Origin of the sequence: Streptomyces sp. NPDC001604, assembly GCF_042893475.1 — a bacterium.
Classification (GTDB): Bacteria; Actinomycetota; Actinomycetes; order Streptomycetales; family Streptomycetaceae; genus Streptomyces.
In genome coordinates this window covers 846,228-901,942 of the sequence record NZ_JBIAUY010000001.1, presented here as the reverse complement: position 1 = coordinate 901,942, position 55,715 = coordinate 846,228, and the positions used below count along the sequence as shown (strand labels likewise).

49 protein-coding genes and 2 tRNA genes (2 of these 51 cut by a window edge) are annotated in these 55,715 nt (G+C 70.5%); 17 read left to right on the top strand and 34 right to left on the bottom strand.

What is annotated here, in order from left to right:
• Positions 1-27, top strand: partial view of a DUF3830 family protein gene (locus tag ACFY1E_RS04110; protein WP_389071123.1) — the end only. It extends 468 nt beyond the left edge of the window; 27 of the gene's 495 nt are visible here — the last part of the coding sequence; its start codon lies off the left edge, out of view; the stop codon is at positions 25-27.
• Here ACFY1E_RS04110 and ACFY1E_RS04105 read toward each other — a convergent pair.
• Positions 8-1,423, bottom strand: a complete 1,416-nt coding sequence (locus ACFY1E_RS04105; protein WP_389071120.1) for an amidase — start codon at positions 1,421-1,423, stop codon at positions 8-10. The genes ACFY1E_RS04110 and ACFY1E_RS04105 overlap by 20 nt on opposite strands.
• A gap of 22 nt (positions 1,424-1,445) precedes the next feature.
• Positions 1,446-2,393: a D-2-hydroxyacid dehydrogenase gene (locus ACFY1E_RS04100; protein ID WP_389071118.1), complete on the bottom strand. Its 948-nt coding sequence runs from the start codon at positions 2,391-2,393 to the stop codon at positions 1,446-1,448.
• A 151-nt stretch (positions 2,394-2,544) separates the two neighbouring features.
• Here ACFY1E_RS04100 and ACFY1E_RS04095 point away from each other — a divergent pair, with 151 nt between their 5' ends.
• The 3 genes from ACFY1E_RS04095 to ACFY1E_RS04085 all read left to right on the top strand — a co-directional run bounded on the left by ACFY1E_RS04095 (position 2,545) and on the right by ACFY1E_RS04085 (position 5,344).
• Positions 2,545-3,342: an aspartate/glutamate racemase family protein gene (locus tag ACFY1E_RS04095; RefSeq protein ID WP_389071115.1), complete on the top strand. Its 798-nt coding sequence runs from the start codon at positions 2,545-2,547 to the stop codon at positions 3,340-3,342.
• On the top strand, positions 3,339-4,070 hold the full coding sequence (locus tag ACFY1E_RS04090; protein WP_389071112.1) for a decarboxylase: 732 nt from the start codon (positions 3,339-3,341) through the stop codon (positions 4,068-4,070). Before ACFY1E_RS04095 ends, ACFY1E_RS04090 begins: the two co-directional genes overlap by 4 nt.
• Before the next feature lie 185 nt (positions 4,071-4,255).
• A complete protein-coding gene (locus ACFY1E_RS04085; protein WP_389071110.1) occupies positions 4,256-5,344 on the top strand; it encodes an LLM class flavin-dependent oxidoreductase in 1,089 nt (362 codons plus the stop codon).
• Here ACFY1E_RS04085 and ACFY1E_RS04080 read toward each other — a convergent pair.
• Entirely contained in the window at positions 5,323-7,197 is a 1,875-nt protein-coding gene (locus tag ACFY1E_RS04080) for a putative bifunctional diguanylate cyclase/phosphodiesterase (RefSeq protein ID WP_389071107.1), read from the bottom strand. The two genes, ACFY1E_RS04085 and ACFY1E_RS04080, sit on opposite strands and share 22 nt — an antisense overlap.
• 315 nt (positions 7,198-7,512) lie before the next feature.
• Between ACFY1E_RS04080 and ACFY1E_RS04075 the strand changes: the two genes are divergently transcribed.
• The gene (locus ACFY1E_RS04075) at positions 7,513-8,793 is read left to right on the top strand and encodes a M6 family metalloprotease domain-containing protein (protein WP_389071105.1); all 1,281 of its coding nucleotides are present in this window, start codon (positions 7,513-7,515) and stop codon (positions 8,791-8,793) included.
• 619 nt (positions 8,794-9,412) lie between these two features.
• Here the strand turns inward: ACFY1E_RS04075 and ACFY1E_RS04070 are convergent.
• The 7 genes from ACFY1E_RS04070 to ACFY1E_RS04040 form a co-directional block, all read right to left on the bottom strand.
• Positions 9,413-9,486 (bottom strand) — tRNA-Lys (locus ACFY1E_RS04070).
• Complete coding sequence (locus ACFY1E_RS04065) at positions 9,477-10,070, bottom strand: bifunctional DNA primase/polymerase (protein ID WP_389071102.1); 594 nt, start codon at positions 10,068-10,070, stop codon at positions 9,477-9,479. The genes ACFY1E_RS04070 and ACFY1E_RS04065 overlap by 10 nt, the downstream gene beginning before the upstream one ends.
• A 137-nt stretch (positions 10,071-10,207) precedes the next feature.
• Complete coding sequence (locus tag ACFY1E_RS04060; protein WP_389071100.1) at positions 10,208-10,573, bottom strand: hypothetical protein; 366 nt, start codon at positions 10,571-10,573, stop codon at positions 10,208-10,210.
• A gap of 148 nt (positions 10,574-10,721) precedes the next feature.
• Positions 10,722-12,059: an AAA domain-containing protein gene (locus ACFY1E_RS04055; RefSeq protein WP_389071097.1), complete on the bottom strand. Its 1,338-nt coding sequence runs from the start codon at positions 12,057-12,059 to the stop codon at positions 10,722-10,724.
• A complete protein-coding gene (locus ACFY1E_RS04050; RefSeq protein ID WP_389071095.1) occupies positions 12,056-13,645 on the bottom strand; it encodes a hypothetical protein in 1,590 nt (529 codons plus the stop codon). Before ACFY1E_RS04050 ends, ACFY1E_RS04055 begins: the two co-directional genes overlap by 4 nt.
• Before the next feature lie 91 nt (positions 13,646-13,736).
• A complete protein-coding gene (locus ACFY1E_RS04045) occupies positions 13,737-14,897 on the bottom strand; it encodes a hypothetical protein (protein ID WP_389071092.1) in 1,161 nt (386 codons plus the stop codon).
• Complete coding sequence (locus ACFY1E_RS04040) at positions 14,848-15,795, bottom strand: phosphatase PAP2 family protein (RefSeq protein WP_389071090.1); 948 nt, start codon at positions 15,793-15,795, stop codon at positions 14,848-14,850. Before ACFY1E_RS04040 ends, ACFY1E_RS04045 begins: the two co-directional genes overlap by 50 nt.
• Positions 15,796-15,988: 193 nt before the next feature.
• On the opposite strand from ACFY1E_RS04040, the gene ACFY1E_RS04035 reads away from it, so the two are divergent.
• On the top strand, positions 15,989-16,588 hold the full coding sequence (locus ACFY1E_RS04035; RefSeq protein ID WP_389071088.1) for a histidine phosphatase family protein: 600 nt from the start codon (positions 15,989-15,991) through the stop codon (positions 16,586-16,588).
• 90 nt (positions 16,589-16,678) lie between these two features.
• On the opposite strand, the gene ACFY1E_RS04030 is transcribed toward ACFY1E_RS04035, so the two are convergent.
• Complete coding sequence (locus ACFY1E_RS04030; protein WP_389071085.1) at positions 16,679-18,148, bottom strand: hypothetical protein; 1,470 nt, start codon at positions 18,146-18,148, stop codon at positions 16,679-16,681.
• A gap of 288 nt (positions 18,149-18,436) precedes the next feature.
• Here ACFY1E_RS04030 and ACFY1E_RS04025 point away from each other — a divergent pair, with 288 nt between their 5' ends.
• Both ACFY1E_RS04025 and ACFY1E_RS04020 read left to right on the top strand, forming a co-directional pair.
• Positions 18,437-18,868: a hypothetical protein gene (locus tag ACFY1E_RS04025; protein ID WP_389071624.1), complete on the top strand. Its 432-nt coding sequence runs from the start codon at positions 18,437-18,439 to the stop codon at positions 18,866-18,868.
• A 60-nt stretch (positions 18,869-18,928) separates the two neighbouring features.
• Positions 18,929-19,798: a spermidine synthase gene (locus ACFY1E_RS04020; RefSeq protein WP_389071083.1), complete on the top strand. Its 870-nt coding sequence runs from the start codon at positions 18,929-18,931 to the stop codon at positions 19,796-19,798.
• A 12-nt stretch (positions 19,799-19,810) separates the two neighbouring features.
• Here the strand turns inward: ACFY1E_RS04020 and ACFY1E_RS04015 are convergent, their stop codons facing one another.
• Positions 19,811-20,320, bottom strand: a complete 510-nt coding sequence (locus tag ACFY1E_RS04015) for a hypothetical protein (RefSeq protein WP_389071080.1) — start codon at positions 20,318-20,320, stop codon at positions 19,811-19,813.
• A gap of 111 nt (positions 20,321-20,431) precedes the next feature.
• Here ACFY1E_RS04015 and ACFY1E_RS04010 point away from each other — a divergent pair, with 111 nt between their 5' ends.
• The 3 genes from ACFY1E_RS04010 (at position 20,432) to ACFY1E_RS04000 (ending at position 24,105) form a co-directional block, all read left to right on the top strand.
• Complete coding sequence (locus tag ACFY1E_RS04010) at positions 20,432-21,136, top strand: response regulator transcription factor (protein ID WP_389071079.1); 705 nt, start codon at positions 20,432-20,434, stop codon at positions 21,134-21,136.
• The gene (locus tag ACFY1E_RS04005) at positions 21,133-22,548 is read left to right on the top strand and encodes a sensor histidine kinase (RefSeq protein ID WP_389071077.1); all 1,416 of its coding nucleotides are present in this window, start codon (positions 21,133-21,135) and stop codon (positions 22,546-22,548) included. The genes ACFY1E_RS04010 and ACFY1E_RS04005 overlap by 4 nt, the downstream gene beginning before the upstream one ends.
• Before the next feature lie 108 nt (positions 22,549-22,656).
• Positions 22,657-24,105 carry a cellulose binding domain-containing protein gene (locus ACFY1E_RS04000; protein WP_389071074.1) on the top strand — a complete coding sequence of 483 codons (1,449 nt, stop codon included), beginning with the start codon at positions 22,657-22,659 and terminating at the stop codon, positions 24,103-24,105.
• Between the two features lie 90 nt (positions 24,106-24,195).
• On the opposite strand, the gene ACFY1E_RS03995 is transcribed toward ACFY1E_RS04000, so the two are convergent.
• The 4 genes from ACFY1E_RS03995 to ACFY1E_RS03980 all read right to left on the bottom strand — a co-directional run bounded on the left by ACFY1E_RS03995 (position 24,196) and on the right by ACFY1E_RS03980 (position 29,018).
• Positions 24,196-25,635 (bottom strand): GH1 family beta-glucosidase, encoded by a 1,440-nt coding sequence (locus ACFY1E_RS03995; protein ID WP_389071072.1) that lies wholly within the window; start codon positions 25,633-25,635, stop codon positions 24,196-24,198.
• Between the two features lie 140 nt (positions 25,636-25,775).
• The gene (locus tag ACFY1E_RS03990; RefSeq protein ID WP_389071069.1) at positions 25,776-26,678 is read right to left on the bottom strand and encodes a carbohydrate ABC transporter permease; all 903 of its coding nucleotides are present in this window, start codon (positions 26,676-26,678) and stop codon (positions 25,776-25,778) included.
• Complete coding sequence (locus ACFY1E_RS03985) at positions 26,665-27,699, bottom strand: carbohydrate ABC transporter permease (RefSeq protein ID WP_389071067.1); 1,035 nt, start codon at positions 27,697-27,699, stop codon at positions 26,665-26,667. Before ACFY1E_RS03985 ends, ACFY1E_RS03990 begins: the two co-directional genes overlap by 14 nt.
• Complete coding sequence (locus ACFY1E_RS03980) at positions 27,696-29,018, bottom strand: ABC transporter substrate-binding protein (protein ID WP_389071065.1); 1,323 nt, start codon at positions 29,016-29,018, stop codon at positions 27,696-27,698. Before ACFY1E_RS03980 ends, ACFY1E_RS03985 begins: the two co-directional genes overlap by 4 nt.
• 359 nt (positions 29,019-29,377) lie before the next feature.
• Between ACFY1E_RS03980 and ACFY1E_RS03975 the strand changes: the two genes are divergently transcribed.
• Positions 29,378-30,418, top strand: coding sequence for a LacI family DNA-binding transcriptional regulator (locus ACFY1E_RS03975; protein ID WP_389071062.1), 1,041 nt, complete (start codon positions 29,378-29,380; stop codon positions 30,416-30,418).
• Positions 30,419-30,584: 166 nt separating this feature from the next.
• On the opposite strand, the gene ACFY1E_RS03970 is transcribed toward ACFY1E_RS03975, so the two are convergent.
• The 5 genes from ACFY1E_RS03970 to ACFY1E_RS03950 form a co-directional block, all read right to left on the bottom strand.
• Positions 30,585-31,082 (bottom strand): GNAT family N-acetyltransferase, encoded by a 498-nt coding sequence (locus tag ACFY1E_RS03970; protein ID WP_389071622.1) that lies wholly within the window; start codon positions 31,080-31,082, stop codon positions 30,585-30,587.
• A gap of 68 nt (positions 31,083-31,150) precedes the next feature.
• Positions 31,151-31,223 (bottom strand) — tRNA-His (locus tag ACFY1E_RS03965).
• A gap of 104 nt (positions 31,224-31,327) precedes the next feature.
• A complete protein-coding gene (gene orn, locus ACFY1E_RS03960) occupies positions 31,328-31,930 on the bottom strand; it encodes an oligoribonuclease (protein ID WP_115908012.1) in 603 nt (200 codons plus the stop codon).
• 109 nt (positions 31,931-32,039) lie between these two features.
• A complete protein-coding gene (locus ACFY1E_RS03955) occupies positions 32,040-33,272 on the bottom strand; it encodes a helix-turn-helix domain-containing protein (RefSeq protein ID WP_389071060.1) in 1,233 nt (410 codons plus the stop codon).
• A gap of 377 nt (positions 33,273-33,649) precedes the next feature.
• On the bottom strand, positions 33,650-33,982 hold the full coding sequence (locus ACFY1E_RS03950) for a hypothetical protein (protein ID WP_389071058.1): 333 nt from the start codon (positions 33,980-33,982) through the stop codon (positions 33,650-33,652).
• A gap of 333 nt (positions 33,983-34,315) precedes the next feature.
• Between ACFY1E_RS03950 and ACFY1E_RS03945 the strand changes: the two genes are divergently transcribed.
• Both ACFY1E_RS03945 and ACFY1E_RS03940 read left to right on the top strand, forming a co-directional pair.
• A complete protein-coding gene (locus tag ACFY1E_RS03945) occupies positions 34,316-34,843 on the top strand; it encodes a universal stress protein (RefSeq protein WP_389071056.1) in 528 nt (175 codons plus the stop codon).
• Between the two features lie 150 nt (positions 34,844-34,993).
• Positions 34,994-35,560: a GPR1/FUN34/YaaH family transporter gene (locus tag ACFY1E_RS03940; protein WP_389071053.1), complete on the top strand. Its 567-nt coding sequence runs from the start codon at positions 34,994-34,996 to the stop codon at positions 35,558-35,560.
• A gap of 175 nt (positions 35,561-35,735) precedes the next feature.
• Here ACFY1E_RS03940 and glmS read toward each other — a convergent pair whose 3' ends face one another.
• The gene (gene glmS, locus ACFY1E_RS03935) at positions 35,736-37,553 is read right to left on the bottom strand and encodes a glutamine--fructose-6-phosphate transaminase (isomerizing) (RefSeq protein ID WP_344402765.1); all 1,818 of its coding nucleotides are present in this window, start codon (positions 37,551-37,553) and stop codon (positions 35,736-35,738) included.
• Between the two features lie 14 nt (positions 37,554-37,567).
• Positions 37,568-37,825: a hypothetical protein gene (locus tag ACFY1E_RS03930; protein WP_115908018.1), complete on the bottom strand. Its 258-nt coding sequence runs from the start codon at positions 37,823-37,825 to the stop codon at positions 37,568-37,570.
• Between the two features lie 177 nt (positions 37,826-38,002).
• Here ACFY1E_RS03930 and ACFY1E_RS03925 point away from each other — a divergent pair, with 177 nt between their 5' ends.
• Positions 38,003-39,568: a fibronectin type III domain-containing protein gene (locus tag ACFY1E_RS03925; protein ID WP_389071620.1), complete on the top strand. Its 1,566-nt coding sequence runs from the start codon at positions 38,003-38,005 to the stop codon at positions 39,566-39,568.
• Positions 39,569-39,620: 52 nt separating this feature from the next.
• Here ACFY1E_RS03925 and ACFY1E_RS03920 read toward each other — a convergent pair whose 3' ends face one another.
• Positions 39,621-40,484, bottom strand: coding sequence for a DUF4429 domain-containing protein (locus tag ACFY1E_RS03920; RefSeq protein ID WP_389071050.1), 864 nt, complete (start codon positions 40,482-40,484; stop codon positions 39,621-39,623).
• 132 nt (positions 40,485-40,616) lie between these two features.
• On the opposite strand from ACFY1E_RS03920, the gene ACFY1E_RS03915 reads away from it, so the two are divergent.
• Complete coding sequence (locus ACFY1E_RS03915) at positions 40,617-42,119, top strand: beta-N-acetylhexosaminidase (protein ID WP_389071048.1); 1,503 nt, start codon at positions 40,617-40,619, stop codon at positions 42,117-42,119.
• A 95-nt stretch (positions 42,120-42,214) separates the two neighbouring features.
• On the opposite strand, the gene ACFY1E_RS03910 is transcribed toward ACFY1E_RS03915, so the two are convergent.
• The 10 genes from ACFY1E_RS03910 to ACFY1E_RS03865 form a co-directional block, all read right to left on the bottom strand.
• Entirely contained in the window at positions 42,215-43,987 is a 1,773-nt protein-coding gene (locus tag ACFY1E_RS03910; protein WP_389071046.1) for an IucA/IucC family protein, read from the bottom strand.
• Positions 43,984-44,523, bottom strand: coding sequence for a GNAT family N-acetyltransferase (locus ACFY1E_RS03905; RefSeq protein WP_389071043.1), 540 nt, complete (start codon positions 44,521-44,523; stop codon positions 43,984-43,986). The genes ACFY1E_RS03910 and ACFY1E_RS03905 overlap by 4 nt, the downstream gene beginning before the upstream one ends.
• Positions 44,520-45,803 carry a lysine N(6)-hydroxylase/L-ornithine N(5)-oxygenase family protein gene (locus ACFY1E_RS03900; RefSeq protein WP_389071041.1) on the bottom strand — a complete coding sequence of 428 codons (1,284 nt, stop codon included), beginning with the start codon at positions 45,801-45,803 and terminating at the stop codon, positions 44,520-44,522. Before ACFY1E_RS03900 ends, ACFY1E_RS03905 begins: the two co-directional genes overlap by 4 nt.
• Complete coding sequence (gene desA, locus ACFY1E_RS03895) at positions 45,787-47,253, bottom strand: lysine decarboxylase DesA (RefSeq protein ID WP_389071039.1); 1,467 nt, start codon at positions 47,251-47,253, stop codon at positions 45,787-45,789. Before desA ends, ACFY1E_RS03900 begins: the two co-directional genes overlap by 17 nt.
• Before the next feature lie 129 nt (positions 47,254-47,382).
• Positions 47,383-48,216, bottom strand: a complete 834-nt coding sequence (locus tag ACFY1E_RS03890; protein WP_389071037.1) for a siderophore-interacting protein — start codon at positions 48,214-48,216, stop codon at positions 47,383-47,385.
• A 142-nt stretch (positions 48,217-48,358) separates the two neighbouring features.
• Complete coding sequence (locus tag ACFY1E_RS03885) at positions 48,359-49,405, bottom strand: ABC transporter substrate-binding protein (protein WP_389071034.1); 1,047 nt, start codon at positions 49,403-49,405, stop codon at positions 48,359-48,361.
• Positions 49,406-49,571: 166 nt separating this feature from the next.
• Positions 49,572-50,732 carry an acyl-CoA dehydrogenase family protein gene (locus ACFY1E_RS03880; protein WP_389071032.1) on the bottom strand — a complete coding sequence of 387 codons (1,161 nt, stop codon included), beginning with the start codon at positions 50,730-50,732 and terminating at the stop codon, positions 49,572-49,574.
• 8 nt (positions 50,733-50,740) lie between these two features.
• Complete coding sequence (locus ACFY1E_RS03875) at positions 50,741-51,664, bottom strand: hydroxymethylglutaryl-CoA lyase (protein ID WP_389071030.1); 924 nt, start codon at positions 51,662-51,664, stop codon at positions 50,741-50,743.
• Positions 51,661-53,616: an acetyl/propionyl/methylcrotonyl-CoA carboxylase subunit alpha gene (locus ACFY1E_RS03870; protein WP_389071028.1), complete on the bottom strand. Its 1,956-nt coding sequence runs from the start codon at positions 53,614-53,616 to the stop codon at positions 51,661-51,663. Before ACFY1E_RS03870 ends, ACFY1E_RS03875 begins: the two co-directional genes overlap by 4 nt.
• 11 nt (positions 53,617-53,627) lie before the next feature.
• On the bottom strand, positions 53,628-55,244 hold the full coding sequence (locus tag ACFY1E_RS03865; protein ID WP_389071025.1) for a carboxyl transferase domain-containing protein: 1,617 nt from the start codon (positions 55,242-55,244) through the stop codon (positions 53,628-53,630).
• Positions 55,245-55,339: 95 nt separating this feature from the next.
• Here ACFY1E_RS03865 and ACFY1E_RS03860 point away from each other — a divergent pair, with 95 nt between their 5' ends.
• Positions 55,340-55,715, top strand: the 5' portion of a protein-coding gene (locus tag ACFY1E_RS03860) for a TetR/AcrR family transcriptional regulator (protein WP_389071023.1). It continues 221 nt past the right edge of the window; 376 of the gene's 597 nt are visible here — the first part of the coding sequence; the start codon lies at positions 55,340-55,342; its stop codon lies beyond the right edge, outside the window.

Below are 55,715 nucleotides of genomic sequence, written 5' to 3'. Positions count from 1 at the left end.
GAGACACTCAGCTTCCGGCGGGTGTGACGCCCGCCGCGATCCCCGCCTCGTACATCGTGTGCGCCGCCCGCAGTACCAGGCCGTCCCGGTGGCGTGCCGCCACCAGTTGCAGGCCGATCGGCAGGCCGTCACCGTCGGTTCCGACCGGGACGGTCGCCGCCGGCTGCTGGGTCATGTTGAAGGGGTACGTGAACGGGGTCCACCCGGTCCAGCGCCGGTGGCCGGATCCCTTCGGCACCTCGGCGCCCGCCTCGAACGCCGTGATCGGCAGCGTCGGGGTGACGAGGAGGTCGTAGGACTCGTGGAAGCGGCCCATGCGGCGGCCGAGTTCCATGCGGACGTCGACCGCGGCGAGGTAGTCCAGGGCGGAGAGGCGGGCGCCTGTCGCGCAGATCTCCCGCAGGCCCGGGTCGAGCAACTTGCGCTGCTCAGGGCCCAGTTGCTGGGTCACCCGGGCCGCACCGGAGAACCACAGGGCGTGGAAGGCGTCCACCGGGTCGGTGAAGTCGGGGTCGGTCTCGGTGACGTACGCGCCGAGCTCCGCGAGCCGTTCCACCGCCCGCCGTACCGCGGTCGCCACCGCGGGCTGCACCGCCACCTGGCCGCCGAGGGACGGCGAGTAGGCGATCCGCAGGCCCTTCACCCCGCCGGACAGTCCGGCGGCGAAGGAGTCCGGGGCGGCGGCCAGCGCCGACCAGTCGCGGTGGTCCGGCGCCCCGATCACGTCGAGGAGCAGCGCCGCGTCCGCCGCGTCCCGGGTCATCGGGCCGACGTGGGCCAGGGTGCCGAAGGCGCTCGCCGGGTAGAGGGGCACGCGGCCGTACGTCGGCTTCAGGGCGAAGATGCCGCAGAAGGCGGCCGGGATACGGACGCTGCCGCCGCCGTCGGTGCCCAGCGCGAGGGGGCCCGCGCCCAGCGCCACGGCCGCCGCCGCGCCGCCGCTGGAGCCGCCCGCGGTGCGGGTCGGGTCGTACGGATTGCGGGTCACCCCGGACCGCGGCGAGTCCGTGACGCCCTTCCAGCCGAACTCCGGGGTCGTGGTCTTGCCGATGAACACGGCGCCGTGCTCGCGCAGCCGGGCGACGGAAGGGGCGTCCTCGTCCCAACTGCCCTGCTCGGAGATCGTCTTTGAGCCCTTGAGGGTGGGTGCGCCCCGCAGCAGGATGATGTCCTTGACGGTCGTCGGGACCCCGTCCACCAGCCCTTTCGGTTCGCCGCGCCGCCATCGCCCCGTGGACTCCCGGGCCTGCGCGAGGGCCTCGTCGGGCAGCAGTCGCACAAAGGCGTTCACCTCCGGCTGGATCCGCTCGGCCCGTTCCAGCGCGGCCCGCGTGACCTCCTCCGGACTGAACTCGCCCTTGCGGTAGCCCTCGACGATCCGTACGGCGGTCAGCTCGGTGAGGTCGAGGCCGGGGTCCGTCATCTGCCCTCCATAGCTCGGCGGTTCAGCGCCCTGGTACGTATCCGCGCTTCTTGTCCACCACGTTCAGCAGAGGTCTGCCCGCCTCCCAGCGTTCGTACAACTCCACGAACTGAGAGCCGAGTTGATCGCGCCAGCCGACCGTGTCGCCGCTCATGTGCGGGGACACGATCAGACCGGGGGCCTCCCACAACGGGCTGTCGGGGGTGAGGGGTTCGTGCTCGAAGACATCCAGCGCGGCACCCGCGATCCACCGCTTGGCCAGCGCCTCGGCGAGCGCCTCCTCGACGACCAGACCGCCGCGCCCGATGTTGATGAAGCGCGCGGAGGGCTGCATCATGCCGAAGCGGCGCGCGTCGAACATGCCGTGCGTCTGCTCGGTCAGCGGGGCGGCCGCGATCACCCAGTCGGCGCGGGCGATCAGCCGGTCCAGGTCGTTCGGGCCGTAGATGCCGGTGTGCGGAGTGCGCCCGACGATCGCCGTCGTCATGTCGAGCGCCTTGAGCGTGCGGGCGATCGTACGGCCGATGGGCCCGGAACCGACGACGCACGCGCGCGTGCCCGCCACCCGCTGTGTCTCACGGTGCCGCCAGGTGCGCTCCCGCTGCAGCTCCCAGGTGCGCGGCAGGTCCTTGGCCATGGTCAGGACGAGCGCGGCGACGTACTCGGCGATGGGCTGGTCGAAGACGCCGCGCGCGTTGGTGACCACGGTGTCGGAGGCGGCGAGTTCCGGACACATCAGGTGGTCCACGCCCGCGCTCGCCGTGTGCACCCAGCGGGGCCGCGGGCCCTCGCCCGGCCAGGCGGAACGCACGGCCCGGGAGGTGAAGTCCCAGACCAGCAGGACGTCGGCGTCCGGCAGGCGCTCGGCGAGGGTCGACTCGTCCGCGTGCACGATCCGGGCGCGGCCGGTGAGTCTGCCGAGGCGGGGCAGAGGGTCGGTGTCCAGGACGAGAAGCGTCGGGGTGGTCATGCGGAAAGCCGTTTCTACGGGAGGTTGCGGCCGTCTGACATGCGAGGTTTGACCACGCTCGCACCCGAACCTACCTTCGTCAACACGGGTGCGATGGGGGGTCCGTTGCTCCGCTGTTTCTCACGGTGAGGCGGTGGCCGCCATGGGCGCCATGGACGTTTCCTTCCTCGGTGGACCACTTCCCCAGCGGGGTGTGGGTGTGGTCGCCCCCTTCGACTTCGCTCTGGACCGCGAGCTGTGGCGCTGGGTCCCGGACGACGTCTCGCTGCATCTGACGCGGACGCCGTTCGTCCCGGTCGAGGTGAGCCTCGACCTGGCCCGGCTGGTCAGCGAGCACGAGACGCTGGACGACGCGGTCCGCACACTGAACGCGGTCGCGCCGGAGGTCGTCGCGTACGCCTGCACCTCCGGCAGCTTCGTCGGCGGGATCGCCGGGGAGCGCGCGATGTGCGCGGCGATGACCCGGGCCGGTGCGATGCCGTCCGTCACCACCTCGGGCGCCCTCCTGGAGGCCCTGGTGGCGCTCGGCGCCCGACGGGTCGCGCTGGTGACGCCGTACACCGTGTCCGTGACGCGCGCGCTGGAGGAGTACGTCGCCGAGGCCGGCATCAAGGTCACCGGACGCGCGTACATGGGCCTGACCCGGCACATCTGGAAGGTCCCGTACCGCGATGTGGTCGCCATGGCCCACAAGGCGGTACGACGGCCGGCCGACGTCCTGTTCATCAGCTGCACCAATCTCCCGACCTACGACGTCATCCCGCAACTGGAGGCCGAACTGCGCATCCCGGTGATCTCGGCCAACCAGGTGACGATGTGGGCTGCGCTGTCCCGACTGGGTACCCGGGCCGTGGGGCCGTATCAGGCGCTGATCGATCCGGCGGCGCGCTCCGGCCCCGTACTGCCACAGCTCCCGGACGGTGAACAGCAGCAGGAAGGCAGGTCATGACGGCACTCGGATTCCTCTACCCCGGCCACTCCGCCGAGGACGAATACCCGCGCATCGAGCAACTGCTCGGCAGCAACGTCCGACTCGACGTCGTCCACACCGACATCGGCGAGGACGCGCACCGGGTGGACGCGTTGCGGGAGATGGGCTCGGCCGAGCGACTCGCGGCGGGAGTCGAGGAGCTGCGCATGGCGGGCGCCGAGTCGGTGGTGTGGGCCTGCACCAGCGGGAGCTTCGTCTACGGCTGGGAGGGCGCCCATGAGCAGGTGCGCGGGCTCGCCCTCGCGGCCGGGATGCCGGCTTCCTCGACCTCTTTCGCCTTCGTGCATGCGCTGCAGGAGGTCGGGGTGCGGCGGGTGGCGGTCGGGGCGACGTATCCCGAGGACGTGGCCGGGCTGTTCGCGGAGTTTCTGCGGGCGGGGGGTGCGGAGGTGACGTCCGTGCGGGGTGCGGGGATCATCACGGCGGCCGAGGTCGGGACGTGGGGGGAGGCGGAGGTGTTTCTGCTGGCCCGGGAGGCTGATCGTCCGGATGCGGACGCGGTGCTTCTGCCGGATACGGCGCTGCATACGGCGGCGTATATCCCCGCCTTGGAGAAGGAGCTGGGGAAGCCGGTGCTCACCGCCAACCAGGTCACTGTGTGGGAGGCGCTGAGGCTCGCGGATCGGAGGGTGAATGCGCCGACGCTGGGGTCGCTGTTCACCCGGGAGCCGATCGTGCAGGTCTGAGGGTTTCGCCCCCGCCGCCCCTTCCCGTCCCGACCTGGGGGCCGGCCCCCGGACCCCCGCTCCTCAAACGCCGGAGGGGCTGATTTTGGCCGGCCCGGACCTGAAGATCGCCGGGAATAAAGCGGAGAGTGCCTCCTGTTAGGGAGCTGCGGATACGGCGTCGCAGCTAACAGGAGGCATTCACCGTGACGGCAGACGAGATCCGGGGCACCGCTCGCGGCAGTGCGCCCGTGCCCCTCTCCGTACTGGACCTGGTGACCGTCGGTGCGGGGCGCACCGCGAGCGACGCGCTGCGGACCAGTGTCGCCCTGTCCCGTCTCGCGGAGTCCCGTGGTTTCCACCGGTACTGGGTGGCCGAGCACCACTCGATGCCGGGTGTGGCCTCCTCGTCGCCCGCCGTGATCCTCGCCCACCTCGCCGCCCACACCGAGCGGATCCGGCTCGGTTCCGGCGGTGTCATGCTGCCCAACCACGCGCCGCTCGTCATCGCCGAGCAGTTCGGCACGCTGGAGGCCATGGCGCCGGGCCGTATCGATCTCGGCCTCGGGCGCGCTCCCGGCACGGACGGCGCCACCGCCGCCGCCCTGCGCCGTACCGACCGCCTCCACGAGGGCGCCGACGACTTCCCCGAGCAGCTCGCCGAGCTCACCCGCTTCCTGGACGACGACTTCCCGGACGGCCACCCCTACCGCCGTATCCACGCCGTCCCCGGCCCCGTCCAGGCGACCTCCCCCGGCGGCGTCCAGTCGCCCCACCGCCCCCCGATCTGGCTGCTCGGCTCCTCCGGTTTCAGCGCCCGCCTGGCGGGTGTCCTCGGTCTGCCCTTCGCCTTCGCGCACCACTTCTCCGCGCAGAACACCATCCCGGCGCTGGACCTGTACCGGGAGTCCTTCAGGCCGAGTGAGGTCCTGGACGCCCCGTACGCCCTCATCGGCGTCTCCGCCCTCGCCACCGAGGACGAGAAGGAGGCCCGCCGCCAGGTCCTGGCCGCCGCCCTCAACATGGTCCGCCTGCGCACCGGCCGCCCCGGTCTCGTCCCGACCCCCGAGGAGGCCGAGTCGTACGAATTCAGCCCGATGGAGCGGGAGTTCGTCGACTCCTGGAACTCCAACGTCATCCACGGCACCCCGGACGAGGTCCGCAGCGGCCTCGACGACCTGCAGAAGCGCACCGGCGCCGACGAGTTGATGATCACGGGCAACGCCCACAGCGGTGAGGTGCGGCTGCGCTCGTACGAACTCATCGCGGACGCCTACGGCTTGGCGACCGCCTGATCCCCGGCGCGTGCGCTCCGCTCCTCGCCGGGCCCGAGCAGCTGGGAGATGCGATCCGGTGACACCGGCCGTGAGTACAGCCACCCCTGGCCGGTGTCACAGCCGATGCGCCGCAGGCGGGACGCCTGTGCCGAGGTCTCCACGCACTCCGCGGTGACCGTGATGCCCAGGCGGTGGGCGAGCTGGATCATCGCCTCGACGACGACCTCGTCGGCCGGGTTCGGCGCGACGGCGCCCTCCTTTTCGCTCTCGTACTGGAAGCCCCGTACGAAGGAGCCGTCCAACTTCAGGACCGACACCGGCAGTCGGCTGAGGTACGCCAGGTTCGAGTAGCCCGTGCCGAAGTCGTCGATCGCGATGCCGACGCCCATCCCGCTGAGGGCCTGGAGGGCTTGCAGGGGGCGGCCCGCCGAGCCCATCACCGCGGACTCCGTGAGCTCCAGCTGGAGCAGATGCGGCGCGAGCCCGGTCTCGGCGAGGGTCTCGGCCACATCGGCCACCAGATCCGAGTCCCAGACCTGACGCACCGCCACATTGACACTCACGAACAGCGGCGGCTCGTCCGGATGGTCCACCTGCCAGCGGCGCGCCTGCCGGCAGGCGGTGCGCAGGATCCAGCGGCCCAGCGGCACGATCGAGCCGTCTTCCTCCGCCAATCCGATGAACCGATTCGGCGTCAGCAGGCCGAACTGAGGATGGTTCCAACGGACGAGGGCCTCGACACCGCGCAGCCGCCCGTCCTCCATCCCCACCAACGGCTGGTATTCGAGAACGAATTCGTCGCGTTCAATGGCGGGGCGCAGAGTGGAGGCCAGGGCCTGGCGGGTCATACGGTGGGCGTTGCGCTCCGGGTCGAAGAGCGTCCAGCGGGCCTTCCCGTCGGCCTTCGCCCAGTACAGCGTGGTGTCGGCCGCCTGCATCAGGGCGGTGGCGGTGGTGTCGGCCGCGCGCCGTTCCACCACACCGATCGAGGCCGACACCGACACCCGCTGACCGGCGAGGTCGAACGGCGCCTGCACCGCCTCCAGCACCGCCTCCGCCAGATCGGCGAGTTGCTCCGTGCCCGTGGAGTCCTCCACCAGCAGGGCGAACTCGTCGCCGCCGAGTCTCGCCACCAGGGGGGCGCTCGTTCTGCCGTAACCCGCCTCGTCGGCGCAGCGCGTGAGGCGTTCGGCGACGGCGGCCAGCAGCCGGTCGCCGACGCGATGGCCGAGCGTGTCGTTGACCGCCTTGAAGCCGTCCAGGTCGAGGTAGCACAGCCCGATCCGGCCGGTGCCGCTCTCCTCGTACGACTCCGCCTCCAGCGTGGCCGTCAGCCGCTCGAAGAACAGGGTGCGGTTGGGCAGCCGGGTCACCGGGTCGTGCATCTGCAAGTGCCGCAGCCGGCCCTGGAGTTCACGGTGGGCGCTGATGTCGGTGAGCGACATCAGCAGGCAGCCGTCCTGACCGAGGGGTGTGACGGTGACCTGGATCCACACCGACTGTCCGTCGGGATGCTTCAGCCTGCGTGTGCAGTGCAACAGGGCCTCGCGGCCGCGCAGCATCTCGCGGTAGGCGTGCCAGTTGCGTGCGTCGGACGCCAGGTCCACCAGGTCGGCTGCAACACGGCCGGTCAACTCGCCGGGCGGGCTGCCGAACAGGGCGCCGAACCCGTCGTTGGCGCCGACCACCAGCCCCTCGCGGTCGACGACCGCCATGGCCAGAGGTGCGGCCTCGAAGACCGAGCGGTACGCAGGCGACTCGGCACGAGTCGTCAGCGGCTCGGTACGAGGAGACGCACAGTCATCACTCTCTGTTACAGCGCCCCGGTCGAGGTCTGCCGCGGGCGCCGGCCCTTCGGACGTTCCGCTCACCGCTCGCTCCCGCAGTGCACTCGATCTCTGTCCGTGCCGGAAAGTGTGCCGATCATAGAGGCAGACCCAAGGGCCTTCCACCCCACGTCCAGTGTCCCGGATCGAGGGGCACTTCTGACAGATCGTTTCTGCCCGCAGCTGGACGGGTCGTTGGGGCGGCTGACCGCTTGTGACGTTCCGTGAGCGTTTCGGGGGTGTCGGCTCTGATCGGGCCTCGCGGCCGAGTCACTCTTCTGGGGCAGGCGAACAGGGCGTAATACGACAAACTGACACAGGCTGGGTGCGGTGTCCCGAGTACCGCCCCCGGAGGTCCCTGTGTCGCGTCAGTCCCCCCTCAAGGAGTTCAGGGGTTCCCGACTGCGCAGCACCGCCGCCGTGTTCACCACCCTGTCGGCGCTCGCCGCGACCTCGCTGGTGACCGGGCCGTCGATCGCCGAACCGTTCTCGGCGGTTCCGTGTGCGCTGCAGCGCACCGACGCGCACCACTCGGAGGGCCTCGACACCTGGAACGCCGCATATCCGCGGCCGACCCGCGCGTTGAGCGCCGTGATGATCTTCCTGTCCTTCCCGGACGCGGTCCCGCGGACCACGCCCGCCCAGTTGACCGCCGACCACTTCCCGGCCACCAGCCGCTACTTCGAACGTGCCTCCTACGGCAGGTTCACCCTGCATCCGCATCCGCTGCGGCACTGGATCCGGATGCCGAGGCCGTCCACGGCGTACGCCATGAAACGGGACTGGAACGCCGAGCACCGGGCCGCGTATCTGCACGACGCGCTGGCCGCCGCTGATCCGCAGGTCGACTTCTCCCGCTACGACATCGTGTACTTCGTCGCCGACCCGGACGCGCCCGGCGTGGACTCGGACGCGACGAAGGTCGTCAATCTGGACACCCCGCTCAGGGCGGACGGCACGGACATCCGCCGCGTCGTCACCGTCTTCGAGAAACACCCACCGGACCGGCTCGTCCTGGCCCATGAGACCGGACACGTCTTCGACCTGCCGGATCTCTACCACCGCCCCGACGACGGCAAGGGCGACTGGGACACCTATGTCGGGGACTGGGACCTGATGGGCAGCCAGTTCGGGCTGGCCCCGGATCTGTTCGGCTGGCACAAGTGGAAGCTGGGGTGGCTGGCGCCGCGCCAGGTGGTGTGCGTGCGGGAAGCGGGCGTCACACGGCTGACGCTGGAGCCGCTGGATGCCGTCGCGGGGGATCAGATCAGGGGTGCGGCGGGGCCGCCGGCCTTCGGCCTCGGGCGCGGGGTGAAGCTCGCGGTGGTGCGGACCGGTCACGACAGCGTGCTCGCCTTCGAGGCACGAGGGCCCCTCGGCAACGACACGGCGGCCTGCCGCTCGGGAATCCTCGTCTACCGGGTCCGCGCCGGCGCCCAGTCCGGCGGCGGCCCGATCGAGGTGATCGACGCCCACCCCCACACGGAGGCCTGCTGGGAGAACTCCGTCTACCCCCCTCTCGCGGACGCCCCGATCTCCCTGGGCGAGACCTTCACGGTGCCGGACGAGGGGATCCGGGTGCAGGTGGAGGGCCGAACGATTTCGGGGGCGTGGACGGTGAAGATCACAGCCGGCGTCTGACTTCTTCGCCCGACAGCCACGGCTGCCGCACGGGTGCTTGATTCTGCGGCGGCAGCCGTCCGGCTCCGCGGCCCACACTGACGGCGGCCACCCGGCGCGGGGGCGGGGCGCGAGGCCATCACCGCACGGGCGGGGGCCAGGCTCTCGTCGCGCGGGTCGGTCGTTGGTGGTGGCGGCCGGTGAAGGGAGGCGGGGCGAGGCTCTCGTCGCGCGGGGCTTGTGGCCGGTGGCTGACTTCCCCGGTCTGCGGCGATGCCCGCCGGGCGGGTGCTTGGGCTGTGGTGGTGGCCGGTGGGTTGGTGGGGCTGTAGTGGTGGCCGGTCTTCGGTGGTGGTGGCTGCCGGTGAAGGGGAGTGGGGGTGAGGCCTTCACTGCGCAGCCACGTCGCCGGGGGCATCGTGGGGCCGCGGACGCCGCAGCCGCCGGTGCCGCGGGCCCCGGCAGCCAAATCCCCGCCGCCCGCAGCCAGGGCTGACTGCTTCGGCCCGGGCCCACGGCACTCACCGGTAAAACGGGGGTGTGGGTGGCGAAGCCCCCACAACGCGCGGCGAAGCTGCGCAAAAACAACGATGGCGAGGTGGTTCGCGCTTTCCGCGAACACGCCTCGCCATCGCCATCGTGCGCCGCCAGGGACTCGAACCCCGGACCCGCTGATTAAGAGTCAGCTGCTCTAACCAACTGAGCTAGCGGCGCCTGCTGACGTCGTAGACCTTAGCATCCTGATCGGCCGGGGGAAAAATCGATATCCGTACGGCTGCGCGGGCCGCCCGTACGGCTGCCCAGAGCAGGATCTCGGGGCCCGGCAGCCAGGGGTGGCGGGTGTCCGGGGCGACCAGCCAGCGGGAGTCGGGGGAGGTCGGCGGGGTGGTCGCGAGCAGGGGCGGCACGGTCACCGCGTCGCCGTTGCCGTGGCACAGCAGCGGCGGGATCGCTCCCGTACGGCCGAACTCCTCCCAGCGCAGCAGTGAGGGCAGTCGCTGGGCCGTGCCGGGCGCGGCGAACAGCAGCATCCGGCCCCGGAAGGTCGCCACCGGCCCGGAACCCGGCCCCTCGTCCCACAGCCGGTCGACCATCCGGCGCGCGAAGACCGCCGGTGCACTGACGACGTCGAAGACCGTGCCGCACGGGAGCACCACCGGGGCGTCGGCGTGCTCCTTCCAGAGGGCGAGCGTGCTGCGCGGGTACGTCCCCGCCGAGGCGAGCCAGGCGGCTCCGTCCGCGGTGACCCCGCTGACGTCGTAGCCGTCGGAGAACGGATCGATGCGTTCGCTGCTCATGGCATCTATGTCTACCGGCTGTGAACGAACCGCTCCCCACGGTTGCCGGAAACCGGGGCAGGTGGGAGAGAAGAGGAGTATCTTGCCCGCCTGGCATATGCCAAACCGAAGTGGACCGTATTCACACCGGGTCGACTTCACACCGGGTCGGCGGAGCCCTGCCCTTCTGCGCCGCTCATCAGGTCCCGCCCGTACTCGACCATCTTCTTGGCATAGTCCTCGGTCCACTCGGCGCGTTCCGCGATGTCCGCCGGCGTCAGCCGGTCGAACCGCCGGGGGTCCGCAAGCTGCGCGGCCGCCATCGCCTGGAACTCCACCGCCCGGTCGGCCGCCGCGCGGAACGCCTGCGCCAGCTCCGTCGAGCGGGACAGCAGCGCCCGCGGATCGTCGATCGACTCGAGGTCGAAGAAGTGCTCAGGGTCGGAGGCCGCCTCCGCGGGCTCGAAGAGCAGGGGCGCGGGGCGTAGCCGCGGTTCGTTCCGACGCGGCGTTGGCTCCGCCATGTCTTCTCCTCCTCGTACGTCGCAATCGACCCGTTCAGGACCACCGGGCCACCGTCCATTGTCCCGCGGCCACGCAAGTGGGCCCCAACCCAAGTCCCTCAAGGCCCGAACGCCACCCGATGTTCCCCGGCCCGCACCGGCACCACGCTCACGGCTGCCAGCTCACCCGGTGCTCCGCCAGCCGCGCCAGCACCGCGTGGTTCGCCTCCCAGCCGTCGGGGAACTTCACCAGCGTTCCCAGCTGCACCGGCTCCGTGGACGGGTAGTCGTCCAGGAGCTCGCTCACTCCCGCCCGGCAGATCACGATGCAGGCGTGGCGGTGGCGGGAGGCGAGGACGCACAGGCGGCCTGTTTCCAGGTGGAAGGCGGTGGCGTCGGGGCGGCCGGAGAGGGGGTGGAGGACGACCGTGACGTCGTACTCGCGGCCCTGGAGACGGTTCGCCGTGTCGACGGTGACGTCCGTGACGCCCAGCTCCGCGAGTGCCGCGCGGACGGCCGCCGCCTGGTCGCGGTGGGCCGTGCCGACGGCGATCCGGTCCGGAGTCAGCGGCAGGGGCTCCTCGGGTGCACGCTCCGACGTGGCCGCCCCGCCCCGGTCCAGCAGCCGCCGTACGACCGTCGCCACCGCCCGCACCGCCTCGGGGTCCGTGCGCGGGGTGTGCCGCGCGGGCAGTTCCAGCAGGCCCCAGCCCGACTCGGCCGCCTCGTCGATCACCCGGTCGGGGCCGGAGCCGTCGGAGGGGACGGCGAAGGCGAGGCGGCGGTCGCCGTGGTCCGTGCCGCTGCGGAAGGGCGTGTACGGGTAGAAGGCGTCCGAGACCAGGGGGGCCGCGGAGGCCGGGAGGCGCCAGGAGACCGGCAGGCGGTGCTGCGGCAGTTCCGGGTTGTGGGCCAGGAGGGTGGTCACGGCAGAGGCCGAGGGGTCGTACGACAGGCCCGCCCACTGCTCGCTGCCGACGATGGAGAAGGGGTCGAGCTGGCCCGGGTCGCCCACGAACAGCGCCCGCTCGAACAGCCTCGCCACGGCGAGCAGCGCGTCCGAGCGCATCTGGTACGCCTCGTCCACGATCGCGTGCCGCCACGGCTCGTCGACCTTCACATGCGCCCACTTCGCGGCCGTGGACACGACGACCGCGAGGCCGGTCAGCTCACCCGCCTTGGCCGACTTGCGGACGTTCGGCAGGTCGTCGAGCGCCTTGTCGTACGGGTCGGTGTCGCTGCTGTGGAGACGGCCGACAGGGAGTTCCCGGTTCTTCTCCGCGAGCCGCAGCACGAGGTCGTCCACCTGGGCGTTGGTCTGGGCGACGATCATCAACGGGCGCCCCGCGTCGGCCAGTTCGAGGGCGGCGCGGACGACGAGCGTGGACTTTCCCGCACCGGGCGGCGAGTCGACGACCACGCCCCGGTGGGTGCCGTGCAGGGTGTCGCGGAGGATGGCGTCGGTGGCTTCGGCGGCCAGGGCGCCGGGATCGAAGGCGGTGGTCACAGGACGTCCTCCGCGGTCAGGGGATCGGCGGCCTCCGCGGCCGCCTCGCCCGGCGGCCCGCCGTGCGTCCACGGCGTCTCCTCCGGGTCGGGCAGCTTCGGACCGCCCCGCTGCTCGTGCTCGAAGAGGGTGAAGCAGAGCCGGTCGCCCTTCTCGGGCACCGAGCCGGCCTCGGGCTCCTTGCCGCGGCCCATCTTGTCGAGGACACGCAGCACGAGCAGATCCTCCGCCTCCCGCCCGACGAACTCCGCCGCCTGCGGCTTGCCGCCCAGCGAGCGGTACACCTTGACCCGCTCACCCAGATGCGGACGGTCCTCCGTCCGCACGGTGACCAGCGGGCGGGGGCTCGGCCGCTTGCCCTCGCTGTACGCCATCACGACATCCGTCACCTCCCCGGCGAACGCCTCCCCGGACAGCCGCCGCCCCGCCATCACCAGCGGATCGTCGAGCGCCTCCTGGGCCTCAAGACGGGCCTGTTCGCGCTCGCGCGCGGCCAGCTTGTTGGCGGCGGTGACCGCGTCGTCGCGGCGCGGCTGCGGCGGCTCGCCCGCGACGATCCGGTCGCGGTGGCCGGTGAACGACCAGCGGTCGCGCGTCCACCGCTCCTCGACATGCGCCCCGTCGGGCAGCGCCCCGAGCAGATCGAGGCCCTGCCACACCTTCTCCCAGGTGGGCAGGGTGCGGCTCAGCACCAGCTCGCGGACCTCCCGCTCGGCGGCGGTGAGTTCACCGAGCCGGTCGTCCGCCTCGAGACCGTCCTCGGCGGCCGCGAGGGCGGTACGCGCGCGGTCGTAGCGCTCGATCGCCGGCGCGAGCAGCTTGTTGTCGAACGCCGGGTCGGTGGCCGGTCCGGCGGGCGGGCAGAGCAGTTGGCCCTTGGCGTCGCGGGCCAGCTCGGCATGCAGGGCGGCCTCGGCGCCCGTCGAACCCTCCGGAGGGTCGATCCAGGCGAGCAGGGCGCCCAGGTGCTGGTCCTCCAGGGTGGACTGTCCGGTCGCCCAGTGCAGGGCCAGGACGTCCGTCATCGCCAGCAGGAGGGAGGAACCGGGGACGCGGGCCCGCTCCCCGAAGTGCGTCAGCCAGCGGCCGAGCAACGGCACACGCGGCGGCGCGGGATACGGCGTCTCCGGGTCCTGTTCCGCCGTACGCCTGAAGCGCGTGGAGCGGCCGAGCAGCCGTACGAGGTCGACGCCCGCGCGGCTCGGCACGATCAGCTGCGGGGCGTCCGCGCACAGCTCGACCTCGACCTTGACCCGCTTGCCGGTCTCCGGATCGGTCTCGTTGCGCTCGGCGGCCTCCATGTCCTGCGCGTACGCGTCGAGATACGGAAGGACGACGTCGGCCAGCTCGGCCAGGAACGCGAACCTGAGGTCGCGGTCGCGCGGCTGCGGTACGGCCAGCAGGCGCGGCGCGTCCCGGTCGGTGCCGACGAGCGCGCCGAGCGGGGCGCCGGCCTCGCCCGCGGTGGTGAGCGGCACGAAGACGAGGGGCCGCTCGGACAGATGCCGGTGCCGGACGGTGGCGGCGGGCTGTGCGCGGCCGGTGCGACAGGCTTCCAGCCGGGCGAGCGTCGTGATCAGCGACACGGAGGCTCCTCCGAACAGGGGGCCGGGACCAGGTCGAGCGGGCCCCGGGCGTGGCGGGTCGGCGCCGAAGCGGCCGGAGGCGGGAACGCCGTCAAGACCGGGCACCCCCCGTCGTGGCATTCGCCGGGGCCTGCGGGCCGCAGTTCTGCAGCGCCTCGGCGCGCAGCCGGGACGCTCTCCGTAGGGCCGTCACCGCTGGATCCTCCGGGTCTCCGGTTTCTCCCCGGGCCGCCGACAGGACCTCCTCGACCGTCGTCAGGCCGCCCAGTTCGGCGCGGACGGAGCGGCCCAGGGAGGTCACCGCGCCGGCCGCGCGGGAGCGGTCGCGGCAGTGGAAGGCCAGCTCGCAGGCGGACAGGCACTCGGGTGCGTACGTCGCCGGGACCGACTCCACGGCCGAGGCCAGCTCGGCGGCGGGCAGCTGAGGGGAGAAGCAGGTGCCCTCGGGGAGCGTGTCGGCGATGTCCTCGATACGGGTGAGACGGGCCAGCTGGCGGCCGGTGACCGCGCGCTGCTTGCGCACGTCGACGGCCGAGGCGGTGGGGAGGTTGGAGAAGTCCTTGGGGCAGACGAGGAGGATCCGGTGCCGTACCTCGGGGGCGGGGTCGAGGCGGGCGGCGACCTCCTCCAGAGCCAGCACGTACACCGCCGCCTGGCGTGCCGCCGCGCCCACCTTCGCCGGGTCCGCGCTGCCGTCCAGCATCGGGAAGGACTTGATCTCCACGACCGTCCAGCTGCCGTCGGGGTGCACCACCACGGCGTCCGGCTCCAGGAACGCGGGGGAGCCCGCCACGTCGAGCGCGAGCATCGGGTGGTCGAGGAGCGTCCAGCCGCCGGCGGCCGCGGTGGCCTCGCGCAGCGCCAGCGCCGTACGGGCCGCGCGGCCCTCGGGCCCGGTCGCGGAGAGGTCCGGCACCCGCGCCTCGGCGGGTGGCTCCGCGCGCCGGTCCAGCTTCTCGTGCACCAGCCTGAGCAGCTCCGCGCCGCCGTCCGCCTTGACCTTCGCCTCGAACGCGTTGCCCCGCGTGAACGCGAACTGCGACTGCCCGAAGACCGAAGGGGAACCCAGCGCGCTCGCCACCGCCGCCTTGTTCACCCCGGCGCCGTCCAGGATCGCGCGCCGTCTGCACCCGGGGTTGGCGGCGAGGGCGGCCAGGGCGCGCGCGTCCAGCGCCTTGGCCGGTACGTCGGGACCGCGCAGCTCAGCGAGCCGCTGCCGGAGCGCCTTCCCCCGCGTCCGTGGGAGAGGCACCCGGCTCGGCTCCGGATCCGGTCCGGGACTCGCGCTGCCGTGGAATTCGCTCACCCGCGGAAGTCTGGCATCCGGCACTGACAATTGAGGAACCTGCGACCTGAGCGCCCCCTGCGCCGAAGGACAGCCGCTCCTTGATCCCGTCCGCGCCCCGCATGACGTACGGCGTCAGGAGCAGCCCGACGCCCATCACGGCCGCACCCGCGACCGCGTCGAGGAAGTAGTGGTTCGCGGTGCCCATGACCACGATCGTGGTGAGCAATGGGTAGGCGACGGCGGCGACCTTCGTCGTACGCGTCCTGCCGTACCGCCACAGCATGACCCCGCACCACAGGGCCCAGCCCACGTGCAGGCTCGGCATGGCCGCGTACTGGTTGGTCATCCCCCCGAGGCCGCGCGGGGCGCTGGCCTCGCCGCCCCACCAGCCGTACGAGCTGTACTGGGCCATCGTGTCGACGAAGCCGTGGCCCGCGGAGAGCAGGCGCGGCGGGCAGGTCGGCAGCAGGGTGAAGCCGATCAGCCCGAAGAAGGTGGACGTCATCAGCCAGGTGCGGGCCGCGCGGTAGTGCACGGTGCGTGATCTGAACAGCCAGACCAGGATCGCCGGTGTGACCAGGTAGTGCAGCGACGCGTACCAGAAGTCCGCCGGGACGCCGAGCCACGCCTCGCGGGTGAAGAGCCGGTTGAGCGGGTGCTCGGCGTTGAGGTGCAGGAACTTCTCGATGTGCAGGATCGCCACGCCGTGGTCGACGGCGCCCGAGGTGTCACCGCGGGCGAGGAGGCGGCCGGCCGAGTAGCAGGCGTACACCAGCAGGATCAGCGGGAGCTCGGTCCACCAGCGCAGGCGGGTCTGCGGGGTCGCTGCCTCGATGCCCGGTGTCGTCTCGGTCCTCGGCATCCGATCGCCTCCCCCTTCGTTCTCGCGCGGCGCCCGGCGGGCCGGTCGTGCCACTTTACGGCGTACGTGCGCACCCGCTTCGGGCGCCCCGGCCCTCAAAGACGCAGAGATCGCCCGCCGGGTTGCCCGCCCCAAGGGTGCGCGATGATGGACTGGTTCCGCCTGTGATTTCTCCCGGAAGGCTTTTCAGCTCATGGCACCGCGCATTCTGCTGGCCCGGCACGGACAGACCGCGTGGTCGCTGTCCGGCAAGCACACCGGCAGGACCGACGTGCCGCTCCTGGAGGAGGGCCGGCGCGGCGCCAAGCTGCTCGGCGAGCGGCTGCACCGGACGCCGTTCGAGGGGCTTCCCGGGGTTGCCGTGCGCACCAGTCCGCTGGCACGCGCGCGTGAGACGTGCGAGCTTGCCGGGTTCGGGGAGCGGGCGGTCGTGTGGGACACGTTGATGGAGTGGGACTACGGGGCGTACGAGGGGATGACGCCCGAGGAGATTCAGGCTGTGCGGCCGGGTTGGCTGATCTGGCGGGACGGGGTGCCCGGGGGTGAGTCGACGGCCGAGGTGGCCTCGCGGGCGGATGAAGTGGTGGCCTGGGCGCGGGCTGAGGACCGGGATGTGCTGGTGTTCGCCCACGGGCACATCCTGCGGTCGATCGGGGCTCGGTGGTTGGGGCTGCCGTTGGACTTTGCCGCGCGGATTCGGTTGAACCCGACGTCGTTGTCGGTGCTGGGGTGGGCTTATGGCGAGCCTGCCATTGAGAGCTGGAACGACCTGGGGCACTTGGCCGGGGTGTGAGCTGTGCCCGGGGGCGTCGCCGGCGGGCGGGGGTGTCGCTCTCTTTGGGACGGGTGCCGCCCTTGGCGGCACGATTGCCCGCAGCTACGGCTACGGGGTTCGGGGCTGGTTGGCGTGGCGGTCCAGGAAGGTTGACACGCCCGACGCCCGGCGGTGGGGAAGCAGCACCCTGGCCGTTCCTGCCAGCATCGTCTGGACCCGGGAGGACTGGACCTGGTCCAGGAGGTCCAGTACCTGCATTCCGGCCGTTGCCGCCTCGTCCGGGCGGCCGCCTCTGGCCAGGTCGTCCGCCAGTTCCGCCGTGTACAGGGCGATGTTGCGGGTGAAGTGCGGGTCCTGGAGCCGGGCCGCGCGGCGCGCGTGGCGTGCGGCGCGCGGCCAGTCGCCCAGCGTCGACCAGCACTGCGCCTCCAGGCCCTCCAGCTCGGCCTCGCCGTAGAAGCTCATCCACTCGGGGTCGGCGTCCGAGGGGCCTCGCTCGAAGAGGGTCTGCGCGCGGACGAGCGCCTGTTCGCAGGCGGTGCGGTCGGCGAGTCCCGCCCAGCCGCCCGCCTCGCGCAGCGCGAGCAGCGACATCAGCCGGGCGGAGCCCAGGGGGCGCGCGACGCGTTGTGCGGCCTGCGCGGCCCGGACCGCCTCGCGCGGGCGTCCGGCGTCGCGCGCGAGGAACGCCGTGTTGCAGAAGGCGTGCGCCTCCAGGGCGTCGTCGCCGGTCATCCGGGCGGTCGCGAGCGCCTCCGCATAGTGCGAACGGGCATCGTCGAACCGCCCCGAGTCGTGCGCCAGCCAGCCCACGGAGATGGCGAGTTCACCGGCGCCCGAGTGGAGACGGTCGGCGGTCGTCTGCCGGGTCGCCCCGGCGTCCAGCAGCGCGTAGGCGGCGCGCAACGGAGCCGATGCACGCCGGTAGAGCCCGTCCGCGCCGTGCCGGTCGTCGAGCAGCCGGATTCTGCGTACGGCCTCTTCGAGCGCGTACGCGTCGTTCGCGCCGGGGCGGCGGACGGGACGTCCCGCTGCCGCGGCGTCGAAGGCGAGCCCGATCGGGCCCAGCGAGGCGGCGGCCACCGTGGCGCCACCGCCGGTCATGAATGCGCGACGCAGCACGTCGCTCTCCTCGTAGTTCTCGTGAAGCGCATGGCTCTCGTGGTGATGTCCATGCGGGTCGTAGGGGACTTGCGGGTGGTGAGGGACCTGCGGGTCCGGGTTGTCCTGCCTCTCATACGGCTCGTACGCCCCCGGTGTCTCACCGGTGGTGTGCGCCCGGCGTCCGCGTACGGACGAGCGGGGCGCGAAGCCCAGGTCGGTGAGGGTGCGGCCGGGGAACATATGCAGGAACACCCGTTCGTATGCGTAGTTGGGGCAGCGGATCTCGCCCGCCTCGACCCGGCCGATGTAGCGCGCGTCGCAGCTGACCCGCTCCCCGATCTCGCGCGCGGCCCGGCGCACCGCGGCGGCGAACTCGGCCGGAGAGCGCTGTCCGCGCAACTGCCGGAAGACGAGGTTCGGCCGCGGTGGCCTGGGGGGCGTGGGCTGGGACGAGGTCAGCTGTGACGACGCCATGGCCGGGTCCTCTCGTGCGAACCGTCGAACCATGCCGGATTCAGGGTGGGTTGTCCGTGAAGAGCCCTGTCTCCAGCGGGGAAGAACGTACCTGCTGTGGCGGACTGCTCACGCTGTGTTTGGCTACAAACCGGATATCTCATACGGGATCTGCCATGAACTGCCATCCTTTGTGGCTGACTTCCGCCGTAGCCGTTGACGCCTGTGCCGCGTTGAGTCCTGCGGACCGGGAGCCGCCCGACTCCCGACCCGCTTCGTTCAAGGAGGGGTTCCGTGGTGGAGGCCGGGATGGAGATCAGACAGAGCGTCGTTCCTCGTACGCCGCCCGCGACCGTGGCGCACGCTCCGGGGCGCGGCGAGCCGCCCCTTCCCGACGGTGCGTGCGACCTCGTCACCGTGCCCACCCGGCAGGGCCTTGAGGCCGTCGACATCCTGCGGCGCGGCGCGGGCGACGCGGTCGGCCCCGTCCTGCACGACGACGACTGCAACACCCTGGGCTTCGTGGTGCCACCCGGCACGGCCGCCGCCTGGGACGTCCCGGGCAGCACCTGTACGGAGACCGACGGACGCGGATCGAGACTGAACCCCGAGCCGCCCGTGGCGGGCTCGGACTGGCTGCTCCCGCCCGGCGAGGCCGACCTCGCGACCGACCCGGCGGTCCTGCGCGCCGCCCTGGGCGAGGCGGCACGGATCATCGAGGCCGCGGACAACTGCCGCTGACCTGGTCGCTCGTGCCACCCCGCACAGGCGTGGCCGCCCGGCGCCGCCGATAATGGCGCAATGGGAAAGTCCAGGAACCCCCGGCGCGCGGGCGGCGCCGCCGAAGCGGTCGTCCAGGCCGTCGACGGCGGGCTCGCCGAGCTGATGCCCGACCGGGACCGGGTGCGGGCCTGGACACTGCTGATCGACGGGGCGCCGCAGTCGCACGTCGATCTCGACGACCCCTCCTACCTCTCCTTCGAGTACCAGCGCCGGCTCGGGCATGTCATCGACCTCGTCGCACCGGCCGGGAAGCCCGTGCACGCCGTGCACCTCGGCGGCGGAGCCCTCACCCTCGCCCGCTATGTCGCCGCCACCCGCCCCCGCTCCACCCAGCAGGCCGTCGAGCGGGACGCCGCGCTCGTCCAACTGGTCCGCCGTGAGCTGCCGTTGGATCCGAACGCCCGGATCAGGGTGCGTTCGGTCGACGCCCGCGAAGGGCTCGCCAAGGTGCCCGACGGCTGGGCCGACCTCGTCATCGCCGATGTGTTCAGCGGCGCCCGCACCCCGGCCCACCTCACCTCGACCGAGTTCCTCGACGACGTCCGCCGGGTCCTGAAGCCGGGCGGCTGCTACGCCGCCAATGTCGCGGACGGGCCGCCGCTCGCCCACCTCCGCGGCCAGATCGCCACCGCGGCCGCCCGTTTCCCCGAACTCGCGCTGGTCGCCGACCCGACCGTGCTGCGCGGCAAGCGCTTCGGCAACGCGGTCCTGGTCGCCTCGGACGCCCCGCTGCCGATCGCGGAACTGACCCGCAGGGCCGCCTCCGACCCGCATCCCGGCCGCGTCGAACACGGCCGCGCGCTCCTCGACTTCACCGGCGGCGCGACCGCGGTGACGGACGAGGCGGCGGTGGCGTCTCCGGCGCCGCCGCCCTCGGTGTTCCGCTGACCGTAGGGGTGACTAGTAGTTCCCGATCTCCACATGCGGCGGCCCGTCGTGCCAGGTGCAGATCACCGAGACCTTGTCGGTGCCCGAGGTGAACTCCACCCGGATCCAGGTCGCCGTCTTCCACGTCTGCATCGACCAGCCGGTGTCCGGGGTGGCCATGACGAGCGTCGCCGCGCTCCTGCCGAGGTCGAAGACCACCCGCCCGCCGTCGGTGTCGTAGCTCTTGACCTGGCCGGACGCGGTGGGGGTCGGGCTGGGGCTCGATGTCGGTGTCGTCGACGGCGTGGGCGTAGGGGAGGGCTTGCTCGACGCGCCCTTCGACGGGGACGGCGACGGCCGCCTCGTCGACGACGCCAGCGGCTTCGACTCCTGCGTGGTCGCCTCCGCCGCCGTGATCGGCAGGGCGCGCGGCGGGTCGTACGCCGTGCCCGCCATCACCGTGTGGACACCCCACCACGACAGCGTGACCGCCGCGCCCGTGGCGAGCGACCAAGCCAGTACGTGTACGAGTCCTCTGCGCATCGCGGGCCATACTGCCTCACGCGTCCCACGGGTGTCCCGTCCGTTGTCCACAACCGAAGAGTTGTCCACAGGCCCGGATACGCCTCTTCCGCATGGCGTACGGTGCCGCGCATGGCAAGTGTGCTCGTGGTCGAGGACGACCAGTTCGTACGCTCGGCGCTGATCAGGCACCTGACCGATGCCGCGCACACCGTGCGCAGTGTCGGGACGGCGCTGGAGGCGCTGCGCGAGGTCGCCCATTTCCGTTTCGACGTGGTGATTCTGGACCTGGGACTGCCCGACCTGGACGGGTCCGAGGCCCTGAAGATGCTGCGCGGCATCACCGACGTGCCTGTGATCATCGCCACGGCGCGGGACGACGAGACGGAGATCGTCCGGCTGCTCAACGCGGGCGCCGACGACTACCTGACCAAGCCGTTCTCCGTCGAGCACCTGTCCGCGCGGATGTCCGCGGTCCTACGACGGTCCCGGTCCTCCCCTTCGGACGCCGCGCCCTCCACGGTCCTGCGGGTCGGCGGCCTCACCGTCGACCCGCTGCGCCGCCAGGCCGAACTGGACGGTGTGCGGCTCGACCTCACCCGCCGCGAGTTCGACCTGCTCGCCTTCCTGGCCGGCCGGCCGGGTGTCGTCGTGCCCCGCAAGGAACTCCTCGCCGAGGTGTGGCAGCAGTCGTACGGCGACGACCAGACCATCGACGTCCATCTGTCCTGGCTGCGGCGGAAGCTGGGCGAGACGGCGGCGCGGCCCCGCTATCTGCACACGCTCCGGGGCGTCGGAGTGAAGCTGGAGCCGCCGGGTGGGGAGCCGCCGCGATGAGATGGGCACTGGTCAAGGTCTGTCTGGCGGTCACCGCCATGGTCGTGGTCGCCTTCGCGGTGCCGCTCGGGCTCGTCATCAAGGAGATGGCCCGGGACCGCGCGTTCTCCAACGCCGAGCGGCAGGCCGCCGCGGTCGCCCCGGCACTGTCCATCACCACCGAACGCGACCAGTTGGAGCGCGTCGTCGCCTCCGCCGGCTCGGACTCAGGGATGGCCGTGCACATACCGGCGGCCGCCGGACAGTCCGCCCTCGACATCGGGCGGCAGCGCGCCGCCGACGAGGACATCGCGACCGTCCGCAAACTGGGCCGCGCCTCCACCACCGCGGTCTCCGGCGGCTCCACACTCCTCCAGCCGGTCGCGCTGAGCACCGGCGCGATAGCCGTCGTCGAGGTGTACGTCCCCGAGTCCGAGGTCAGCAACGGCGTCGGTACGGCATGGGCGGTGCTCGCGGGTGTCGGGATCGCCCTGATCGTCGGATCCGTCGCGGTCGCCGACCGGCTGGGCGTACGGATGGTGCAGCCCGCGCAGAAGCTGGTCGAGGGCGCGCACGAGCTGGGGGAGGGGAAGCTGGGGGCGAGGGTGCCGGAGGAAGGGCCGACCGAACTGCGGCTGGCGGCAGTCGCGTTCAACTCCATGGCCGACCAGGTCGTACAACTCCTGGCGAACGAGCGCGAGTTGGCGGCGGATCTGTCCCACCGGCTGCGCACCCCGCTGACCGTGCTGCGGCTGAATGCGGCCTCGCTCGGCGACGGACCGGCCGCCGAGCAGACCCGGGCCGCCGTCGCCCAGCTGGAGCGGGAGGTCGACACCATCATCCGCACCGCCCGGGACGCCAAGCCGCAGACCGCGGCCGCCGGGCCCGGCGCCGGATGCGACGCGGCCGAGGTGGTCCGTGAACGGATGGCGTTCTGGTCGGCGCTCGCCGAGGACGAGGGCCGCAAGTGGCGGATGGCCGGCGCCGACCGTCCGGTGCGCATACCGGTGGCCCGGGCGGACCTCGCGGCCGCGCTGGACGCCCTGCTCGGCAATGTCTTCCGGCACACCGCCGAGGGCACGGCCTTCGCGGTCGACCTGCACAACGGCGAGGACGCCGTGATCGTACTTGTCTCCGACGCCGGTCCCGGGATCCAGGACCCCGAGGCCGCCATGGCGCGCGGGCGGGGCTCCGGCAGCGACGGATCCACCGGACTCGGCCTGGACATCGTGCGCCGGCTCGCCGAGTCGACCGGCGGTGACGTGCGGATCGGGTCCTCGGTCCTCGGCGGGACCGAGGTGCGCATCTGGATCCAGCTGGACGGGCGGGAGCGGACGCCCGGACGGGGCCACCGCTCCGTACGGCGCCGCAGACAGAAGAAACTCGTCCAGGAATTGGTCTCTACCTTTAACCGTCCCCGATCCCTTCCTTAAGCGCACCCTAAGATCCTCAACCCCCGCCCGGATCAGGCACTTTGCCCGATTCCGGCTCGCTAGCGTGCTGCCGCACCCGACCCCCGAACCATGAAGGCAGGCACGCGCATGAGCACGCACCGGCGCAGGATCAGTGGCAGGAACAAGGCGATCGGCGGAGCGGTCGCCGCGGCCGTGATCGGTGGCGGCGCGCTCCTGCTCACCGGTACCGCGCAGGCGGCCGGCGTGGCCGCCGCGTACACCAAGACCAGTGACTGGTCGACCGGCTACACCGCCCAGTACGTCGTCACGAACAACACCGGTCAGACGGAGAAGAGCTGGAAGCTGGAGTTCGACCTGCCGTCCGGCGCCAGGCTGAGCTCGCTGTGGAACGCCGAGTCCAGTGTGAGCGGGCAGCACGTGACCGTGACACCGGCCAAGTGGGACACCGACGGCCTCGCACCCGGCAAGTCCGTCACCGTCGGCTTCGTCGTCAACGGCACCGGAGACCCGAGCAGTTGTCTCGTCGACGGCGCCAAGTGCTCCGCGGACGACGGCCCGACGCCCGAGCCGAGCGGTCGCCCGACCCAGTCCCCGACCCCCACCCCCACGCCCACTCCCACCAAGACGGCGCCCCCCACGGCCACCCCCACCCCGACCCAGAGCTCCGGAACCGGCACCACGGCGAGCGCCGGCTTCGCCCCCTACGTCGACACCTCCCTCTACCCCGCCTTCGACCTCCTCGCGAGCGCCGACGCGACCGGCGTGAAGAACTACAACCTCGCCTTCGTCACCGACGGCGGCGGCTGCACACCCAAGTGGGGCGGCGTCACCGACCTCGGCAGCGACGGGGTCGGCTCCCAGATCGGCGCACTGCGCGCCAAGGGCGGCGACGTCCGTGTCTCCTTCGGTGGCGCCTCCGGTTCCGAACTGGCGACGACGTGCTCCTCGGCGGACGCGCTGGCGGCGGCGTACGGCAAGGTCGTGGACCAGTTCAAGCTGACCAAGGTCGACTTCGACGTCGAGGGCGGTGCGCTTCCGAACGCCACGGCAAACACGAACCGCGCGAAGGCGATAGCCAAGCTCCAGGCGGCCCACCCCGACCTGGACGTCTCCTTCACCCTCCCGGTCATGCCCGAGGGCCTCACCCAGGACGGCGTGAACCTGCTCTCCAACGCCAAGTCCAACGGCGCGAGGATCAACACCGTCAACATCATGGCCATGGACTACGGCGCCTCCTACAGCGGCGACATGGGCACCTACGCCGAGCAGGCGGCCACCGCCACGCAGGCGCAGGTCAAGAGCGTGCTGGGGCTCTCCGACGCCGCCGCCTGGAAGACGGTCGCCGTCACCCCCATGATCGGCGTCAACGACGTCTCGTCGGAGATCTTCAAGGTCGACGACGCCACTCAGCTGACGGCCTTCGCCAAGTCCAAGGGCCTCGGCGGCCTCTCGATGTGGTCGGCGACCCGCGACCAGCAGTGCGCCGGCGGCACCAAGCCCGCCGCCGACGCCACCTGCAGCTCGATCACCCAGGACAAGTTCGCGTTCTCGAAGGCGTTCGGCGCCTTCAACTGACCATCGCACAACGGGGGTTGACGCGCCCCGGCCGGACTTCCCCCCACCCGGCCGGGGCGCGGCGTCTCCCGCTGTGGCCTCCCGCCCCGGTCAGTCCGCCGCCACGGGAGGCAGCGTCCCCGTCCGAGCCGCCTGCCCGTACCAGAGGGCGCTCGACTTCGGCGTACGGGCAAGCGTGGCGTAGTCGACGTACACCGCCCCGAAACGCTTCTCGTAGCCGTACGCCCACTCGAAGTTGTCCATCAGGGACCACAGGTAGTAGCCGCGCACGTCCGCGCCGTCGGTGATCGCCCGGCGTACCGCCGCGAGGTGCTTCTCCAGGTACGCGATGCGCTCGGGGTCGTGGACGCGGCCGTCGGGGTCGGGCTTGTCGTCGTAGGCGGCGCCGTTCTCGGTGATGTACAGCGGCAGGCCAGGGGCCTCGCGGGTGTACCGCATGATCAGCTCGTGCAGGCCCGTCGGGTCGATCGTCCAGCCCATCTCGGTGCGCTCGCCGGGCGTCTGGTGGAAGGCGACGTCGTCCGCGCCCGGCCACGGGGAGTGGTCGCTGGCGCCGTGGCCGTCGGCGCGCGGGGCGCTCGTGTCCGCGTCGGTCGCCGAGACCAGCGTGGGCGTGTAGTAGTTGAGGCCCAGCGCGTCCAGCGGCTGGTTGATCGCCTGCAGGTCGCCGTCGAGGACGTACGACCAGTCGGTGATCGGTCCGGTCGCTGTGAACAGCGACTCCGGGTACGCGCCGTGCAGGATCGGGCCGTGGAAGACGCCGTTGGCCAGGTCGTCGATCTTCCGCACCGCCGCCAGATCCGCCGGGTCCTGCGGGGAAAGGGGCCTGACCACCGAGGAGTTGAGGCTGAGCGCGACCGAGTTGCGGGCCGGCATCACGGAGCGCAGGGCCGAGGCGCCGAGCCCGTGCGCCAGGTTCAGGTGGTGAGCGGCCCTCAGCGACGCCTCCGGGTCCGTCCGGCCCGGCGCGTGCACCCCGGAGCCGTAGCCCAGGAACGCACTGCACCACGGCTCGTTCAGGGTGATCCACTGCTCCACCCGGTCGCCCAGCGCCTCGCCCACGATCTGGGCGTACTCGGCGAACCTGAGCGCCGTGTCCCGCTCCGGCCAGCCGCCCGCGTCCTCCAGTTCCTGCGGCAGGTCCCAGTGGTAGAGGGTGACGGCCGGCTTGATGCCGTGCTCGAGCAGCTCGTCGACCAGCCGCCGGTAGAAGTCCAGGCCGACCTGCACCGCAGGCCCCCGGCCCGTGGGCTGCACCCGCGACCAGGAGATCGAGAAGCGGTACGCGGACAGGCCCAGCTCGGCCATGAGTGCCACGTCTTCGCGGTACCGGTGGTAGTGGTCGACAGCGATGTCACCGTGCTCGCCGCCGGCGGTCCTGCCCGGAGTATGACTGAAGGTGTCCCAGATCGAGGGCGTACGACCGCCTTCCCGCACCGCCCCCTCGATCTGGTACGCGGAGGTCGCGGCACCCCAGAGGAAGGCGGGGGGAAAGGTCACCGGGGTCGCCGGCTGTGCGGACTCAGGCATGGAAGCGCTCCCATAAGTGGTCGTCGGGACCGAAGAGTTGGAGGGGGTGGGGGAGGAGGGGCCGAGGCGGCGCTGACCCGGCCCCGAGGGGACGTACAACGACTGCGCCGGAACCGGAACGGAACCGGGATGACGAACCGTCAGCCCTTGATCGCACCCTGCATGATGCCACCCACGATCTGCTTGCCGAACAGGATGAACGCGATCAGCAGCGGCAGCGTGCCCAGCAGCGCGCCCGCCATGATCACCGCCTGGTCGGGGACATAACCGGTGCCGAGCGAGTTGAGGGCGACCTGCACGGTCGGGTTCTGCTGGTTGAGGGCGATGATCGGCCACAGGAAGTCGTTCCAGGCGAACACGAAGGTCAGCAGGCCGAGCACGGCCATCGCGGGGCGGGCCGCGGGGAAGACCACGTGCCAGACGACTCTCAGGCTGCTCGCCCCGTCCACCCGGGCCGCCTCGATCAGCTCGGTGGGCAGCGCCTGCACCAGGTACTGCCGCATGAAGAACGTGCCGAAGGCGCTGACCAGGGTGGGCAGGATGACGGTCTGCAGCTGGTTGGACCAGCCCAGGTCCGCCATCCACAGATACAGGGGCACGACGGCCAGCTGCGGCGGAATCATCATCGTGCCGATGGTCAGCAGGAGCAGAGTGCTCGAGAACCTGAACCGCAATTTGGCGAAGGCGAACCCGGCGAGCGTGGAGAACAGGACCGTACCGATGGTGATGGTCCCGGCGACGATCGTGGAATTGACCATCGCGGTGCCGAGCCCGGCCTGGTCCCAGGCGGCCTGCAGGTTCTTGAACAGGTTCGCGCCGAACCACAGCGGAGGCGGTGACTGCGCGAGCCGCTCGTTGTTGCGCGAGGCCGCGATGGCCGTCCAGACCAGCGGGGCCAGCGAGATCAGTGCGAAGACCGTCAGGACGACATAGGTGACCGGACCCGCGTGCATCTGCTTGCCGGCGCCGATCACCCGGCGGCGGCGCGGACCGGGCCCGCCCTTCAGCCGTGCCTGAGGAAGGGTCAGTTCATCGGTCGTCATGGGACTTCCTCAACCGTCGGGTGATCAGCAGGTTGATCGCGGCGACGATCAGCAGGATCAGGAACATCGTCCAGGCGATCGCGGAGGCCTTGCCGAGGTTGCCGATGCCCCAGCCCTGGTCGTACATGTACAGGCCGAGCGTCTGGTACTGGTGCGCGGAACCGCCCTTCGAGCCGCTGACCCCGCCGAACAGGAGCGGCTCACCGAACAGCTGCGTCGCGCCGATGGTGGAGACGACCACCGTGAACAGGATCGTCGGCCGCAGCATCGGGATCGTCACATGGCGGAACTGCTGCCAGCGGCCCGCGCCGTCGATCGCCGCCGACTCGTACAGGTCGGAGGGGATCGCCTGCATCGCCGCGAGGTAGATCAGCGCGTTGTAGCCCGTCCACCGCCAGATCACGATCGTGGAGACGGCGAACTGCCCGCCCCAGTCGGACTCGCGCCAGTTGATCGGGTGGACACCCACGAAATGGAGCAGCCAGTTGACCATGCCGCCGTCCCACGAGTACAGCAGCGTGAAGACCAGCGTCGCCGCCGCCACCGAGGTGGCGTACGGGGTGAGCATCACGACCCGCCACAGGGTCGAGCCGCGCAGCCGGTAGTTGAGCAGATGCGCGATCCCGATCGCCATCAGCAACTGCGGCACCGTGGAGATCACGCCGATGGTGAACGTGTTCTCCAGGGCGTTCCAGAAGAACTCCGAGGACAGCAGGTGCTTGTAGTTGTCCAGGCCCGCCCAGGTCTGGTGGTCCAGACCGGACAGCTGCACGTTGTGCAGCGAGTACCAGGCCGTATAGAGGAGCGGAACGAGCCCGAAGGCCCCGAAGATGATGAAGAAGGGGGCGATGAACGCGTACGGGGACGCCTTCATGTCCCAGCGGTACAGCCGGCTGCGCCATGAGTCGGGGCCCGGCGGTGTACCGCGACCGTGAGCGCCCCGGGCCGCGCCCGGCGGGGTGCCGGGCGCGGCCTCGGCGCTCGACGCGGGATGCGCGAGAGCCTGCTTGGAGCTGGTCACTGGCCGAGCACGTCCTTGACCTCGTTCTTGGCCGCGTCCCAGCCCTGCGTCGGGCTCTTGCCCTTCTGCTCGACCTGGAGGATGCCGACGTCGGTGATCGCGGTGTTGATCGGCTGGTCCTTGATACCGAAGTACTGGACCGGGATGGTCTTCGCCGAGTCGGCGAAGATCTGCGTGAGCGGCGCGTTCGAGAAGTAGGCCGTGGTGTCCGCGGCCGGCTTCAGAGTCGCGTACGCCGACGGGGTCGACGGGAAGCTGGCCTGCTTGGCGAAGACCTTCGCCTGCTGCTCGGGTGCGGTCAGCCACTTGGCCAGGGCGATGGCCTCCTTCTGGTGCTTGCCCGCCGTCGGCACGCCGAGGAAGGAGCCGCCCCAGTTGGACGCGGTCGGGGCCGCCGCCACGTCCCAGTTGCCCTTGCCGGAGGCACCGGACTTCTGCTCGATGTAGCCGATCATCCAGGCCGGGCAGGCCACCGTCGCGAAGGTGCCCTTGGCGTAGCCCTGGTCCCAGGTCGGGTCGAACTGCTTCAGCTTCGCCGACATGTTGCTGGTCGCCACGGACATGGCGACGTCCCAGGCCTTCTTCACGCCGTCGGACTTGTCCCAGACGACGTTGCCGTCCTTGTCGTAGTAGCGCTCGTTCCCGCCGCCGAGGGCCGCGTTGTAGACGGAGGAGGCCGAGTCCACGAACTTGGTGCCGCTGGGCGCCTTCTTCATGTACTGCTTGCCGACGTCGACGTACTTGGCCCAGTCGCCCTTCCACTGCGCGGCGAGCTTGGTGCGGTCCGTCTCCAGGCCGGCCTTCTTGAAGAGGTCCTTGCGGTAGCAGATCGCCATCGGGCCGACGTCGGTGCCGAGCCCGATCATCTTGCCGTCCTTAGTGGTGGCCTGGGCGTTCTTCCAGCCGAGCCACTGGGACTTGTCGACGTCCTTGCCGAGGTCGACGAACTTGCTGCCCTGCGTCTGCACGGCCTCGGTGATGTTGCCGACCTCGATCGCCTGGATGTCGTCGGTGCCGGAGCCCGCCTGCAGCCGGGTGAGGACCTTCGGCCAGTACACGTCGGTACGGGTGGTGACGTTCTCCTTGATGCTGATGTCCGGGTGCAGCTTCATGTACTCGTCGTAGAGACCGGCCTGCTTGTAGCCGAACACACCGAAGGTGCCGATGGTCAGTGTGGTCTTGCCCTTGCTGTTGCCGCCACTGTCGTTCGACGAGCTGTTGTCCGAGTCCTTGGAGCAGCCGGCCAGCAGCCCCGTGGTCAGCGCGGCGACGGCCGCGAGGGCCATCAGCCTGCGGGACCGTCGGGTACTCGTGCCCATTTGCGTCCTCCTGTTGCCTGACGTGCCGACCCCCCGGCCAACTGCATTGTTGGGCCCGTTCTACACGCTGCGGCTCGGGCGGGGAACGTGCGGGATGTGTATGTGTCAGGTACTGTGGGAGCGCTCCCACAAGTGATGTGTTGAAGGTTCGCCGGTTCGAGCGGGGGTGTCAAGGGAGTCGACGTGGCGAGATGTGTTCAGTTATCGGCCTGTTAACTGGACGAAAGGAGTCCGGTACCGGCCGGGTTCTCCGGTCGGCCGTGGGGCCTGGGAGCTGGAGCACCCGGAGACGGCCACGGACGCCCCGGGACTGTTAGATTCCAGGCCAGCTGCAGTAACGGCGGAAAGGGCGGAGCCAAATGCGGAGCCGGAGCGGTGGGCGCCCCACCCTCGAAGAGGTCGCCGCGCGCGCGGGCGTGGGCCGCGGCACGGTCTCCCGCGTGATCAACGGCTCGCCCCGGGTCAGCGACGCGACCCGCGCGGCGGTCGAGGCGGCGGTGGCCGAACTCGGATACGTCCCCAACACGGCCGCTCGCGCCCTCGCGGCGAACCGCACGGACGCGATCGCCCTGGTCGTCCCCGAGCCGGAGACCCGCTTCTTCTCGGAGCCGTACTTCTCGGACATGCTGAAGGGCGTCGGTGCCGAGCTGTCCGACACGGAGATGCAGCTCCTGCTGATCTTCGCGGGCGGCGACCGAGAGCGCCGCCGCCTCGCGCAGTACCTCGCCGCGCACCGCGTGGACGGTGTCCTGCTGGTCTCGGTGCACGCGGACGACCCGCTCCCCGATCTCCTCGCGCAGCTGGAGATCCCCGCCGTGATCAGCGGCCCCCGGTCGGCCGCCGAGACCCTGACCTCGGTGGACTCGGACAACTACGGCGGCGGCCGCTCGGCGGTGGAGCACCTGCTCTCCCGGGGCCGCCGCAAGATAGCCCACATCACCGGCCGCCTCGACGTCTACGGCGCACAGCGCCGCGTCGACGGCTACCGCGACGCCCTGAGCGACGCGGGTCAGGAGGTCGACGAACTCCTCATCGAACCGGGCGACTTCACCGAGGAGGGCGGCCGCCGGGCGATGACGAAGCTGCTCGGCCGCTGCCCCGACCTGGACGCGGTCTTCGCGGGCTCCGACGTGATGGCGGCGGGCGCCCGCCAGGTCCTGCGTGAGGAGGGCCGCCGGATCCCCGACGACGTGGCGCTGGTCGGCTACGACGACTCGGCCATCGCCCGCCACATGGACCCACCCCTCACCAGCGTCCGCCAGCCCATCGAGGAGATGGGCCGCCGCATGATCGACCTCCTCCTCAGCGAGATCGCCGACCGCCGCCCGGCCGTCTCCCGCGACCTGGAACGCCGCCAGGTGGTCCTGGCTACGGAACTGGTACCGCGCACGTCTTCCTGACGACGGCACGGTCTTACGGCGTCCGGCCTGGCCGGGGGGCCGCAGCCAGGCCCTGGCTGGCGGTACGGCGGCGCAGCTGGCGGTGGTGGAGCGGGGGACGCGGGTCGAGCCGGGCGAACGGTTCGCGGGGGTGCGGGAGTTGGTGGCGGCGTGGCGGGCGGCGACGTCAGCCGGGTAGCGAGAGTTGCCACGGCTGCTCGCCGTCCTGCTGCTCGTCCGTCGGGAGGAGTCCGGCCGCCCGGGCCACGGCCGCGGAGGCGATGTGCTCGGGGTGGATGTGCGCGAGGACCGTACGTATGGGCTGTCGGCGCAACCGGTCGACCAGTCCGCGCGCAGCCTCCGAGGCGAACCCGCGCCCCTGCCAGGGAGTGCCGACGACCCAGGCGATCTCCGCGACCGTCCCGGTGACCGTTGCCTGGACGGTTCCCACCAGCCGTGATTCCTCCCTCTCCCGCAGTACCCAGTTGCACCAGGAGACGGAGGGATCGGGGGAGCCGGCGACGAGGCGTTCGTAGCGGACGCGCAGGGCCGCGGGGGACAAGGGGCTGCCGCCGATGAAGGTGTGGAGTGCCGGGTCGGAGAGGACGGCGGCCATCTCGTCGGCGTGCGAGACGCGGAGGGGCAGCAGGTCGAGGCGCGGAGTGCTGATGGTGTCGGCGTACATGCGCACGCGGCCTCCCCGGAAATGAATCAGCCGGTGACCCTTCTCAGGGTCACCGGCTGATCACTCAGGGTGAGTGACGGGACTCGAACCCGCGACATCCTGGACCACAACCAGGTGCTCTACCAGCTGAGCTACACCCACCACGACCGGCGGTTTACTTCGTGGTTTTCCGACCGGCCGAGAAAAAGTGTACAGGGTCCGAAGGGGTGCTCGCGCACGCCTTTTGCCGCGCCCCCTCGGGGGCGTTACTCCGCAGGCAGGACGTGCTTCGCGGCGATCGACCTGGCGGTGTCGGAGTCGGGGCCGGGCTGCGGCACGAAGATCGCCTCGCGGTAGTAGCGCAGTTCCGCGATGGACTCGCGGATGTCGGCGAGCGCGCGGTGGTTGCCGTTCTTCTCGGGGCTGTTGAAGTAGGCCCGCGGGTACCAGCGCCGGGCCAGCTCCTTGACGCTCGACACGTCGACGATCCGGTAGTGGAGATAGTCCTCGAGCGTCGGCATGTCGCGGAGCAGGAAGCCACGGTCGGTGCCGACCGAGTTGCCGCACAGCGGGGCCTTGCCGGGTTCCTTGACGTGCTCGCGGACGTAGGCGAGGACCTGTTCCTCCGCGTCGGCCACCGTCGTGCCGCCGGCGAGTTCGTCCAGCAGCCCGGACGCGGTGTGCATCTGGCGCACCACCTCCGGCATCGTCTCCAGTGCCTTGGACGGCGGACGGATGACGATGTCGACACCCTCGCCGAGGATGTTCAGCTCGGAGTCGGTGACGAGGGCTGCCACCTCGATGAGAGCGTCGTCGGACAGCGAGAGGCCGGTCATCTCGCAGTCGATCCACACCATGCGATCGTTCATGCGACCACCCTAAGGCTGGCGCCCGCAAAATCGGCCCCTCTGGTGTTCGAAGGGCAGGGGTACGGGAGGAGGGGGCGGGTGGCCTCGGTCACCCGCCCCCTCCTCGACGTCACGTACCGCTGCGCTGCCCCGGCAGGCTCGCCCGGCTCGTCACATACGCCTCGCGGCCGTTCTCCGCCGCCGCGGCGGAAAGCGACGCACCCGATCCGACGGCACTCGCCGCAGCGCGCCGGCTCTGCAGCGGAACCGGCCCCTCCGGATGCAGCAGGGGCGTGGGCCCCGGCGCCCCGGCCGCGCCCTCCATGTCGGCCGGTTTGTCGCCCTGCGGCCGGCGAGCGCGGTACGCGGCACGGTAGGCCGCCGGGGACGACCCCAGCTGACGGCGGAAGTGGCCGCGCAGGGCCACCGGCGAGCGGAAGCCGCAGCGGCCCGCGACCTCGTCCACCGAGTAGTCCGACGTCTCGAGCAGCCGCTGCGCCTGCAGCACCCGCTGGGTGATCAGCCACTGCAGCGGGGCGCTGCCGGTGAGCGAGCGGAACCGGCGGTCGAAGGTGCGCCGGCTCATGTACGCGCGGGCGGCGAGGGTCTCCACGTCGAACTGCTCGTGGAGGTGCTCCAGCGCCCAGGCGACGACCTCCGCGAGCGGGTCGGCGCCGATCTCCTCCGGTAAAGATCGATCGAGGTAGCGCTCCTGGCCGCCCGACCGGCGCGGCGGCACGACCAGACGCCGGGCCAGTGCGCCCGCCGCCTCGTTGCCGTGGTCCGTCCGCACGATGTGGAGACAGAGGTCGATTCCGGCCGCCGTACCGGCGGAGGTCAGCACATCGCCGTCGTCGACGAAGAGCTCTCTCGGATCGACGTGCACCGACGGGTAGCGCTTGGCCAGCGTCGGTGCGTACATCCAGTGTGTGGTCGCGGGGCGGCCGTCCAGCAGGCCCGCCGCCGCCAGCACGAAGGCGCCGGTGCACAGCCCGACTATGCGGGCGCCCTCCTCGTGCGCCCGGCGCAGTGCGTCGAGCGCCTCCTCCGGCGGCGGAGACGTGATCGAGCGCCAGGCCGGTACGACGACCGTGCCGGCACGCGATATCGCCTCCAGGCCATGTGGCGCGGTGAGTTCCAGGCCCCCCGTGGTCCGCAGTGGGCCTTCCTCGCCGCCGCACACCAGCAGTCGGTAGCGCGGCACGCCGGCGTCCTGGCGGTCGATCCCGAACACCGACAGCGGTATGGAACTCTCGAAGATGGGGCCGCCGCTGAACAGCAGCACCGCGACGATCTCCTTGCGGCGTCGCCCGGAAAGCTTCCGGGCCGCGGCTTCCGGCGCGGCAGTGGAGTCGTGGCTCATACTGCTAAGCCCCCCTCGGTGGTCGCGGCTCCTCGGTTGTGTCGCTCCTGCACGTTTCCCCTCGGTCCTGCACGAGTCCCCCGCCGTAAGACGTCAAGATCGAATCTACTGTGTCGCAAGGTGCCGGTGTGACCAGTTCGCCAACCGGCACATTGTCGACATGGCAACTTGGCGTGAAGCATTCGATCACGAAGCGTTGCACTCGCGGGCCGTGCAGGGAAGTGCGCCTTGTCGCAGTGGCCAATCCACGTAGGGTACGCGGGGCCCCCGCGCCCCTTTCTCTGCAGGTGGAACGGGGGTTGGGGGGTGGTCGGGGCAAGGGATGCCCGGGGTCCGGAAGTTGGCTGAAAAGCATCGGACGCGTGCGCGGAAACCGGTCAGCCGACCGGTGTACTTCCCCCAGTGTGACGCCTGCCTCTGTGAGCACCCGTGCCGCTCCTGTGATGGCGGCCCCGACGGGAGGTGTGATCCTCGCTCCGCGGGCGGGCCGCCACCCGTTCGGACTGGCGCAGCAGCAGCCGGCACACCGCGGTGACGGCGGCGAGACCGAACGCCGTGCCCGCGGCGCCGGCGAGCGAGGTGCCGTACCAGAGAAGGACCACGGGGACGAGGACACAGCTGAACGCCGCCCAGCGGACGACATCGGTCACGGTGTCCTGGGGCGGGGCGGTCGCGCGGGGAGTCTCGGGGGTCAGATGCGGTCCGGACATGCGTACTCCCTGGGGGCCTGGGTCTCGGTGTTCAACGCGTGTTCGACCGGGCGGTCACTGTAGGCGGCCGCCGTCGGCCCCCGGACAAGTGAACCCTGTGCAAACCGCCTGTACAGCGCAGCAACCATTGCGTTACGGGCGCACCCTCGTGCATGCTCCCTGGAACCCCCACGCACCGTGGGCGGGATCTGGGCTAAGGAGGCGTGCCGCCGTACCCTTGGGGGTATGGGGTTGGGAAGATGATTCCCGGACACAGCTCCGCCGCACTGCTGCATTTGTCAGCGAGATCCGCTCGCGGGTCCTCCCATAAAGGATCAAAACGCCGAGACAGCCATGGCCGGTCACGAATTCTTCGAACCCGCGGACCGCAAGCGCCCCGTCGCCGACCCCAAGGCGGCCGAGCCCCAGGCGGCAGAAGAGCCACGCCATTCCTGCGATCCAGCCTTCAAGCACGGCGTGGTCGTCGGCTTCGACGGCTCCACGTCCAGTGAGCGTGCCCTCGCCTATGCGATCGGCATGGCTCATCGTTCCGGATCGGGCCTGATCATCGTGCACGTCGCCAACCGGCTGCCCACCACGGTGTGGGCCGGCTGCGAGCCACCGGTCTTCGTCGACGTTCCGGACCACCGCACCGAGGTGCTGGGGCTCGAGCTCGCCTGCGCGGACTATCTGGCCGAGGTGCCCTGGATCCTGGTCGAGCGCGGCGGCGACATCTGCCACGAACTCGAAGAGGTGGGCCGGGAGTACGAGGCGGACGCGATCGTCGTCGGCTCCACACAGGGCATCGTGGGGCGGATTTTCGGCTCCGTCGCGGGGCGGCTCGCCAAGCGGGCGAAGCGGCCCGTCGTTGTCATTCCGTAACTCCACGTTCTCCCAGGTGAGATGCGATCTGGGAACGGACTCATTCCCTTGTGCGGCGCGCGAACCTACTCGCGCGTAGAGGTGTTTGTGCCTTTGTGAAGGGCATATATCGGTCACCGCACAACTGCACATGCATGAAGGGAGCCCGCCGTGGACAACGACGTCTCCGCGGGAAGCGGAACCACTACCGTGGTCGGCCGACTCGCCCTGGGTGTCACCCTGTTGGCGTTCGGACTCGGATACACCCACGTGATCAATGGCGTGTCGGCCGCTGACGCCGTCTCACTGGCCCACTACGTAGGCGGCGTTGCGCTCTTCGTCGCCGGACTCCTCGCCTTCCGTGACGGTGACTCCGTCAACGGGACGGCGTACTCGGCGCTCGGTGCGCTGTGGTTCACCTGGGCCGTGACGGCCGGCAACTCGATGTCCGCCAACGCGGCGGGGCTGTTCCTGGCCCTGTTCGCCCTCGTGGCCCTGACGTTGACCCTCGCGGGTGGGGATCAACTCACGCAGGGTACGTACGGGTTGTTCTTCGTCTCCCTGGTGCTTCTCGCCATCGCGCAGTTCGCGACCAGCGGGTCGCTCGCGAAGGTGGGCGGTTGGTTCGCCGTGGCGGCCGGGGCGGTTGCCTGGTATGCGGCCACCGCGGCGCTGGCTCACTGGCCGACGGTGCTTCCTCGGCGTGCTGCCGGTCGGGGCGTGACGGCTACCGGCTAGCTGCGCAGGCCGGGGGTTGGGCGGCCCCCGGCGAATGGGGCGGACCCCCCGTGCTCTGGTGGCAGCACGTGGGGGTCCGTTCCCCTTTTTGCGCCTGAACCGGCGCCGCTCTCGCGGACGTGGTTGCTCGCCGTAGGGGTTACTCAATTACCGCTTCGGCCGTCGCAGGGACTTCCTACTCGACCGTCACCGACTTTGCGAGGTTCCTGGGCTTGTCGATGTCGCGGCCCAGGGCCAAGGCCGTGTGGTAGGCGAGGAGTTGGAGGGGGATGCCCATCAGGATGGGGTCGAGTTCGTCCTCGTTCTTCGGGACGACGATCGTCTCGTCGGCCTTCTCCTCGTGCTGGTGGGCCACCGCGAGGATGCGGCCGCTGCGGGCCTTGATCTCCTCCATGGCGGCACGGTTCTTCTCCAGGAGGTCGTCGTCGGGGACGATCGCGACCGTGGGGAGGGCCGGCTCGATGAGGGCGAGGGGGCCGTGCTTGAGCTCGGAGGCCGGGTAGGCCTCGGCGTGGATGTACGAGACCTCCTTGAGCTTGAGGGAGGCCTCGCGGGCCACCGGGTAGCCCCGGACGCGGCCGATGAAGAGCATCGAGCGGGCGTCGGCGTACTGCTCGGCCAGCTTCTTGATCTCCTCCTCCTGCGCCAGGATCTCGGTGATCTGGGCGGGGAGCTTGCGCAGGCCCTCGATGATCCGCTTGCCGTCGCGGACCGAGAGGTCGCGGGTGCGGCCAAGGTGCAGGGCGAGCAGGGCGAAGGCGACCGTGGTGTTGGTGAAGCACTTCGTCGAGACCACGCAGACCTCGGGGCCCGCGTGGACGTAGATGCCGGCGTCCGCCTCGCGGGCGATCGCCGAGCCGACCACGTTCACGATGCCGAAGACCCGGGCGCCCTTGCGCTTGAGCTCCTGGACGGCCGCGAGCACGTCGTAGGTCTCACCGGACTGGGAGACGGCGACGTAGAGGGTGTCGGGGTCCACGACCGCGTTGCGGTAGCGGAACTCGGAGGCCGGCTCGGCGTCCGCGGGGATGCGGGCCAGCTCCTCGATCATCTGGGCGCCGATCATGCCCGCGTGGTACGAGGTGCCGCAGCCGAGGATCTTCACCCGGCGGATCTGGCGGGCCTCGCGGGCGTCCAGGTTGAGGCCGCCGAGGTGGACGGTGGAGAACCGGTCGTCGATGCGGCCGCGCAGCACGCGGTCCACGGCGTCGGCCTGCTCGTGGATCTCCTTGTGCATGTAGGTGTCGTGGCCGCCCATGTCGTACGAGGCGGCCTCCCACTCCACGGTGGTGGGCTCCGCCGTGGTGCGGGTGCCCTCCGTGGTGTACGTGCGGAAGTCGTCGGCCTTGAGGGTGGCCATCTCGCCGTCGCCGAGAGTCACTATCTGCCGTGTGTGGGCGACCAGGGCGGCGATGTCCGAGGCGACGAACATCTCCTTCTCGCCGATGCCGAGGACCACCGGGGAGCCGTTTCGGGCCACCACGATGCGGTCCGGGAAGTCGGCGTGCATCACCGCGATGCCGTACGTGCCCTCGATGACCCGGAGGGTGTCGCGGACCTTCTCCTCCAGGGTCTCGGCCTGGGAGCGGGCGATGAGGTGGACGAGGACCTCGGTGTCCGTCTCGGAGAGGAACTCGACGCCGTCGGCCTCCAGCTTGCGGCGCAGGTCGGAGGCGTTGTCGATGATGCCGTTGTGGACGACAGCGACCTTGCCCTCGGCGTCCAGGTGCGGGTGTGCGTTCACGTCGGAGGGGGCGCCGTGGGTGGCCCAGCGGGTGTGGGCGATGCCGGTCGTGCCCTTGAACCGGGCCGGGACCTTGGCCTCCAGGTCGCGGACCCGCCCCTTGGCCTTGACCAGCTTCAGGCCGGTCGTCCTGGGGGACGTCACCACGATGCCGGCCGAGTCGTAGCCGCGGTATTCGAGCCGCTGCAGGCCCTCCAGGAGGAGGGGGGCCACATCACGCTTCCCGATGTATCCGACGATTCCGCACATATATATACGTAGTCCTAGCCGTAGACGATGCGGCGCAACTGCCTGAGCGTAAGCTCCGGCGGCGCGACCGCCCGGTATTTCAGGTCCGCCTCGATCCGTTCGAAGATCTCCGCGTTCACCAGGCCCTGGGCCTGCAGCTCGCGGTGGCGGCGACGGACGTATTCCTCGGTCGTCTCGTCGAAGTAGGCGAGCACGTCCTGGATCACCCGCAGAGCCTCGCCCCTGCTCAGGGGCGTGGACCGCGTCAGGTGATCGACAAGTTCCTCGTGCACCCGGTAGATCCTGAGGTACCGAAGGCTGTTTCGCAAGAATCCTGCCCGATATCGGGCAGGTCGCTGTCATGGTGACTGTTGAGGTTCTTGTGAACCTCTGTTCGCCGACTGTCCATTCTGAGTCTTGCGCCGTGTTGCTCAAGTCGACGAGTTTCAGACGCCATGGACATACCTCGTATGGGAGTACCGGAGCAGCTGGCCGAGCGCATGAGCATGGCCGAGCAGCACGAGTACCTGCGCGCGAGATTCTCGCGGCGCAACCTGATGAGAGGCGGCGCCGTGACGATCGGCGCCGTCGCCGGTGGCGCGTTCGTGCCGGGTGCGGTGGCCCAGGCCGCCGTCCCCACGCAGCGGACCGCCCCCGCCACCGAGACGGTCGACGGCTCGCTCGTCGCCCCGTTCGGCCGCCACCTCGCCTACGGCAGCGACGCCAGCACCGAGATGACCGTCTCCTGGCAGGTGCCGGTCGCGGTGAAGAAGCCCTTCATCCGCATCGGCGCCCACCCCTGGGACCTCTCCCGCAAGATCGAGGCCGAGGTCCGCAGCCTCTACACCCCGGCCGGTGTCGGCGCCAGCGGCGACCACACGCAGTACTACCTCCACGCCAAGCTCACCCATCTGCGCCCGGGGAAGACGTACTACTACGGTGTCGGTCACCAGGGCTTCGACCCGGCCGAGCCGCACCTGCTCGGCACCCTGGGCACCTTCACCACCGCGCCCAGGCACAAGAAGCCGTTCACCTTCACGGCCTTCGGCGACCAGGGCGTCAGCTACCACGGCCTGGCCAACGACAGCCTGATCCTCGGCCAGAACCCGTCCTTCCACCTGCACGCCGGCGACATCGCCTACGCCGACCCGGCCGGCGCCGGCAAGACCGCCGACACCGGCTTCGACTCACGGGTGTGGGACCAGTTCCTGTACCAGACCGAGTCGGTCGCCAAGTCCGTGCCGTGGATGGTGAGTTACGGCAACCACGACATGGAGGCCTGGTACTCGCCCAACGGCTACGGCGGCGAGGAGGCCCGCTTCACGCTCCCCGACAACGGGCCGGACAAGGCGAACCTGCCGGGCGTCTACTCCTTCGTCCACGGCAACACCGCGATCATCTCGCTCGACCCGAACGACGTGTCGTACGAGATCCCCGCCAACCTCGGCATCTCCGGCGGCACCCAGACCAAGTGGTTCGAGGCGCAGCTGAAGAAGTTCCGGGCGTCGAAGGACATCGACTTCATCGTCGTGTTCTTCCACCACTGCGCCTACTGCACCTCCACCGCGCACGCCTCGGAGGGGGGCGTGCGCCAGGAGTGGGTGCCGCTGTTCGAGAAGTACACGGTGGACCTGGTCATCAACGGCCACAACCACCAGTACGAGCGCACCGACGTGATCAAGGGCAACCAGGTCACCAAGAAGCTGCCGATCGGCGAGACCGCGTACCCCGAGACCGAGGGTGTCGTGTACGTGACGGCGGGCGCCGCGGGCCGCAGCCTGTACGCGTTCACCGCGCCGGACTCCTACGAGGGACACGAGCACGAGGTCGACTCCGTCGCCTCGTTCATCAACACCAAGGACGGCAAGGTCAACGAGACCGTCGCCTGGTCCCGGGTGCGCTACCTCAACTACTCCTTCCTGCGCGTGGACGTCGAGCCCGCCTCGAAGGGCCACTACGCCAAGCTGAAGGTGTCGGGCATCGCCGAGACCGGTGACCGCATCGACCACTTCACGGTGGCGCGCAAGGCCAAGTAGGGCGTACACCCCGAAGGCAGGGCGTACGAGTCACAGGCGGTCCTCGCCGGCGCTACAGGCGCTTGAGGACCGCCTGTTTGGCCATCGTGAACTCCTCGTCCGTCAGGACACCCGTGCGGTGCAGCTCGCCCAGTTCCCGCAGCCGCCGCAGCAGCGCGTCGTGGTCGTCCCGGGGCTGCTCCTCCAGCTGTTTCGGCGGTACGTCCACGGGGGCCGCCGAGGGGTGCGGCAGCCGCGCCTGCACGGCCGCCGCGACCAGCGCCATCAGAGGGTCCTTCTTGAAGCCCCACAGCTCCACCGAGTTGGGGTCGTACTTGGGCGGTGCCTTGGTGTCCGCGCCCCGTACGGTGAACCGCAGATGCCCGTTCTCCAGGCCGACCGCGGGCTGCCACTCCACGGCGACGACGTCGGTGACGGCCAGGGTGCGGGTGCCGGCGGCGGCCTTGGCGTCCTCCGTCTTCCAGTTCCACTCCAGGCGGATCTGCTCGCCGTCGAAGCTCGCGGTGCCGTCCCCGGCCGAGACGGAGAGCGGCACGGGCGGGCCGGGGAGCAGGTATGCGTCCGCCGGGTCGGACGGGACCTTGTCCAGCAGCAGGGCGCCTCGGACCTCGTCCGTGAAGTACTCGGCGACGCCGTAGCGGTCGGACTCGACGAGCAGCTGGTACGGGTCGTTGGGCTCGGTGAGCCGTCCGCCGGAGGCGTGCAGCAGGGGGTCGGCGCCCTCGCGCAGCCGCAGCCTCAGCCGCCCCGTCTTCTTGCCCTGCTCGAAGGAGATCCCGGCCAACGCGCCCAGCGGGACGACGAGTTCACCCAGGGTCCGACGGAGCAGGCTGACGTTTCTGTCCCGCCCGGGGGTCAGTCGCAGGGCGTCGCCGTCGAAGACCCACGTGCCGTCCCTCTGGATGATTTCCGCCATGGGGGGATTGTTTCACCGGTTCTGCGAGAGAGTGGTCTCTACCAATCGGAGGGAGCGCATGTGAGACTGCACCGCGTTCTGGCGTCGCTGTTGCTCGTGGCGGCGGCCGGCACCTTCACGGTAGGAGCGACCATGCCGACGAAAGTGAGCCCGACCCCGCTCGACCGGGTGGTCCCGGCACCCGCATCGGTCAAGCCCTGGGGCTCCCCGTACCGCATCACCGGCGCCACCGCCATCCGCGTCGACGACTCCCCGCGGGTGGGCCGGATCGGCGAGTACCTCGCGGACATCCTGCGCCCGTCGACGGGCTACCGGCTGCCCCTGGTCCACTCGGGCCGCGGCGGCATCCAACTCCGGTTGGAGAGGCAGCCGAAGGGCGGGCTGGGGGCGGAGGGCTACCGCCTGGACAGCTCGGAAGCCGGCATCACCATCACCGCCACGGAGCCCGCCGGCCTCTTCCACGGCGTCCAGACCCTGCGCCAGTTGCTGCCGCCCGCGGTGGAGAAGAAGTCCGTACAGCCCGGGCCGTGGCTGGTGGCGGGCGGCACGATCAAGGACAGCCCGCGCTACGCCTACCGCGGCGCGATGCTCGACGTCTCCCGCCACTTCTTCACCGTGGCCCAAGTGAAGCGCTACATCGACGAGTTGGCGCTCTACAAGATCAACGAACTGCATCTGCACCTCAGCGACGACCAGGGCTGGCGCATCGCCGTCGACTCCTGGCCGCGGCTCGCGACCTACGGCGGCTCGACGGAGGTGGGCGGCGGCCGGGGCGGCCACTACACCAAGGCCGACTACCAGGAGATCGTCCGGTACGCCGCCTCCCGCTACCTGGAGGTCGTCCCCGAGATCGACATGCCCGGCCACACCAACGCGGCCCTCGCCTCGTACGCCGACCTGAACTGCAACGGCACGGCGCCCCCGCTGTACACCGGCACCGACGTCGGCTTCAGCTCCCTGTGCGTCGGCAAGGACGTCACATACGACTTCGTGGACGACGTCATCCGTGAGCTGGCCGCGATCACGCCCGGCCGCTATCTCCACATCGGCGGCGACGAGGCGCACTCCACCAGCCACGAGGACTATGTGAAGTTCATGGACCGGGTGCAGCCGGTCGTCGCCGAGTACGGCAAGACGGTGATCGCCTGGCACCAGATCACCGGCGCGCACCCGGCGAAGGGGGCGATCGCCCAGTACTGGGGTCTGGACGACACCGACGCGGCGGAGAAGGCGCAGGTCGTGAAGGCCGCTCAGAACGGGACCGGGCTGATCCTCTCGCCCGCCGACCGGATCTACCTCGACATGAAGTACACCGAGGACACCCCGCTCGGGCAGGACTGGGCCGGCCTGGTCGAGGTGAAGCGTTCGTACGACTGGGATCCCGGCAACTACCTCGCCGGAGTGCCCGGTTCGGCGATCAGGGGCGTCGAGGCGCCGCTGTGGACCGAGACGATCGTGACGGACGCCGACATCGACCAGATGGTGTTCCCGCGGTTGGCCGGGGCGGCCGAGCTCGGCTGGTCGCCTGCGTCGACGCATGACTGGGACGCCTACAAGGTGCGGCTTGCTGCGCAGGCTGCGCGGTGGGATGCGCTGGGGATCGGCTATTACCGGTCGCCGGAGGTTTCGTGGTGATTCGTCTGACGGCCGGTGGGGGCTGGTCGCGCCCGCGCGGCGGAGCCGCAGATTGATACAGCCCCGCGCCCCAAAAGGGGCGCCCGTCCAGCTGATCAGAACCCCGCGACGGGATTCTTGAGGGTTCCGATCAGTTGGAGGGCGCCCGCCGGATCCGCCAGGTCGACCATCTGCCGGTTGTTGCGCAGTTGGAGCCGGTTGAGGCAGGAGAGTGCGAACTCCGGGGCGAACATGTCGTACCGCTGGAACTTCTCGGTGAGTTCGGGCACCGATGCCTGGTACTCGCGGGTGATCTCCGCGACCGTCCGCCAGAAGTCGTCCTCCTCCAGGATTCCCTCGGCGGCGAGGTTCGCGGCGAGGAAGCGGAAGAAGCAGTCGAAGACGTCCGTGAAGACCGACAGGAGTTTCTTGTCCTCCGGGACGTCCACGCGCAGCCGCTCGACCGCCGGCGGCAGCACCGCGTCCGGGTCCATGACGGCGATCTCCTCGGCGATGTCCTTGTAGATCGCCCGCTGCACGACCCCGTCCTTCAGGACCAGGATCACGTTCTCGCCGTGCGGCATGTAGACCAGGTCGTAGGCGTAGAAGCTGTGCAGGAGCGGCGTGAAGTACGCCCGCAGGTAGTGCCGCAGCCACTCGGCCGGCGCCAGTCCCGACTGCTCGATCAGCGCGCCTGCGAAGGACGCGCCCTCGTGGTCGACGTGGAGGAGGGAGGCCATGGTGGCGAGCGACTCGCCGTCCCGGAGGCCGGGGACCGGGCTTTCCCGCCACAGTGCCGCGAGCATCTTGCGGTACGGCGAGTAGCGGTTGGTGGCCTTCTCGTACTCCAGGTGCCGATAGCCGACGGCGGCACGCTCGCGGATGATCGACAGGCCGGTGGACTTCAGCACCGGGTCGCCCTCGATGAGCTGGGCCAGCCAGTCGTTGATGGCGGGGGTGGCCTCCATGTAGGCGGCCGACAGTCCGCGCATGAAGCCCATGTTGAGGACCGACAGGGCGGTCTTCACATAGTGCTTCTCGGGGTGCGAGCTGTTGAAGAAGGTCCGGATGGACTGCTGGGCCAGGTACTCGTCGTCGCCCTCGCCCAGGCACACCAGGTGCCGGCGGGCGATCTCGGCGGCGAAGGTGACGGCGAGCTTGTTCCACCACTGCCAGGGATGGACGGGGATGAGGAGGTAGTCGGCGGGGTCCAGGTCCTGCTCGCGCAGGATGCCGTGGAACCGCTCGACGGTCCGCTCGCCCAGCTCCTCCCGTACGAAGGTCTCGTACTCGATCCCGACTCCCGCCGTGAAGGCGGCGCGTGACCGGTGCGCGGCCAGCCACACCAGCCGGACCGGGCTCGCGGTCTCGGGGGCGTACGACAGGTACTCGTGGATGCCGAAGCCGAGCCGTCCGTTGTTGGCGACGAAGCAGGGGTGGCCCTCGGTCATACCGGTCTCGATGTCCTGGAAGGAGCTTTTCACCAGCTCGGCGACCGGGATCCGCGGCTTGGTGAGCTTGTAGCAGGTGCCGGAGAGGGTGGAGGAGATCTCCTCCAGGTAGACGGGGAGGATCTCGTCGCTCAGGCCCAGCGCTGTCTTCAGCTCGATGAAGAAGTCCAGGGCGGCGAGGGGGAGTTCGGTGCCGTCGCGATGGCGGGTGATCGAGTCGGCGTCGATCTGCCAGTGGTCGAGGGCGCGGCGCGTGGCGGTGAAGCGGTAGCGGGTCAGGCCGTCGTCGCTGCGGACGACGTACCCTTTTCCGTCGGTGGCTTCCGGCGTGATCAGGCGCTCGTGGGCGAACTCGGCGAGGGCCTTGCGGACCAGGAGGCGGTTGGCCTGCTCCCAGCGTTCGGGGGAGAGGTGGGCGACGGTGTCGGCGAGGGTCATACCGGCACCACCGCGTTCTCGAACTGCTCACGTGTGCAGAGGCTCAGCAACGCTTTCTTCTCCGGCTTCTCGATCTCGCGTTCGGGCACGAAGCCGACGGCCTCGTTCAGGGCGTGGACGGCCGTGTTGGAGACGTCCGGCTCGACGACGACGCGTCGCACCGCCGGGTCCTCGAAGAGGCGCGCCATCACGGCGGTGATGACGGCCCTGGTGAAGCCGTGCACGGGCGTGTCGGTGGCGGGGGTCAGGAAGTGCATGCCGATGTCGCCCGGCTGCGGCTCGTACAGGCCGACCAGTTCGCGGTGGGCGGGGTCGTAGTACTCCATCAGGAAGGCGGGTTCGCCGTCCCTGTCGAGCCCGAGCAGCGCGTGATGGTGCTCGTCGGCCGCGATCTCCATGTAGGCGCGCTCGACGTCCTCCAGCTTTGCGTCCTGCATCATCCAGAACGCGGCCTTGGGGTGGGTGACCCAGCCGTGCAGGAGTTCGGCGTCGGTCAGCGGGTCGAGGGGGCGGAAGGTGAAGGTCGTCGGGCTCATGCGGTGAACTCCTGGAACGCGATGGTCTTCTCGACCGGGTAGTACTCGGTGCCGAGCAGCTCGCGGATGATGTAGCTGTTGCGGTAGGCGCCCATGCCCAGGTCGGGGCTGGTGATGCTGTGGGTGTGCACGCCGGCGTTCTGCAGGAAGACGCCCCGGCCCGTGGTGTCGATGGAGTAGTTGCGGGCGACGTCGAAGTTGCCGTGCGCGTCGTAGAGCAGCCGGTCGCGTACGGGCTTCAGGAACTCCGGCTCGGCGTACCTGTAGCCGGTGGCCAGGATCAGTCCCTCGGACTCGATCTCGTAGTCCTTCTCCTGCTCCTCCTGGCGGAAGGAGAGCGTGTACGTGCCGTTCTCGTGACGCGCGCCGGTCAGCGCGGAGTTGGTGAGCAGGCGGGTGGGCACGGGGCCGCCGAGGTTCTTCTGGTAGAGCAGATCGAAGATCTCGTTGATCAGATCGCCGTCGATGCCCTTGAACAGGCCCTTCTGCTCGGCCGTGAGCCGGTAGCGGGTGGCCTCCGGCAGCTCCCGGTAGTAGTCGATGTACTCGGGGGAGGTCATCTCCAGGGTGAGCTTGGTGTATTCGAGGGGGAAGAACCGCGGGGAGCGGGTGACCCAGTTCAGCCGGTAGCCGTGGACGTCGATCTCGCTCAGCAGGTCGTGGTAGATCTCGGCGGCGGACTGCCCGCTGCCGACCAGCGTGATCGACTCCTTGCGCTGAAGCTCCGCCTTGTGCTGCAGATAGCGGGAGTTGTGGATGAAGTCGCCGCCCAGGTCCCGGCAGGGCTCGGGGATGTGCGGCGGGGTGCCCGTGCCGAGGACGAGGTGGCGGGCGCGGTACACGTCTCCGTCCTCGGTGCGTACGAGGTAGCTCTCCGTCTCTTCGTCGTACGTGACCTCGGTGACCGTCGTGCTGAAGCGGACACTGCTCAGCTTGTTCGCGGCCCAGCGGCAGTAGTCGTCGTACTCGACGCGCAGCGGGTAGAAGTTCTCGCGGATGTAGAACGAGTACAGCCGGCCCTTCTCCTTCAGGTAGTTGAGGAAGGAGTAGGGCGAGGTCGGGTCGGCGAGGGTGACCAGGTCCGACAGGAACGGGGTCTGGAGATGGGCGCCGTCCAGGAACATGCCCGCGTGCCACTCGAAGTCCGGCTTCGACTCCAGGAAGACCCCGTCGAGCTCGGCGATCGGCTCGGTCAGACAGGCCAGGCCGAGGTTGAAGGGGCCGAGCCCGATCGCCACGAAGTCATGGGTTCCGATCGGGTTTTCAGGACGCGCGGTCAAGGGACTCTCCCAGGTACTGCTCGGCGTGGCCGGCTATCAGGTCCAGGACGGCGGCGATGTCGTCGGTCCTCGTCTCGGGGTTGAGCAGGGTGAACTTCAGGTAGTGGCGGCCGCCCACCTTGGTGCCCGCGACGACCGCGTCACCGGAGGCGAACAGGGCCCCCCGGGCGTACAGGTTGGCGCGGTCGATCTCGGCCGGATCGGTGACGGCGGCCGGGATGTAGCGGAAGACGAGGGTGGACAGGGACGGCCGGACGACCACGTCGAAGCGGGGGTCGGCGGCGAGGAGCTGCCAGCCTTCCTGCGCCAGGTCGCACACCTCGTCGAAGAGTTCGCCGATGCCGTCGGCGCCCATCACGCGCAGCGTCATCCACAGCTTGAGGGCGTCGAAGCGGCGGGTGGTCTGCAGGGACTTGTCGACCTGGTTGGGGATGCGCTCGGTGACCGTACGGCGCGGGTTGAGGTACTCGGCGTGGTAGGTGGCGTGGCGCAGGGTCGAGGCGTCCCGGACCAGCACGGCGGACGAACTCACCGGCTGGAAGAAGGACTTGTGGTAGTCGACGGTGACCGAGTCGGCACGCTCGATGCCCAGGATGCGGTCCCGGTACCTGAGCGAGGCGAGCAGCCCGCAGCCGTACGCCGCATCCACGTGCAGCCAGGCGCCGAACTGCTCGCACAGCTCGGCGATCTCCGGCAGCGGGTCGATGGAGCCGAAGTCGGTGGTGCCCGCGGTGGCGACGACGGCCATCGGGACCAGGCCGTCCCTCCTGCAGCGCTCCAGCTCACGGGCGAGGGCGACGGTCTGCATCCGCTTGTCGTGGTCGACGGGGATCGAGACCACCGCGTCCTGGCCGAGGCCGAGCAGTTTCGCGGACTTCTGCACGCTGAAGTGGCTGGCCTCGGAGGCGAAGACACGCAGTCCGGCGAGCGTGGCCCCTTCTTCCCACCCTGCCCGCCCTGGCTTGGCTTCCTCGCGGGCCAGCAGCAGCGCCTGCAGGTTGGACTGGGTGCCGCCGGAGGTGAACACCCCGTCCGCGGCGGGGCCGAGGCCGATGCGGGCGGTCGTCCAGTCGATGAGCCTGCGCTCGATCAGGGTGCCGCCGGCCGACTGGTCCCAGGTGTCCAGGGAGGAGTTGACGGCGGACAGGACGGCCTCGCCGAGCACCGCCGGGATGACGACCGGGCAGTTGAGATGGGCGAGATAGCGCGGGTGGTGGAAGTAGATCGCGTCGCGGAGGTAGACGTCCTCCAGCTCGTCCAGGACCGCGCCGGTGTCGCCCAGTGGCCGGTCGAGGTCGATGGCGTCGATCCGGGGAGCGAGGGCGTCGGCGGTGACACCGGTGAACGGACGGTCGGTGGTGGCGAGTTTGGCCGCCACCCGCTCGACTCCTTCGGTCACGGAGCGGCGGTAGTGCTCCGCGGTCAGGTCATTGAGCAGGTGCGAGCGCATTGGGGTCCTCCGGTGGGGACGGTCCGTGCGGGTGAGGGTGAGAGACGAAGCGGCCGGCCTGCTTCGATTAACTTAGGTAAGCCTAACCTAAGTCGCTCGGGTCTGATCCCGTCCCTCCCGTGACCGCCGTCACTCCTGTTCGCGCAACTGCTCCTCGCTCAGGCCCCGTCGCCAGTAGCCGACGAAGGTGACCCGCCGCCGGTCGATGCCACGCTCCTGGACGAGATGCCGCCGCAGCTGCTTCACGCTTCCGCTCTCGCCCGCGATCCAGGCGTACGGGTGCTCGGCGGGCGGCAGTCGGTCGGTACGCAGGGCGTCGAGGGCCATGGGGGACCCCTCGACGGCGCCTGCGTCCCGGACCAGCCAGGTGATCTCGGCGTCGGCCGCGGTCACCAGGTCCTGGATGTTCCCTGCGTCGTGCACCTCCAGCCAGACCCGGGTGCGGGCGCCGGCCGGCAGCGACTCGAGGATGGCCGACACGGCCGGAAGGGCGGTCTCGTCCCCCCAGATCAGCGTCAGATCGGTGTCCGTGGGCGGCCGGAAACGGATCGCCCGGTTGTCCGCGACCGCGGGTCCGAGCACCACGACACGATCACCGGCAGCGGCCCGCGCGGCCCACCGCGAGGCGGGACCCGCCGGGGTGTGCAGCACGAAGTCGATGTCGATCTCGTCGGGGTCGTGGCGCAGGCTCCGCAGTGTGTACGACCGCATCACCGCCCGTACCCCGTCGGGCAGTTCACGCCACGCCTGCCACCAGCCGTCCCCTAGCTCGTACGGCACGACGGGCTCGCTCTGGCCGGGGTGCGGCAGGAAGAGGGACAGGGACTGATCGCGTCCGTCGGAGAAGAAGTACTGCAGGTCCTCCCCCGCGAGGGTCACCCGGACCAGAGACGGGCCGAGCCGCCCCGTCCGTACGACCTGGAGGGAGAAGAAACGGAACGGGGCGGCTACGGCGGTGGTCATATCGGCTCCTGAGTTGCCGTCAAGTCGTAAGCGGGCGGATGTGCACCGGGCCTCAGGGGTGCGGGGCTGCATCGATATGCGGCTCCGCCGCATGGGCGCGATCAGCCACAACGGACCCGCAGATACCCACGGCCTCCAGCGTTCAGCTGACCTTCTTCGCCTTCTCCAACGCCTCAGCGAGGTTCGTCAGAAGCGGCGTGCACTTGTCGTAGGACAGAATCGGCTCAGGGGAGCGGGAAATGACCTGCCCAGCCTTCACCGCCGGCAGCTTCTTCCACGTCGCCTTGGTGATGTCGGCCGGCTGAATGGTCGAGGACCGATCGTCCATCATGATCACGTCGGCCTGGTACTTGTCGACGTTCTCCCAGCTCAGCGACTCGAACCAGCCACCCCCCTTGGCCTTCGCCTTCTCCGGCGGTTCGACGAAGTTCACGCCGAGCGACTTGAAGTACTCCAGGTCGATCGAGAGGTTCGTGCCCGAGACATAGAAGAGCGCGTCGCTCGCGGAACCGGCCAGCACCTTGATGTCGGGCCTGGCCTTCGCGGCCTTGCGCAGCCGGGCCGCGGCCGCCTCGAACTTCTTCTTCGCCTCGGTGACCTTGGCCGCCGTCATGTCCGCGCCGAGCGACTCCGCGAGCGCCCACATGCGCTGCAGCGGCTCGGTCAGCAGGCGGTCGTAGACGGAGATGCCGACGCTGGGAGCCAGCTTGGCGATCTTGTCCTTGGAGGCCTCGGGGACGTACCAGAGGGTGCCGGCGTCGTCGAACATCGTGGAGATGAGCACGTCGGGCGCGAGGGCCGCGTACTTCTCGACGTTGAACTGGTCCCAGACGTTGCCGAGGATCGTGACCTTGCTGATGTCCATGTCGCCGGCCTGGACGTCGGGCTTGCCGTCCGCGGTCTTCGTCGGGCCGAAGACGCCCTTGACGCTGATGCCGTAGTCGAAGAGCGCGGCGGCGACACCGGTGAACGCGACGATGTTCGCGGGCACCTGGTCGAGCTTCACGGTCGTGCCGCGGTCGTCCTTGAAGGACCAGGGGGCGGACTTGGCGGCGGTCGTCCCGTTGCCGGAGCCGCCGCTTTTCGCGTCGCCGTCGCCGCAGGCCGCGAGCACGGCCCCGAGGCCGAGGGCGCCGCCCGCGGCGAGGATGCCGCGTCGGGTCGGATGGGTGGCTCTGGCGTTGGACATGCTGTGGCTGCTTTCGAACGGGGCGGAACGCCCGCCGGACGGCAACGCCCGCCGGACAACTTCGAAGGTAGGTTAGCCTAACCTCACTAGATGTCCAGGGGTGCGGGCGTTCCGGGCCCGAGTCGTCAGCAGCCTGTGGGCCGGAGCCGTGGGGCCATGGCTGCGGTCAGCCGGCCAGTCCCAACTCCCTTGCGATCAGCATGCGTTGGACCTCGCTGGTGCCCTCGCCGATCTCCAGGATCTTGGAGTCGCGCCACATACGGGCCACCGGGTACTCGTTCATGAAGCCGTAGCCGCCGTGGATCTGGGTGGCCTCGCGCGCGTTGTCGACGGCGACGGTGGAGGAGTGGAGCTTGGCGAGCGCGGCCTCCTTCTTGAAGGGGGCGCCGCTCACCAGCCGGGCGGCCGCGTCGCGCCAGGCAAGGCGGGCGGTGTGGGCCTTCATCTCCATGTCGGCGATCTTGAACTGGATGGCCTGGTTGGCGCCGATGGGACGGCCGAAGGCCTGGCGCTCCTTCGCGTACTTCACGGACTCGTCCACGCAGCCCTGGGCGAGCCCGGTCGCGAGCGCGGCGATGGCGATGCGGCCCTCGTCGAGGATGCGCAGGAACTGGGCGTAACCGCGGCCCTTCTCGCCCAGCAGGTTGGCCGCCGGGACGCGGACGTCCGAGAAGGACAGCTCACGGGTGTCCGAGGCGTTCCAGCCGACCTTCGAGTACGGGGCCGCCACCGTGAAGCCCGGGGTGCCGGACGGGACGATGATCGAGGAGATCAGCGGTTTGCCGTCCGGCTTCCGGCCGGTCACCGCCGTCACCGTCACCAGGCCCGTGATGTCGGTGCCCGAGTTGGTGATGAAGCACTTGGTGCCGTTGATCACCCATTCGTCCGTCTCCTCGTCCAGCCGGGCCGTCGTACGGGTGGCTCCGGCGTCGCTGCCGCCGTCCGGCTCGGTCAGGCCGAACGCGCCGAGGATCTCGCCCGAGCACAGGCGCGGCAGCCACTCCTGCTTCTGTTCCTCGGTGCCGAAGAGATGGATCGGCATGGCGCCCAGGGAGACACCGGCCTCCAGGGTGATGGCCACGGACGAGTCCACCCGGGCCAGCTCCTCCAGCGCCACGCCCAGCGCCAGATAGTCGCCGCCCATGCCGCCGTACTCCTCGGGGAACGGCAGGCCGAACAGGCCCATGCGGCCCATCTCGCGGACGATCTCGTAGGGGAACTCGTGGTGCTCGTAGAACTCGCCGATCTTGGGAGCCACGACGTCGTGTGCGAACTCCTCGACGGTGCGGCGGAGTTCCTCCAGCTCGGGTGAGAGTCGGTAGTCCATGGCTGTGATCACTGCTCCTGGTGGGAGAGGGCTCGGACGGTGCGGGACGGGCTGGGTCGGCCCAGTTGTTCGGCCATCCACACGCTGGTGGCGACGAGGCGGCCGAGGTCGACTCCGGTGTCGATGCCGAGTCCCTGAAGCATCCACACGAGGTCTTCGGTGGCGAGATTGCCGGTGGCGGACTTGGCGTAAGGGCAGCCGCCGAGTCCGCCGGCGGAGGCGTCGACCGTGGTGACGCCGTACTGGAGGGCGGCCAGGGTGTTGGCGAGGGCCTGGCCGTAGGTGTCGTGGAAGTGGACGCCCACCTTCTCGACGGGGACGTCCAGGTCGGTCAGCAGGGCGCGTACGTGGCCCGGCGTCGCGACCCCGATCGTGTCGCCGAGGCTCAGTTCGTCGCAGCCCATGTCCAGCAGGGCCCTGCAGACCCGGACCACCTGGGGGATCGGGACGGCTCCCTCCCAGGGGTCGCCGAAGCACATGGAGAGGTAGCCGCGGACATGGACCTGCCGGTCCTTGGCGCGGGCCACCACCGGCTCGAACATGGCCAGCGCCTCGTCCACCGTGCGGTTGAGGTTGGCCTTGGCGAAGGACTCCGTGGCGCTGGCGAACACCGCGACGCGACCGGCGCCGAGCGCCAGGGCGCGATCCAGGCCGCGTTCGTTCGGGACGAGGACCGGGAGGTCCACCGGGAGATCGCTGATCTGCGGGAACAACTGTTCGGCGTCGGCGAGTTGGGGCACCCACTTGGGGTGGACGAAGCTCGTCGCCTCGATCGTCGTGAGCCCCGCGTCGGCCAGGCGGCGGACGAACTCCGCCTTCACCTCCGTCGGCACCGTCGACTTCTCGTTCTGCAGGCCGTCACGCGCGCCGACCTCGTGGATGCGGACGCGGGCCGGCAGACCGGGAGCCGGTACGGCCATGGGCAGCGTCATTTCTCCTCCTCCGCCGAGTTCCCGGCCGGTGTGATGACCGCGAGCACCTGGTCCATGGCGACCGTCGTGCCCGGGGTGACGTCCAGTTCGGCGACCGTGCCGGCGTGCGGGGCGGAGATGACGTGCTCCATCTTCATCGCCTCCACGACGAGCAGGCTCTGACCTGCGCTCACCTCGTCACCGACGGCGACCTTCACCACCGTGACCGTGCCGGGCATGGGCGCGGTGAGCGAGTCGGCGCCCGCATGCCGCGCACCCGTGAGGGACGCGGCCACCGGGTCGTGGTCGCGCACATGCCAGGCGTCGCCGTCGCGGCTGATCCAGTCGGCGGCACGGTGGAAGGTGTGCCGGACGCCGTCGAGGGTGACGGAGACGGTGTCGTCGGTGAGGGTGTGCGTGCCGCGCGGCACGTACTCCACGGGGTCCTGCACCCGCAGGTGGAAGGCGACGGGCTTCGGCGTCCCGCCCAGCCGCCAGCCGCTCGGCACGGAGAACGGATCGGTCCAGCCCTCCCCGCGCGGCTCCATGGCCGCCAGCCGTACGGCCGCCGCCGCCTCGTACACCTCCTCCGGTACGTCCGTGGAGACGAGGCCGTCCACCTCCCGCTCCACCAAGCCGGTGTCCAACTCGCCCGCGACAACGGCCGGATGGCCCAGCAGCCGCCGCAGGAACCCGGCGTTGGTCTGCACGCCCAGCGTCACCGTCTCCGCGAGGGCGGTCCGCAGCTTCCGGATCGCCGTCTCCCGGTCCGGCCCGTACGCGATCACCTTGGACAGCATCGGGTCGTACAGCGAACCGACCTCCGTGCCCTCGCTCAGCCCGGAGTCGGTGCGGATGCCGTCGCCCTGCGGCTCGCGCAGCAGCAGCACGGTGCCGCCGGAGGGGAGGAACCCTCGCGCGCCCTCTCTGATGGACACGGTTTCGGCACACACGCGTGCCTCGATCGCGTGCCCGGTCAGCGTGATGTCGTCCTGCTTGTACGGCAGTTGCTCACCCGCCGCCACCCGCAGCTGCCACTCCACCAGGTCGAGTCCTGTGATCAGCTCGGTCACCGGGTGCTCGACCTGGAGCCGGGTGTTCATCTCCATGAAGTAGTACGAGGAGGGGTCCCCGCCCGGCACGATGAACTCCACCGTGCCCGCGCCCCGGTACCCGCACGAGCGGGCCGCCTGGACCGCCGCCTCACCCATCGCGGCCCGGGTCTCCTCGTCGAGGAGCACGCTGGGCGCCTCCTCGATGATCTTCTGGTGCCGGCGCTGCAGCGAGCACTCGCGCTCGCCCAGGTGCACCACGTTCCCGTGGCCGTCCGCCAGCACCTGGATCTCGATGTGCCGTGGCCGGTCCACCCAGCGCTCCACGAGGAGCGTGTCGTCGCCGAAGGAGGCCCGGGCCTCGCGGCGGGCGGCGGCGATCTCGTCCGCCAGCCGCTCCGCGTCCCGCACCAGCCGCATGCCCTTGCCGCCACCGCCGGCCGACGGCTTCAGCAGCACCGGCATCCCGATCTCCCGGGCGGCGCCCGCGAGTTCGGAGTCGGAGAGCCCGCTGCCGCTGGAACCCGGCACGACCGGCACCCCGGCCGCCTTCACCGTCTCCTTGGCGCGGATCTTGTCGCCCATGAGGGAGATGGCCTCCGCGGGCGGCCCGATGAAGACGAGCCCGGCGTCGGCGCACGCGCGCGCGAAGCCGGCGTTCTCCGCGAGGAAGCCGTATCCGGGGTGCACCGCCTGCGCGCCGGTGCGGGCGGCGGCCTCCAGCAGCCGCTCCACCGACAGATAGCTCTCGGCCGCGGGCGCCGGACCGATCCGTACGGCCGTGTCGGCCTCCCGGACGTGCCGTGCGTCGGCGTCGGCGTCGGAGAAGACGGCCACCGAGCGCACGCCCAGCGAGCGGAGCGTACGGATCACGCGGACGGCGATCTCACCCCGGTTGGCCACGAGCACTGTGTCGAACATGGGTCCCCTCCTCACATCCGGAAGACGCCGAACTGGGGCTCGCCCAGCGGCGCGTTGGCGCATGCGGTCAGCGCGAGACCCAGCACCTGCCTGGTCTCCAGCGGGTCGATCACGCCGTCGTCCCAGAGCCGCGCGGTGGCGTAGTAGGCGTTGCCCTGGCGCTCGTACTGCTGCCGGATCGGCGCCTTGAAGGCCTCCTCGTCCTCCGCCGGCCAGTCCTGGCCCTGGGCCTCCAGTTGGTCCCGCTTGACGGTCGCGAGGACGGAGGCGGCCTGCTCGCCGCCCATGACGGAGATCTTGGCGCCGGGCCACATCCACAGGAAACGGGGGGAGTAGGCCCGTCCGCACATCGAGTAGTTGCCCGCGCCGTACGAGCCGCCGACCACGACCGTCAGCTTCGGTACGCGCGTGCAGGCCACGGCGGTGACCATCTTCGCGCCGTGCTTGGCGATGCCGCCCGCCTCGTAGTCCTTGCCGACCATGAAGCCGGAGATGTTCTGCAGGAACAGCAGCGGAATGCCGCGCTGGTCGCACAGCTCGATGAAGTGGGCGCCCTTCTGGGCGGACTCGGAGAACAGGATGCCGTTGTTGGCGACGATCCCGACCGGATGGCCGTGGATCCGGGCGAAGCCGGTGACCAGGGTCTGCCCGAACTCCGCCTTGAACTCGGCGAAACGGGAGCCGTCGACCACGCGCGCGATGATCTCGCGGACGTCGTAGGGAGTGCGGGGATCGACCGGCACCGCGCCGTAGAGGCCGTACGGATCCACCTTGGGCTCCACGGCTGCCGTGACCTCCCAGGGCAGCGGCCCGCGCGCGGGGAGCGTGGCGGCGATGTTCCGCACGATCCTGAGCGCGTGTGCGTCGTCCTCCGCCAGGTGGTCCGTCACACCGGAGACCCGGGAGTGCACCTCGCCCCCGCCCAGTTCCTCGGCGGTCACCACTTCACCGGTGGCGGCCTTCACCAGGGGTGGCCCGCCCAGGAAGATGGTCCCCTGGCCCCGGACGATGACCGCCTCGTCGCTCATCGCCGGGACATACGCCCCGCCGGCCGTGCAGGACCCCAGGACCGCGGCGATCTGCGGGATCCCCGCCCCGGACATCCGCGCCTGGTTGTAGAAGATCCGCCCGAAGTGCTCCCGGTCCGGGAAGACCTCGTCCTGCATGGGCAGGAAGGCACCCCCGGAGTCGACCAGGTAGATGCACGGCAGCCGGTTCTCCAGGGCCACCTCCTGGGCGCGCAGGTGCTTCTTCACCGTCATCGGGTAGTACGTCCCGCCCTTGACGGTGGCGTCATTGGCGACGACCACGCACTCGCGCCCGCTGACCCGCCCGATGCCCGCGATGACCCCAGCGGCCGGGGCGGCTCCCTCATACATCCCGTCCGCGGCCAGCGGCGCCAGCTCCAGGAACGGTGAGCCCGGGTCGAGCAGCGTGTCCACCCGGTCCCTCGGCAGCAGCTTCCCGCGCGCGGTGTGCCTGGCCCGCGCCTTCTCGCCGCCGCCGAGCCGCGCCGCGGCCAGCTTGCCGCGCAGCTCCTCGACGAGCGCGCGGTGCGCCGCCTCGTTGGCCCGCCAGGCCTCCGACGCGGGATCGGCCGCGCTCGTCAGCTCCGGTGCCTCGTGCATCCTGCGGTCCCCTCACCCAGTGGTCGACTGTTAATGAGCGTTAACCATTTCCTTCAGGTTAACGACCGCTAACCTCCCTGTCTAGAATTACCTACATGGCCACCAGAACCGACGCCCCCACCCGCCGCGAGCAGATCCTCAAGGAGGCCGCGCGGCTGTTCGCCGAGCGCGGTTTCCACGGGGTCGGAGTCGACGAGATAGGTGCCGCCGTCGGCATCAGCGGCCCCGGCCTCTACCGCCACTTCGCGGGCAAGGACGCGATGCTCGCCGAGCTGCTGGTCGGGATCAGCGGCCAGCTGCTGACCGGTGCCAAACGGCGCGTGGCGGAGGTGGACGGGGGTCCCGCGGACGCGGTCCTCGACTCGCTCATCGAAGGGCACATCGACTTCGCGCTCGACGACCGCCCCCTGATCACCCTGCACGACCGCGAGCTGGACCGCCTCCGGGACAGCGACCGCAAGCTGGTGCGCC

What these genes read in the sequence shown, in the direction of transcription:
- ACFY1E_RS03950 (WP_389071058.1), bottom strand. Translation starts at nt 33,982, where the DNA reads ATGTCCGGACCGCATCTGACCCCCGAGACTCCCCGCGCGACCGCCCCG.
- ACFY1E_RS04105 (WP_389071120.1), bottom strand. Translation starts at nt 1,423, where the DNA reads ATGACGGACCCCGGCCTCGACCTCACCGAGCTGACCGCCGTACGGATC.
- ACFY1E_RS03955 (WP_389071060.1), bottom strand. Translation starts at nt 33,272, where the DNA reads ATGAGCCACGACTCCACTGCCGCGCCGGAAGCCGCGGCCCGGAAGCTT.
- ACFY1E_RS04005 (WP_389071077.1), top strand. Translation starts at nt 21,133, where the DNA reads ATGAGATGGGCACTGGTCAAGGTCTGTCTGGCGGTCACCGCCATGGTC.
- ACFY1E_RS03915 (WP_389071048.1), top strand. Translation starts at nt 40,617, where the DNA reads ATGCCGACGAAAGTGAGCCCGACCCCGCTCGACCGGGTGGTCCCGGCA.
- ACFY1E_RS04065 (WP_389071102.1), bottom strand. Translation starts at nt 10,070, where the DNA reads ATGAGCAGCGAACGCATCGATCCGTTCTCCGACGGCTACGACGTCAGC.
- desA (WP_389071039.1), bottom strand. Translation starts at nt 47,253, where the DNA reads ATGCGCTCGCACCTGCTCAATGACCTGACCGCGGAGCACTACCGCCGC.
- ACFY1E_RS03980 (WP_389071065.1), bottom strand. Translation starts at nt 29,018, where the DNA reads ATGGGCACGAGTACCCGACGGTCCCGCAGGCTGATGGCCCTCGCGGCC.
- ACFY1E_RS03905 (WP_389071043.1), bottom strand. Translation starts at nt 44,523, where the DNA reads ATGAGCCCGACGACCTTCACCTTCCGCCCCCTCGACCCGCTGACCGAC.
- ACFY1E_RS03920 (WP_389071050.1), bottom strand. Translation starts at nt 40,484, where the DNA reads ATGGCGGAAATCATCCAGAGGGACGGCACGTGGGTCTTCGACGGCGAC.
- ACFY1E_RS03970 (WP_389071622.1), bottom strand. Translation starts at nt 31,082, where the DNA reads ATGTACGCCGACACCATCAGCACTCCGCGCCTCGACCTGCTGCCCCTC.
- ACFY1E_RS03870 (WP_389071028.1), bottom strand. Translation starts at nt 53,616, where the DNA reads ATGTTCGACACAGTGCTCGTGGCCAACCGGGGTGAGATCGCCGTCCGC.
- ACFY1E_RS03885 (WP_389071034.1), bottom strand. Translation starts at nt 49,405, where the DNA reads ATGTCCAACGCCAGAGCCACCCATCCGACCCGACGCGGCATCCTCGCC.
- ACFY1E_RS04040 (WP_389071090.1), bottom strand. Translation starts at nt 15,795, where the DNA reads ATGCCGAGGACCGAGACGACACCGGGCATCGAGGCAGCGACCCCGCAG.
- ACFY1E_RS04010 (WP_389071079.1), top strand. Translation starts at nt 20,432, where the DNA reads ATGGCAAGTGTGCTCGTGGTCGAGGACGACCAGTTCGTACGCTCGGCG.
- ACFY1E_RS03945 (WP_389071056.1), top strand. Translation starts at nt 34,316, where the DNA reads ATGGCCGGTCACGAATTCTTCGAACCCGCGGACCGCAAGCGCCCCGTC.
- ACFY1E_RS04015 (WP_389071080.1), bottom strand. Translation starts at nt 20,320, where the DNA reads ATGCGCAGAGGACTCGTACACGTACTGGCTTGGTCGCTCGCCACGGGC.
- ACFY1E_RS03975 (WP_389071062.1), top strand. Translation starts at nt 29,378, where the DNA reads ATGCGGAGCCGGAGCGGTGGGCGCCCCACCCTCGAAGAGGTCGCCGCG.
- glmS (WP_344402765.1), bottom strand. Translation starts at nt 37,553, where the DNA reads ATGTGCGGAATCGTCGGATACATCGGGAAGCGTGATGTGGCCCCCCTC.
- ACFY1E_RS04090 (WP_389071112.1), top strand. Translation starts at nt 3,339, where the DNA reads ATGACGGCACTCGGATTCCTCTACCCCGGCCACTCCGCCGAGGACGAA.
- ACFY1E_RS04030 (WP_389071085.1), bottom strand. Translation starts at nt 18,148, where the DNA reads ATGGCGTCGTCACAGCTGACCTCGTCCCAGCCCACGCCCCCCAGGCCA.
- ACFY1E_RS03880 (WP_389071032.1), bottom strand. Translation starts at nt 50,732, where the DNA reads ATGGACTACCGACTCTCACCCGAGCTGGAGGAACTCCGCCGCACCGTC.
- ACFY1E_RS04025 (WP_389071624.1), top strand. Translation starts at nt 18,437, where the DNA reads ATGGAGATCAGACAGAGCGTCGTTCCTCGTACGCCGCCCGCGACCGTG.
- ACFY1E_RS03910 (WP_389071046.1), bottom strand. Translation starts at nt 43,987, where the DNA reads ATGACCCTCGCCGACACCGTCGCCCACCTCTCCCCCGAACGCTGGGAG.
- ACFY1E_RS03925 (WP_389071620.1), top strand. Translation starts at nt 38,003, where the DNA reads ATGGGAGTACCGGAGCAGCTGGCCGAGCGCATGAGCATGGCCGAGCAG.
- ACFY1E_RS04060 (WP_389071100.1), bottom strand. Translation starts at nt 10,573, where the DNA reads ATGGCGGAGCCAACGCCGCGTCGGAACGAACCGCGGCTACGCCCCGCG.
- ACFY1E_RS04020 (WP_389071083.1), top strand. Translation starts at nt 18,929, where the DNA reads ATGGGAAAGTCCAGGAACCCCCGGCGCGCGGGCGGCGCCGCCGAAGCG.
- orn (WP_115908012.1), bottom strand. Translation starts at nt 31,930, where the DNA reads ATGAACGATCGCATGGTGTGGATCGACTGCGAGATGACCGGCCTCTCG.
- ACFY1E_RS03990 (WP_389071069.1), bottom strand. Translation starts at nt 26,678, where the DNA reads ATGACGACCGATGAACTGACCCTTCCTCAGGCACGGCTGAAGGGCGGG.
- ACFY1E_RS03995 (WP_389071072.1), bottom strand. Translation starts at nt 25,635, where the DNA reads ATGCCTGAGTCCGCACAGCCGGCGACCCCGGTGACCTTTCCCCCCGCC.
- ACFY1E_RS03890 (WP_389071037.1), bottom strand. Translation starts at nt 48,216, where the DNA reads ATGACCACCGCCGTAGCCGCCCCGTTCCGTTTCTTCTCCCTCCAGGTC.
- ACFY1E_RS04035 (WP_389071088.1), top strand. Translation starts at nt 15,989, where the DNA reads ATGGCACCGCGCATTCTGCTGGCCCGGCACGGACAGACCGCGTGGTCG.
- ACFY1E_RS04100 (WP_389071118.1), bottom strand. Translation starts at nt 2,393, where the DNA reads ATGACCACCCCGACGCTTCTCGTCCTGGACACCGACCCTCTGCCCCGC.
- ACFY1E_RS03875 (WP_389071030.1), bottom strand. Translation starts at nt 51,664, where the DNA reads ATGACGCTGCCCATGGCCGTACCGGCTCCCGGTCTGCCGGCCCGCGTC.
- ACFY1E_RS04095 (WP_389071115.1), top strand. Translation starts at nt 2,545, where the DNA reads ATGGACGTTTCCTTCCTCGGTGGACCACTTCCCCAGCGGGGTGTGGGT.
- ACFY1E_RS04000 (WP_389071074.1), top strand. Translation starts at nt 22,657, where the DNA reads ATGAGCACGCACCGGCGCAGGATCAGTGGCAGGAACAAGGCGATCGGC.
- ACFY1E_RS03865 (WP_389071025.1), bottom strand. Translation starts at nt 55,244, where the DNA reads ATGCACGAGGCACCGGAGCTGACGAGCGCGGCCGATCCCGCGTCGGAG.